Source organism: Streptomyces sp. NPDC001137, from assembly GCF_040298885.1.
Taxonomy (GTDB): Bacteria; Actinomycetota; Actinomycetes; order Streptomycetales; family Streptomycetaceae; genus Streptomyces.
Window position 1 is genome coordinate 1 of sequence record NZ_JBEPBA010000002.1, and the last position, 57,671, is coordinate 57,671.

46 protein-coding genes (1 of these 46 running past the window's edge) are annotated in these 57,671 nt (G+C 71.4%); 21 read left to right on the forward strand and 25 right to left on the reverse strand.

All coding sequences use genetic code 11. The features are described from left to right. Positions 1 to 84: 84 nt before the first annotated feature. A complete protein-coding gene (locus ABT254_RS03055; protein ID WP_351462880.1) occupies positions 85 to 537 on the reverse strand; it encodes a MarR family winged helix-turn-helix transcriptional regulator in 453 nt (150 codons plus the stop codon). 93 nt (positions 538 to 630) lie between these two features. Here ABT254_RS03055 and ABT254_RS03060 point away from each other — a divergent pair, with 93 nt between their 5' ends. Then, complete coding sequence (locus ABT254_RS03060; protein WP_351462882.1) at positions 631 to 2,433, forward strand: ABC transporter ATP-binding protein; 1,803 nt, start codon at positions 631 to 633, stop codon at positions 2,431 to 2,433. Between the two features lie 43 nt (positions 2,434 to 2,476). After that, positions 2,477 to 3,466: an endolytic transglycosylase MltG gene (gene mltG, locus ABT254_RS03065; RefSeq protein ID WP_351462884.1), complete on the forward strand. Its 990-nt coding sequence runs from the start codon at positions 2,477 to 2,479 to the stop codon at positions 3,464 to 3,466. Positions 3,467 to 3,481: 15 nt separating this feature from the next. Here mltG and ABT254_RS03070 read toward each other — a convergent pair whose 3' ends face one another. From ABT254_RS03070 to ABT254_RS03090, 5 genes are all read right to left on the reverse strand, one after another. Beyond that, the gene (locus tag ABT254_RS03070; RefSeq protein ID WP_351462886.1) at positions 3,482 to 4,567 is read right to left on the reverse strand and encodes an NAD(P)-binding domain-containing protein; all 1,086 of its coding nucleotides are present in this window, start codon (positions 4,565 to 4,567) and stop codon (positions 3,482 to 3,484) included. Positions 4,568 to 4,640: 73 nt separating this feature from the next. Then, complete coding sequence (locus tag ABT254_RS03075) at positions 4,641 to 5,663, reverse strand: ABC transporter substrate-binding protein (RefSeq protein WP_351462888.1); 1,023 nt, start codon at positions 5,661 to 5,663, stop codon at positions 4,641 to 4,643. Positions 5,664 to 5,706: 43 nt separating this feature from the next. Continuing rightward, on the reverse strand, positions 5,707 to 6,447 hold the full coding sequence (locus ABT254_RS03080; RefSeq protein ID WP_351462890.1) for an ABC transporter ATP-binding protein: 741 nt from the start codon (positions 6,445 to 6,447) through the stop codon (positions 5,707 to 5,709). Continuing rightward, positions 6,420 to 7,322 (reverse strand): ABC transporter permease, encoded by a 903-nt coding sequence (locus tag ABT254_RS03085; protein ID WP_351462892.1) that lies wholly within the window; start codon positions 7,320 to 7,322, stop codon positions 6,420 to 6,422. The genes ABT254_RS03080 and ABT254_RS03085 overlap by 28 nt, the downstream gene beginning before the upstream one ends. A 119-nt stretch (positions 7,323 to 7,441) precedes the next feature. Continuing rightward, positions 7,442 to 7,588 (reverse strand): putative leader peptide, encoded by a 147-nt coding sequence (locus ABT254_RS03090; RefSeq protein WP_351462894.1) that lies wholly within the window; start codon positions 7,586 to 7,588, stop codon positions 7,442 to 7,444. A gap of 58 nt (positions 7,589 to 7,646) precedes the next feature. Between ABT254_RS03090 and ABT254_RS03095 the strand changes: the two genes are divergently transcribed. Then, a complete protein-coding gene (locus tag ABT254_RS03095) occupies positions 7,647 to 8,069 on the forward strand; it encodes a secondary thiamine-phosphate synthase enzyme YjbQ (RefSeq protein WP_351462896.1) in 423 nt (140 codons plus the stop codon). Positions 8,070 to 8,114: 45 nt separating this feature from the next. Here ABT254_RS03095 and ABT254_RS03100 read toward each other — a convergent pair whose 3' ends face one another. Then, positions 8,115 to 8,336, reverse strand: a complete 222-nt coding sequence (locus ABT254_RS03100; RefSeq protein ID WP_351462898.1) for a response regulator transcription factor — start codon at positions 8,334 to 8,336, stop codon at positions 8,115 to 8,117. Positions 8,337 to 8,865: 529 nt separating this feature from the next. Between ABT254_RS03100 and ABT254_RS03105 the strand changes: the two genes are divergently transcribed. After that, complete coding sequence (locus tag ABT254_RS03105) at positions 8,866 to 11,214, forward strand: SpoIIE family protein phosphatase (RefSeq protein ID WP_351462900.1); 2,349 nt, start codon at positions 8,866 to 8,868, stop codon at positions 11,212 to 11,214. A gap of 720 nt (positions 11,215 to 11,934) precedes the next feature. Here ABT254_RS03105 and ABT254_RS03110 read toward each other — a convergent pair. The 3 genes from ABT254_RS03110 to ABT254_RS03120 form a co-directional block, all read right to left on the reverse strand. Then, entirely contained in the window at positions 11,935 to 12,651 is a 717-nt protein-coding gene (locus tag ABT254_RS03110) for a hypothetical protein (RefSeq protein WP_351462902.1), read from the reverse strand. 662 nt (positions 12,652 to 13,313) lie between these two features. Continuing rightward, on the reverse strand, positions 13,314 to 14,345 hold the full coding sequence (locus tag ABT254_RS03115) for a serine/threonine-protein kinase (protein ID WP_351462904.1): 1,032 nt from the start codon (positions 14,343 to 14,345) through the stop codon (positions 13,314 to 13,316). Positions 14,346 to 14,577: 232 nt separating this feature from the next. Then, positions 14,578 to 15,069: a MarR family winged helix-turn-helix transcriptional regulator gene (locus tag ABT254_RS03120; RefSeq protein ID WP_351462906.1), complete on the reverse strand. Its 492-nt coding sequence runs from the start codon at positions 15,067 to 15,069 to the stop codon at positions 14,578 to 14,580. 117 nt (positions 15,070 to 15,186) lie between these two features. On the opposite strand from ABT254_RS03120, the gene ABT254_RS03125 reads away from it, so the two are divergent. Further along, positions 15,187 to 16,551, forward strand: coding sequence for a pyridoxal phosphate-dependent decarboxylase family protein (locus tag ABT254_RS03125; protein WP_351462907.1), 1,365 nt, complete (start codon positions 15,187 to 15,189; stop codon positions 16,549 to 16,551). Positions 16,552 to 16,620: 69 nt separating this feature from the next. On the opposite strand, the gene ABT254_RS03130 is transcribed toward ABT254_RS03125, so the two are convergent. Beyond that, positions 16,621 to 17,151 carry a hypothetical protein gene (locus tag ABT254_RS03130; RefSeq protein WP_351462908.1) on the reverse strand — a complete coding sequence of 177 codons (531 nt, stop codon included), beginning with the start codon at positions 17,149 to 17,151 and terminating at the stop codon, positions 16,621 to 16,623. Between the two features lie 347 nt (positions 17,152 to 17,498). Between ABT254_RS03130 and ABT254_RS03135 the strand changes: the two genes are divergently transcribed. Further along, positions 17,499 to 18,515, forward strand: coding sequence for a helix-turn-helix domain-containing protein (locus ABT254_RS03135; RefSeq protein ID WP_351462910.1), 1,017 nt, complete (start codon positions 17,499 to 17,501; stop codon positions 18,513 to 18,515). Between the two features lie 61 nt (positions 18,516 to 18,576). Here ABT254_RS03135 and ABT254_RS03140 read toward each other — a convergent pair whose 3' ends face one another. Beyond that, a complete protein-coding gene (locus ABT254_RS03140) occupies positions 18,577 to 19,326 on the reverse strand; it encodes a D-Ala-D-Ala carboxypeptidase family metallohydrolase (protein ID WP_351462912.1) in 750 nt (249 codons plus the stop codon). A gap of 44 nt (positions 19,327 to 19,370) precedes the next feature. Beyond that, positions 19,371 to 20,720: a GH25 family lysozyme gene (locus ABT254_RS03145; RefSeq protein WP_351462914.1), complete on the reverse strand. Its 1,350-nt coding sequence runs from the start codon at positions 20,718 to 20,720 to the stop codon at positions 19,371 to 19,373. Between the two features lie 444 nt (positions 20,721 to 21,164). On the opposite strand from ABT254_RS03145, the gene ABT254_RS03150 reads away from it, so the two are divergent. The 12 genes from ABT254_RS03150 (at position 21,165) to ABT254_RS03205 (ending at position 33,055) form a co-directional block, all read left to right on the forward strand. Continuing rightward, positions 21,165 to 22,967 (forward strand): endo alpha-1,4 polygalactosaminidase, encoded by a 1,803-nt coding sequence (locus ABT254_RS03150; RefSeq protein WP_351462916.1) that lies wholly within the window; start codon positions 21,165 to 21,167, stop codon positions 22,965 to 22,967. A gap of 128 nt (positions 22,968 to 23,095) precedes the next feature. Beyond that, positions 23,096 to 24,262 carry an MFS transporter gene (locus ABT254_RS03155; RefSeq protein WP_351462918.1) on the forward strand — a complete coding sequence of 389 codons (1,167 nt, stop codon included), beginning with the start codon at positions 23,096 to 23,098 and terminating at the stop codon, positions 24,260 to 24,262. Positions 24,263 to 24,489: 227 nt separating this feature from the next. Further along, the gene (locus ABT254_RS03160) at positions 24,490 to 26,196 is read left to right on the forward strand and encodes an FAD-dependent oxidoreductase (RefSeq protein WP_351462920.1); all 1,707 of its coding nucleotides are present in this window, start codon (positions 24,490 to 24,492) and stop codon (positions 26,194 to 26,196) included. Between the two features lie 162 nt (positions 26,197 to 26,358). Next, positions 26,359 to 26,880 carry a hypothetical protein gene (locus tag ABT254_RS03165; protein WP_351462922.1) on the forward strand — a complete coding sequence of 174 codons (522 nt, stop codon included), beginning with the start codon at positions 26,359 to 26,361 and terminating at the stop codon, positions 26,878 to 26,880. A 118-nt stretch (positions 26,881 to 26,998) separates the two neighbouring features. Further along, positions 26,999 to 27,682 carry a class F sortase gene (locus ABT254_RS03170; protein ID WP_351462924.1) on the forward strand — a complete coding sequence of 228 codons (684 nt, stop codon included), beginning with the start codon at positions 26,999 to 27,001 and terminating at the stop codon, positions 27,680 to 27,682. 121 nt (positions 27,683 to 27,803) lie between these two features. Then, positions 27,804 to 28,946 carry a SchA/CurD-like domain-containing protein gene (locus tag ABT254_RS03175; protein WP_351462926.1) on the forward strand — a complete coding sequence of 381 codons (1,143 nt, stop codon included), beginning with the start codon at positions 27,804 to 27,806 and terminating at the stop codon, positions 28,944 to 28,946. Positions 28,947 to 29,012: 66 nt separating this feature from the next. Next, a complete protein-coding gene (locus tag ABT254_RS03180) occupies positions 29,013 to 29,420 on the forward strand; it encodes a cupin domain-containing protein (protein WP_351462928.1) in 408 nt (135 codons plus the stop codon). Continuing rightward, a complete protein-coding gene (locus tag ABT254_RS03185) occupies positions 29,417 to 30,685 on the forward strand; it encodes a beta-ketoacyl-[acyl-carrier-protein] synthase family protein (protein WP_351462930.1) in 1,269 nt (422 codons plus the stop codon). The genes ABT254_RS03180 and ABT254_RS03185 overlap by 4 nt, the downstream gene beginning before the upstream one ends. Beyond that, the gene (locus ABT254_RS03190) at positions 30,682 to 31,935 is read left to right on the forward strand and encodes a beta-ketoacyl synthase N-terminal-like domain-containing protein (protein ID WP_351462932.1); all 1,254 of its coding nucleotides are present in this window, start codon (positions 30,682 to 30,684) and stop codon (positions 31,933 to 31,935) included. Before ABT254_RS03185 ends, ABT254_RS03190 begins: the two co-directional genes overlap by 4 nt. A 29-nt stretch (positions 31,936 to 31,964) precedes the next feature. After that, positions 31,965 to 32,219 (forward strand): acyl carrier protein, encoded by a 255-nt coding sequence (locus ABT254_RS03195; protein WP_344398922.1) that lies wholly within the window; start codon positions 31,965 to 31,967, stop codon positions 32,217 to 32,219. Position 32,220: 1 nt separating this feature from the next. Further along, positions 32,221 to 32,700, forward strand: coding sequence for an SRPBCC family protein (locus tag ABT254_RS03200; protein WP_351462934.1), 480 nt, complete (start codon positions 32,221 to 32,223; stop codon positions 32,698 to 32,700). 22 nt (positions 32,701 to 32,722) lie between these two features. Next, a complete protein-coding gene (locus ABT254_RS03205) occupies positions 32,723 to 33,055 on the forward strand; it encodes a TcmI family type II polyketide cyclase (protein ID WP_351462936.1) in 333 nt (110 codons plus the stop codon). A gap of 71 nt (positions 33,056 to 33,126) precedes the next feature. Here ABT254_RS03205 and ABT254_RS03210 read toward each other — a convergent pair whose 3' ends face one another. Continuing rightward, positions 33,127 to 34,155: a methyltransferase gene (locus tag ABT254_RS03210; protein ID WP_351462938.1), complete on the reverse strand. Its 1,029-nt coding sequence runs from the start codon at positions 34,153 to 34,155 to the stop codon at positions 33,127 to 33,129. A gap of 47 nt (positions 34,156 to 34,202) precedes the next feature. Next, the gene (locus ABT254_RS03215) at positions 34,203 to 35,261 is read right to left on the reverse strand and encodes a right-handed parallel beta-helix repeat-containing protein (RefSeq protein WP_351462940.1); all 1,059 of its coding nucleotides are present in this window, start codon (positions 35,259 to 35,261) and stop codon (positions 34,203 to 34,205) included. A gap of 203 nt (positions 35,262 to 35,464) precedes the next feature. Here ABT254_RS03215 and ABT254_RS03220 point away from each other — a divergent pair, with 203 nt between their 5' ends. Beyond that, entirely contained in the window at positions 35,465 to 36,079 is a 615-nt protein-coding gene (locus ABT254_RS03220) for a response regulator transcription factor (RefSeq protein WP_351462942.1), read from the forward strand. 9 nt (positions 36,080 to 36,088) lie between these two features. Here ABT254_RS03220 and ABT254_RS03225 read toward each other — a convergent pair whose 3' ends face one another. From ABT254_RS03225 to lanKC, 4 genes are all read right to left on the reverse strand, one after another. Then, positions 36,089 to 38,029 (reverse strand): ATP-binding cassette domain-containing protein, encoded by a 1,941-nt coding sequence (locus ABT254_RS03225; RefSeq protein ID WP_351462944.1) that lies wholly within the window; start codon positions 38,027 to 38,029, stop codon positions 36,089 to 36,091. Next, positions 38,026 to 39,756, reverse strand: a complete 1,731-nt coding sequence (locus ABT254_RS03230) for an ABC transporter ATP-binding protein (protein WP_351462946.1) — start codon at positions 39,754 to 39,756, stop codon at positions 38,026 to 38,028. The genes ABT254_RS03225 and ABT254_RS03230 overlap by 4 nt, the downstream gene beginning before the upstream one ends. Positions 39,757 to 39,840: 84 nt before the next feature. Continuing rightward, positions 39,841 to 39,960 carry a SapB/AmfS family lanthipeptide gene (locus tag ABT254_RS03235; protein ID WP_099926849.1) on the reverse strand — a complete coding sequence of 40 codons (120 nt, stop codon included), beginning with the start codon at positions 39,958 to 39,960 and terminating at the stop codon, positions 39,841 to 39,843. A 7-nt stretch (positions 39,961 to 39,967) separates the two neighbouring features. Next, positions 39,968 to 42,580 (reverse strand): class III lanthionine synthetase LanKC, encoded by a 2,613-nt coding sequence (gene lanKC / locus ABT254_RS03240; protein WP_502971922.1) that lies wholly within the window; start codon positions 42,578 to 42,580, stop codon positions 39,968 to 39,970. Between the two features lie 224 nt (positions 42,581 to 42,804). On the opposite strand from lanKC, the gene ABT254_RS03245 reads away from it, so the two are divergent. Beyond that, the gene (locus ABT254_RS03245) at positions 42,805 to 43,980 is read left to right on the forward strand and encodes a cytochrome P450 (RefSeq protein WP_351462950.1); all 1,176 of its coding nucleotides are present in this window, start codon (positions 42,805 to 42,807) and stop codon (positions 43,978 to 43,980) included. Between the two features lie 71 nt (positions 43,981 to 44,051). Further along, entirely contained in the window at positions 44,052 to 44,903 is an 852-nt protein-coding gene (locus ABT254_RS03250; protein WP_351462952.1) for an isocitrate lyase/PEP mutase family protein, read from the forward strand. A 38-nt stretch (positions 44,904 to 44,941) separates the two neighbouring features. Here the strand turns inward: ABT254_RS03250 and ABT254_RS03255 are convergent, their stop codons facing one another. The 6 genes from ABT254_RS03255 to ABT254_RS03280 form a co-directional block, all read right to left on the reverse strand. Continuing rightward, a complete protein-coding gene (locus ABT254_RS03255) occupies positions 44,942 to 46,411 on the reverse strand; it encodes a tryptophan 7-halogenase (protein WP_351462954.1) in 1,470 nt (489 codons plus the stop codon). Between the two features lie 47 nt (positions 46,412 to 46,458). Continuing rightward, a complete protein-coding gene (locus tag ABT254_RS03260; protein ID WP_351462956.1) occupies positions 46,459 to 54,516 on the reverse strand; it encodes a type I polyketide synthase in 8,058 nt (2,685 codons plus the stop codon). 155 nt (positions 54,517 to 54,671) lie between these two features. Then, entirely contained in the window at positions 54,672 to 54,818 is a 147-nt protein-coding gene (locus ABT254_RS03265; protein ID WP_351462958.1) for a hypothetical protein, read from the reverse strand. A 213-nt stretch (positions 54,819 to 55,031) separates the two neighbouring features. Then, positions 55,032 to 55,721, reverse strand: a complete 690-nt coding sequence (locus ABT254_RS03270; RefSeq protein ID WP_351462960.1) for a DUF4232 domain-containing protein — start codon at positions 55,719 to 55,721, stop codon at positions 55,032 to 55,034. 191 nt (positions 55,722 to 55,912) lie between these two features. Further along, positions 55,913 to 57,514: an MFS transporter gene (locus tag ABT254_RS03275; protein ID WP_351462962.1), complete on the reverse strand. Its 1,602-nt coding sequence runs from the start codon at positions 57,512 to 57,514 to the stop codon at positions 55,913 to 55,915. A 156-nt stretch (positions 57,515 to 57,670) separates the two neighbouring features. Beyond that, a protein-coding gene (locus tag ABT254_RS03280) for a PaaX family transcriptional regulator (protein ID WP_351462964.1) crosses the window boundary here: on the reverse strand, position 57,671 shows a 1-nt sliver of it. 839 nt of this gene lie beyond the right edge of the window; only 1 of the gene's 840 nt is visible here; its start codon lies off the right edge, out of view; only part of the stop codon is in view: it crosses the right edge, with 1 base visible at position 57,671.

Consider the following 57,671-nt stretch of genomic DNA (forward strand, 5'->3'; position numbering starts at 1 on the left):
GTTCCCCGCGCCCCCTCAGGGGCGCGGGGAACTGCGCGACAAGCCCCCACTCACCCGCGGCCGCCCGCGAACCGTTGAGGCCCCCTACCCGCAGCGCCGCTCCGGCCCCCCGTCCACCAATGTGTCCAGCAGACCGCCCAGCACCTCGCGCTGATCGTCGCTCAGCGGAGCGAGGATCTCCTCGGCGGCCGAGCGGCGAGCGCCGCGCAATTCGCTCAGTGCCTTGCGGCCGTCGTCCGTGAGTTCGATCCGGATCACCCGGCGGTTGCTCGGGTCGGGGACCCGGCGCACCTTGCCGCTCGCCTCCAGTCCGTCGACCAGCGTGGTCACCGCCCGAGGTACCACCTCGAGGCGCTCGGCCAGATCGGCCATGCGCGGGGGTGAGCTCCAGTGCGCCAGTGTGCGCAGCAGCCGGGACTGGGCCGGGGTGACGCCCAGGCCGCACTGCTCGATGTGCCGCTTCTGGATGCGGTGCACACGGCGGGTGAACCGCAGCAGCTGCTCGGCGAGCAGGCTGTCGGAATCGGGGGTGGCCATACGGGAACAATATCAGGACGTAATTCATTGTGAGCATAGGTAACAATGAGCTAGGCTCCGCCAGTCTTCGTCACCTCACTCCCTAGGAGTCCATTGCACCCCGATCGAGAACCCCGCTGGACACCGCCGGCCGATGCCAAGGAGCAGCCCCGGCAGGTGCGCCGCATCCTGCGACTCTTCCGCCCCTACCGCGCCCGCCTGGCCGTGGTCGGCCTACTGGTCGGCGCCGCCTCGCTGGTCTCCGTCGCCACGCCCTTCCTGCTGAAGGCCACGCTCGACGTCGCGATCCCCCAGGGCCGCACCGGCCTGCTCAGCCTGCTCGCGCTCGGCATGATCCTCAGTGCCGTCCTCACCAGCGTCTTCGGCGTGCTGCAGACGCTGATCTCGACAACGGTCGGCCAGCGCGTCATGCACGACCTGCGCACCGCCGTCTACGGCCGGCTCCAGCGCATGTCGCTCGCGTTCTTCACGCGCACACGTACCGGCGAGGTGCAGTCCCGCATAGCCAACGACATCGGCGGCATGCAGGCCACCGTCACCTCCACCGCCACCTCCCTGGTCTCCAACCTGACCAGTGTGGTCGCCACGATCGTCGCGATGATCGCCCTCGACTGGCGCCTGACCGTCGTCTCGCTGCTGCTGCTCCCGGTCTTCGTGTGGATCAGCCGCCGCGTCGGCAGGGAACGCAAGAAGATCACCACCGAGCGCCAGAAGCAGATGGCCGCCATGGCCGCCACGGTCACCGAGTCGCTCTCCGTCAGCGGCATCCTGCTGGGCCGCACGATGGGCCGCTCCGACTCGCTGACCAGGTCCTTCGAGGAGGAGTCCGAGGGGCTCGTCGACCTCGAGGTGAGGTCCAACATGGCCGGCCGCTGGCGGATGGCCGTCATCACGATCGTCATGGCCGCCATGCCGGCCGTCATCTACTGGACCGCGGGCATCGCCCTCCAGACGGGCGGCCCCGGCATCTCCGTCGGCACCATCGTCGCCTTCGTCTCGCTCCAGCAGGGCCTGTTCCGCCCGGCGGTCAGCCTGCTGTCGACCGGTGTGCAGATCCAGAGCTCGCTCGCGCTCTTCCAGCGCATCTTCGAATACCTCGACCTGCCGATCGACATCACCGAGCGGGAGAACCCGGTCCACCTCGACCGGATCAAGGGCGAGGTCCGCTTCGAGGACGTTCGGTTCCGCTACGACGACAGGAGCGGCCCCACCCTCGACGGCATCGACGTGACCGTCCCCGCCGGCAGCAGCCTCGCGGTCGTCGGCCCCACCGGCGCCGGAAAGTCGACGCTCGGCTATCTCGTCCCGCGGCTCTACGACGTCAGCGGCGGCCGCGTCACCCTCGACGGCGTCGACGTCCGCGACCTGGACTTCGACACCCTCGCGCGCGCGGTCGGCGTCGTCTCCCAGGAGACGTACCTCTTCCACGCCTCGGTCGCCGAGAACCTGCGCTTCGCCAAGCCGGACGCCAGCGACGAGGAACTGCACGCGGCGGCCAGGGCTGCCCAGATCCACGAGCACATCGCGTCGCTGCCCGACGGGTACGACACCGTCGTCGGCGAGCGCGGCCACCGCTTCTCCGGCGGCGAGAAGCAGCGCCTGGCGATAGCCCGCACCATCCTGCGCGACCCGCCGGTGCTGATCCTCGACGAGGCGACCAGCGCCCTGGACAACCGCACCGAGGCGGCGGTCCAGGAGGCCATCGACGCGCTGTCGGCCAACCGCACCACGCTCACCATCGCGCACCGCCTGTCCACCGTCCGAGGCGCCGACCAGATCGTGGTCCTCGATTCCGGCCGTGTCGCCGAACGGGGCACCCACGAAGAACTGCTGGAACGGGACGGGCGGTATGCGGCCCTCGTACGCCGGGATGCCCAACTGGAACCGACAGGCTGAAGATCTGTCGGGTTTATGGTGATATGCGGGTTACCGTGCCCGCATGCATCAGAACACTCCGCCACGGGGCACGATTCGACTGACGCGCCGGGGCCGACTCGTCCTCATCCTCCTCGCGACCGGGGCCGTCGTGGCCGTCGCCGCCGTGGTGGTGCCGCTGCTGACCGTGCGGCACGGCGTGCAGGAGGCCAAGCCCGCCTCCCTGGTGATCCCGGAGGGCTGGCGGGCGAGTCAGGTCTACGGGGCCGTCGACAAGGCCCTCGCCCTGCCCGCAGGCAGTACCGAGAAGGCACTCGCGAAGGCCCGCCTGAAGCTGCCGAGGGACGCCGCGGGCAACCCGGAGGGCTACCTCTTCCCGGCGACCTATCCCATCACGAAGAAGACGACGCCCGAGTCGCTGCTGTCGTTCATGGTCAACACCGCCAACAAGAAGTTCAACGGCGCCCCCGTCGCGGCAGGCGCACAGCGCAACGCGATGAACGTCTACCAGGCGGTCACCGTCGCGAGCATCGTGCAGGCCGAGGCCGCCTCGAAGGCCGACATGGGCAAGGTGGCGCGGGTCATCTTCAACCGGCTCGAGCGCGGGATGCCGCTGCAGATGGACTCCACCCTCAACTACGCCCTCAAGCGCGCCACCCTGAAGACCAGCGCCGACGACACGAAGCTGGCCAGCCCCTACAACTCCTATCAGCGCATGGGCCTGCCGCCCACCCCGATCGACAACCCGGGCGAGGAGGCGGTGCGCGCCGCGATCAACCCGCCCGCCGGCGACTGGCTGTACTTCGTCACGGTCAAGCCGGGCGACACCCGCTTCACGGCCGACTTCGCCGAGCACCAGCGCAATGTGGCGGAGTTCAACGCCCGGCAGAACGGTTCCGCTCCGCAGGCCCCGCAGAGCAGCTCCGCCCCGCAGACCGCGCAGAGCAGCTCCGCCCCGCAGACCTCGCACAGCACCTCCGCCCCGCAGACCGCGCAGCACAGCCCGGCCCCGCAGACCCCGCAGAACAGCCCCGCTCCGCAGGCCACGAAGTAGCCCGCGGGGCGGGCGTCAGGCGGCGACGGGCTCGGTCGGCTGCCCGGCCGGCAGCCGCCGGATGTCCCGTACGGCGGCCCGGCCCGCCCGGTTGGCGCCGATGGTGCTGGCCGAGGGTCCGTAGCCGACGAGATGGACCCGCGGATCGGCGACCGCGCGCGTGCCCTCGACGCGGATCCCGCCGCCCGGCTCACGCAGCCGCAGCGGCCGCAGATGGTCGATGGCCGCCCGGAACCCGGTGGCCCACAGGATGACGTCCGCCTCCACCCGCTGCCCGTCGTTCCACTCCACCCCGTCCGGCGTGATCCGGTCGAACATGGGCCGGCGGTCGAGAACCCCGTCCGCGATGCCCTGCCGGACCGCGTCGCTCAGCGCCAGTCCGGTGACCGAGACGACACTCCTCGGCGGCAGCCCCTGGCGCACCCGCTCCTCGACGAGCGCGACGGCCGCCCGCCCCACGTCCTCGGTGAAGGGTCCCTCCCGGAAGACCGGCGGCCGCCTGGTCACCCATGTGGTCGCAGCCGCGTACGGGGCGATCTCCAGCAGATGCTGTGTACCCGAGGCGCCTCCGCCCACCACGACCACCCGCTGCCTGGCGAACGCCTCGGGCCCGGGGTACTGCGCCGTGTGCAACTGCCGCCCCCGGAAGCTCTCCTGGCCGGGGTAACGCGGCCAGAACGGCCGGTCCCAGGTGCCGGTCGCGTTGATCAGCGCCCGTGTCGACCAGTCGCCGTCCGAGGTCTCGACGAGCAACCGCCCGCCCACGCCCTCCCGCACGGCATGCACATCGACGGGTCGTCGGACCCGCAGATCGAAGGTGTGCTCGTACGAGGCGAAGTACTCGGCGATCACCTCGGACGAGGCCCGTGCCGGATCGGCGCCGGTCAGCTCCATGCCCGGCAGCGCGTGCATGCCGTGCACCTTGCCGTAGGTCAGCGACGGCCACCGGAACTGCCAGGCGCCGCCCGGCCCGGGGGAGTGGTCGAGCACCACGAAGTCGCGCCCCGGCTCGAAACCGGTGCGCCGCAGGTGATAGGCGCTGGACAGACCCGCCTGCCCAGCGCCCACGACGACTACCTCGACCTCGCGCGTGTTGTTCACAATTCTACTAACCGTGCGGATCTCGTGGATCTTCCCGCGGTGAGGCCGTGATGTGCCGAACAGCGTGACGTGCTCAGCCCTGGGACGCCCGGGCGGGCGTGGTCGAGGCCGGCAGCTTGCCGTTGTAGCGGGTGTCCACGAAGGCGCCGAAGTCGACCTTCTTCGGGATGAGCTTCAAGTCGGTGAAGGCGTCCGCGATCTGCTGCTCGGAGGCGATGAGCGGCTTGTCGACGGCGACCGAGATCCGGGTGGCGTTGGTGCGCCGCACCGAGGCCAGCGCCACCTCGTACGGCAGACCGGTGTCCTGCGCCCAGACCCTCGCCCACTCCTCCTGGTGGCCGTAGACCCACGCGGTGGCCCGCCGCAGCCGCTCCAGATAGTCCTTGATGGCGGCGGCCTTCTTCTTGTCCTGCAGTGCGCTCGGCGCCGCCACCTGGAAGGTCAGGCCGTTGGTGATGCCGTCGCCGGTGGTGAGGACGCGCCCCTGCTTGCCCTTGAGGATCTGCGAGGTGTACGGATCCCACACCGCCCACGCGTCCACCTTGCCGGAGGTGAACGCGGCCAGCGCGTCAGCAGGCTGCAGATACTTCACCTTGATGTCGCCCAGGCTCAGCCCGGCCGCCTTCAGGGAGGCGACCAGCTGATAGTTGGCGGAGGAACCCTGCGCCACAGCGACGGACTTGCCCTTGAGGTCCTGGGGCTTCGACAGCTTCGAGTCGTTCGGTACGAGGATGGCGTCGCCCTTGGAGGTGCCGTGGAAGGCGGCCACGACCGTGATCTTCGAGCCCGCTCCGGCGGCGAAGACCGGCGGGGTGTTGCCGACGCCGCCGATGTCGACGGCCTTGGCGTTGACGGCCTCCAGCAGCGGCGGGCCCGAGGTGAAGGTGGACCACTTGATCTTGTAGTCGAGGTTCTTGAGCTCCCCGGCGGCCCGCAGGATGGCCTCGGAACCGCCCTTCTGGTCACCGACGTTGAGGGTCAGCGAACCCTTGCCGTCGGTGCCCGTCCCCGTGCTCGCGGACGAGTTCCCGCCGCAGGCGGTGAGCAGGAGAGCGAAGGGCAGGAGCAGCGCGGCAGGGGCGAGACGTCGTCGCATGGGTGGATCCGTTCCGTTCAACTTGGTTCGGGGGAGGGGGAGTTCAGGCGGCTTCGGCGGCGGTGTCGACGCCGAGCCGTTCCAGCAGCCCGGCGCGCAGCTCGGCGAACCGGGGGTCGGTGATGTCGCGCGGACGGTCGAGATCGATCTCCTGCTCGTGCGCGATGACGCCGTCGTCCATCACCAGGACGCGGTCGGCGAGCAGGACCGCCTCCTCGACGTCGTGCGTGACCAGCAGCACCGCGCAGCCCCGGCGCTGCCACAACTCGCCCACCAGGCGCTGCGCCTTGATGCGGGTGAGCGCGTCGAGCGCGCCGAACGGCTCGTCGAGCAGCAGCAGATCGGGTTCACGGACCAACGCGCGGGCGAGGGAGGCCCGCTGGGCCTCGCCGCCGGAGAGGGTCTTGGGCCAGGCGTCGGAGCGGTGGCCGAGGCCGACCTCGTCCAGGGCCTGCTCGGCGACGGCGCGTGCGGGCTTTCCCGGCAGGCCGAGCAGCACGTTGCGCCACACCTTCTTCCACGGCATCAGCCGTGGCGCCTGGAAGGCGACGGCCTTGCGGCGCGGCACCAGGACCGTGCCCTCGATGTCGCGGTCGAGGCCCGCCAGGATGCGCAGCAGGGTGGACTTGCCGCAGCCGCTGCGGCCGAGCAGGGCGACGAACTCGCCGGGCCGCACGTCGAGTTGAAGGTCATCGATGACGGCACGGCCGTCGAAGGAGCGGGTCAGCCCCTCGACCCGTACCGCGGTCCGCGGGGTCACCGGCCGGTGAACGTCGGTCGCCATTGCAGCAGCAGCCTTTCGAGGAGGCGGACGATGAAGTCGGCCAGCAGGCCGAGGAAGGCGTAGACGATCAGGCAGACCACGATCACGTCGGTGCGCAGGAAGTCCCGCGCCTGCACCATCAGGAAGCCGATGCCCGAGTCGGCGTTGACCTGCTCGGCGAAGACCAGCGCCAGCCAGGCGATACCCAGGGAGTAGCGCAGCCCGGTCAGCGCGCCGGGCAGGGCCCCCGGCAGCACGACATGCCGTACGAGACCCCAACGGGACAGGCCCAGCGACTCCCCGGCCTCGATCAACTGGGCGTCCACACCGCGGATTCCGGCGTACACGTTGAGGTAGAGCGGGAAGGTCACGCCGAGCGTGATGATGGCGACCTTCGGGGCCTCGCCGATGCCGAACCAGATGATGAACAGCGGTATCAGACCCACGAACGGCACGGTCCGCAGCATCTGCACCGGAGCGTCCACCAGATCCTCGCCGATCCTGAACAGGCCCGAGACCAGGGCGAGTCCGGTGCCGATCGCGGTGCCCAGCAGCAGCCCGAACGCCACGCGCTGGAGCGAGGTGCCGAGGGCGGAGGCCAGCGAACCGTCACCGATCAGGTCTCCGGCCACCTGGGCGATCCGGCCGGGCGAGGCGAGCACGTCCGACCCCAACACACCGGTGGAGCTCAGGAGTTGCCACACGGCGAGCAGCAGAAGGGGGCCCGCGGTACGGCGCAGCCAGCGCGGGACGCGGGTGCGGCGGGAGGAGTCGGGAACGATGGGGAGGAGCTCGATCGACGCCGAGTCGCGGGGGTTCGCCTCGGCCTCCTTCGGTACGGATATAGCGGAAATATCGGGTTCGGAGGAGCCGGGCGGGGCATGGCTGATGCTCATGGGTGCTCCATGGGAGGAGAGCGTCCGGTGAGGGAGGGGGGTACGCGCCTCAGCGCCGCCACGTCATGCGGAGCATGCGGGTACGGCGGAATACAGGCAATGGCGGAGAGGGAAAGGCGTCAGCAGCCGCGGCGACACGCGGCGGAGGCCACCCGCAGCAGGTCGATGTGACCGCGCGTGGTGAGCATGGCTGAACGCAACATGCGGCGAAAGTAGCCAGATAGTCCGTGCACGGTCAATGGCGTCTCGCGGACTGGACCCCCCATATCAACCAGCGAACCGCCGCTGACCTGCGAAACCCGGCGTATGGGTCAGGATGGGGGCATGTCAGATGCCTTCACCACCCGAGTCCTTGACGTCGCCACCGGTTCGACGGAGCAGGTCGTCGACCTGACCCGCGACTGCGAGGCCTTCCTGCGGGAGGCGGCCGCCGGCCGAGACGGCCTCCTCAACGTCTTCGTCCCCCACGCGACTGCCGGAATCGCGATTCTCGAAACGGGCTCCGGCAGCGACGACGACCTCCTCGCCACCCTTCACACCCTGCTCCCCGCCGACGACCGCTGGCAGCACCGCCACGGCAGCCCCGGCCACGGCCGCGACCACGTCCTCCCGGCACTCGTACCGCCGCATGCGACGCTGCCTGTGGTGGGCGGGCGGCTGGAGTTGGGGACCTGGCAGTCGGTGTGTCTGGTGGATACGAACAAGGACAATCCTCGTCGCCAGGTGCGGTTGTCGTTCCTTGCGTGACGAGGGTGCCGACCGTAGGTCTGAAGTCCGGCCGATGAGGGGCGGTCAAAGTCCCAGGGTGATGGCCAGGCGGGTGAGCTCGGCGGTGGTGTTGATGTTGAGTTTGGCCCGGATGCGGCGCAGATAGGTGTCGATGGTGTGGGGGGAGAGTCCCATCTGGCGGGCTGCTTGCAGGTAGGTGCGGCCCTGGGCGATGTGGTGCAGGGTCTCCAGCTCGCGCGGGGTCAGTGCGGGTGCGGAGGTAGGAGTGGTGGGGGTGGGGCTCATGGGGATTCTCCGGCGGGATTGGCTCGGTCTCCCCGCTCACACCGTCGGAAGCAGGAATGAATTGTCCGAATACAGCCTTTTATGTCCTTTTGATAAGGCTGTCGGCGCGACGTCATGGCCGTGTCCGCCGCCTGTCACAGGCGTGTGACAGGCGGCCTGCCGGCAACGCGGCCGTCCGGCAGACGGGGCCACCCGGGTGCGCTCTCGGGTGCGCCCGAGCGAGGCACCGGATCGCACCGCCGGATGATCTGCTGTTGCCGCGCCGTCCTGCAACTGACCGGCCGCCCGGAGCGCTTGCTCGCGGACGTACTTGAGCGCGACGGTGCCCGGGCGGTCGCGTTGTCGCGGCCTCGGGTTGGTGCTCGGCAGCTGTCAGGATCATGCTTGTCAGAGGGGGCTGTGCGTGCTGCGGAGGGCGAGATGAGCGGCTATGGAGCGACTTCCCACCCCTGGCGGTGAGCGGGGGCAGGCGGATACCGCCCCCCGGTCGGCCTGGACGGCCTCGGCCACCGTGGATGAGCGGGGCGTTGTGACGGGGTGGAGTGAGGGGGCGCGGCAGCTGCTGGGGTATGCGTCCTCGCAGGTCGTGGGGCAGCCGGTGGCACGGCTGCTCGCCGATGAGGTCGCCGGGAGGGCGTGGCGGGAGGCGGCCGGGCGGGAGAGCTTCGGACGCACGGTGGTGCTGCGGCACCGGGACGGTCATCGGGTCGAGCTGCGGCTGCTGGCGCACCGTCTCCCGCCGCACGGGACTCTCGCCGAGTGGCTGGTGGTGTCCGCGGTGGCGGGCGGGTCGCGAGCGTCCGAGGGTGAGGCGGCGACGCCTGGTGGTGAGGCGCTGGCCGAGTGGGTGTTTCGCCAGTCGCCTTGCGTGCTGGCCGTCTTCGATGCGGACCTGCGGCTGGTGCGGGCGAATGCGGGCATGGAGGCTGTGTGGGGGCTGGGGGAGGAGGAGGTGCGCGGGCTGCGGCTGGCGGAGATCGCGCCGGGTGTGGTGAGCGAGGAGGCGCAGGCCAGGATGCGTCTGGTGTTGGAGGGCGGCGGGACACAGCAGGTTCAGGCCGGTGTCCGGCCCGCGGGCGTGGGTGCCGAGCGCGGTTGGCCGGCCTTGCTGGCTCCGCTGGAAGACGCGGCCGGCCGGGTGCGTGCCGTGTGCATGGTGGCGCCTCCGGTGCTGCCCGGGCACATCGGGGCGCAGCGAATGCTCCTGCTCAACGACGCCGATGCGCGCATCGGCACCACCGCAGACGTCGCGCGCACCACGCAAGAACTGGCTGAGGTCGCGGTCCCTGGCCTCGCGGACTTCGCCGCCGTCGACCTGCTGGATCGCGCCCCCGGCGAGGTGACGCCGGGTGGGCCGGCCGGGCCTTTCACTCTGGGCCGCACCGCTGTGCGCTTGATCCAGGACGATGGCGCCGTCTCCCTGCCCCCCGCGGGAGAGGTCTTCGGCTGCCCGGACGTCTCACCGGTGGCCGAGTGCCTGGCGCAGGGGCAGGGCGCCGTGTACGGGGTGGGCGACGCCGTCATCGCCCGGTGGGCGGCCAAGGACCCGCAGGCCGCCTGGATCCGCCGGACAGGAACGCACTCGGTGATGGTCGTGCCGATGCGGGCGGGGGGTACTGCGCTCGGCGTGGCTCTCTTCGGCCGTCACCGGCGCCCCGACCCGTTTGGGACGGACGATTTGTGGCTGGCCGAACAGCTTGTGGCCCGCGCGGCGGTGAGCATTTACGGCGCCGACCGCCCCGGCCGGCAGCACACCACCACCATGACCCTGCAGCGCAGCCTGCTTCCGCAGACGTTGCCCGAACAGCAGGCGTTGGACGTCGCCACCCGCTACCTGTCGGCCGGCAGCCGGGCCGGCGTGGGGGGCGACTGGTTCGATGTGATCCCGCTGTCCGGCATGCGGGTGGCTCTGGTCGTGGGCGATGTGGTCGGCCACGGCATCCGTGCCTCGGCCACCATGGGCAGGGTGCGCACCGCGGTACGAACCCTGGCCGATGTCGACCTGCCGCCCGACGAATTGCTCACCCACCTCGACGACCTGGTCATCCACCTCTCCGCCGAGGAGGGCGGCCCGGATGGCGCCGCCAGCGCCGGAGGCGTGGGCACCACCTGCCTGTACGCCGTCTACGACCCGATCTCCTGTCACCTGACCCTGGCCAGGGCCGGCCACCCCCCGCCCGCCGTGGTCGCCCCCAACGGCGCCGTCCACTTCCTCGACGTCCCCCCAGGCCCGCCCCTGGGCCTGGGGGGTCTGCCGTTCGAGAACTTCGAGACCGAGTTGCCGGCCGGCAGCCTGATCACCCTCTACACCGACGGCCTGCTCGAAGCCCGTGACCATGACATCGACGAGGCCCTGGACAAGATGTTCCAGGCTCTCGCCCGCCCCGCCACGGCGCTGGACGCGGTCTGCGACAGGATCCTCACGTCCATGCTCACCCACCGCCCCGACGACGACATCGCCCTGCTGGTCGCCCGCACCAGGGCCCTGCACGGCGACCGGTTCGCCACCTGGGATCTGCCCTTCGACCTCGCCGTCGTCAGCCGCGCCCGCCGGCACGCCAGCGACCAGCTGACCGCCTGGCACCTGGACGATGCCGCCTTCATCACCGAACTCGTCGTCAGCGAACTGGTCACCAACGCACTCCGCTACGGCCGCCCGCCCGTCCAGCTGCGGCTGATCCACGCCGGCCACACGCTCATCACCGAGGTCTTCGACTCCAGCAGCACCGCCCCGCACATGCGCCGCGCCCGGACCTTCGACGAAGGTGGACGGGGCCTGCTGTTGGTCGGCCAGCTCGCCCAGCGCTGGGGCACCCGGCACGCGGCCACCGGTAAGACCGTCTGGGCCGAACAGTTCGTCACCGTTCCCGGAAGCTGAGCGGGAGCGAGTTCCGTCGCCAGACTCCCAGCACGGGCGCCCCTCCTCCCGGTCAGTCACTCGGCCGTCCGCCTCCGTGACGACGAACGGCATCGGAGCCAGGTTCTCGTAGCCCATCGGAGATGATCGGAAAGACGCGGCGGTGGACAGCCGACAGGACCTCCTCCGGCCAGTCGGCCGGGTCGTGCATCAACTTCCTGGCCCCGCCCGGCCCGGTCCGCTCCGGGACCCGGCCCTCTCCCGAGAGTCCGTCGTCAGGCGCCGGGCGGCTCGACTTCCCGGCGCCAGGCAGCCCGGCGGCTGCCCGGTATCAGGCCCCGGGCACACGAGCGGCGGCGCGCGGCTCACTTCCGCACCTCGGCGCATCCCGCGCCCTTGAAAAGCCGGGCGGCGGCTCCGACACGTCAGGGAGACGAAGGCCGGCGGCGTGTGGTGCGTGCCGGGCGCTGCGTGTCCGGCGTACGGGGGCGCGCATGCGCCGGCGATCGCGGTCGCCCACGTGTTTGCCGCCGCAGCGCAACACTGGTGGAGCTTTGTGGACACGAGTGCTCACTCCTTTCGGGTGAGGGGGCCACGAAGGCGGGCGGGGTGAAGGCTGTGGTGGGTCTTCACCCCGTCGCGTCGAGCTGTCTCAGGCTCGGGTGCCGACAATCCGTCTGCTCGTGTGGCGAGGGCCGGCCGGAGGGCGTCACCGCCGTGACCACTCTCGCCGCTCGTGCCTCAGGAGGCCGGGACCAGAGCCGTGTCGGTCGGGGCCGGTGCCTGCTGGTCGGTCGACGTGCTGCCGTCCGTCGACGTGCTGTCGTCCGATGTGCTGGTGTCGTCCGACTTGCTGCTGTCGTTCGACGTGCTGTCGTCCGTCGACGTGCTGTCGTTCGACGTGCTGGTGTCGTCCGACTTGCTGCTGTCGTCCGACGGGCTGCTGTCGTGCGACTTGCTGCTGTCGTCCGACGTGCTGTCGTCGTGCTTCTGGGAGTCCGGCATGGTCTTGACGTCGTGCTCGTCCTTCCAGTGATCACTGTCGTTGCCGTCCCAGTACCAGTGATCGTCGTGGTGGTCTTCCCAGAAGTAGTAGTCGTTGTAGGTGTCCCAGAAGTACCACCGGTGGTGGTGCTTCAGGACGTAGTAGCAGTCGTAGTCGTCGTCCCAGTACCACTTGTAGTGGTAGCCCCAGCAGTAGTCGTCGTTGTGGTGCTTGTGGTGCTTGTGATGCTTGTAGTGGTGCTTGTAGTAGTGCTTGCTCCAGCAGTACGACTTGTGGTGATGATGGGCCGGGGCCATGGTGGGCGCCGACGTGTGGGACATCGGGGCCGCCGTTGCGGTGGCGGCCGGCAGGATGACGGCTCCGCCGACCACCGCGGCCGAAGCCACCGCCGTCGCCAGGCTCAGCCGGCGCCTGGGGCGGGCGCCCTCCTGCTTGCGGATAATGCGATTCACGTTTCCTCCCGAAGTGAAAGGCACTTTGGCGTGCCCGTTGCCTCGTTTTCCTTCCGGTGTTTCCGGTGAGGCTTGCACTTCCAGTAGGCCTGCAGCGTCCCGGTGGGTCATGTTCCGAGGGCTCGGGACTTGACGTATGCAAATACGCCGGGTAAAGCCACGGAGGTGCTACGCCACAGGCCGCCTCGGCGGCCATCGAAAGCGGTCTGGCGTCATGGACACCCGAGGTCGGGCGAACGCCGCTGGGAGCTCGGCGGCCGTGAATCTCAGTCGCAGGCAATGCCGTGCGCGGAATTGCACATGTGACGCGTGCTCAACATGGCCCGGAACACGGTGGGGAGGGCGAGGAGGCATCGCGGCGTGACCCTGCCAGGGTCAACGTGCCGTCGCTCCCCGCTCGCGCGAGCCACACGTGGCGGGCGGCACTCGGGGCGCACGAGTGGCAGCGGCAGCAAGCGAGTTCACGCCTCGTGCTGCGCCGGCGCCGGGTTCAGCCTGGCGGATTGAGGCCACGCAGGGCCTCGGGATGCGCGCCCAGTTGCCCGCCTCCCCCGCGGCGGAACACGGGCCCCCATCCGCGGTGCGCTGCATTCGTGTCCTCGGGGACCTCACTGCCACAGCGCAGAGAACGGCGGACATCCGGCCCTCACGGCGCCCCGCGGTCAGAGTCGGTGGTCGGCGGGCGGCACAAAGACCGGCCTGGCCCACCTGGGCGGGGCCGGGAACGGGTCGGCGGGCTGCGGGAGTGCGGCGGCTTGATGGTCCACCTGTGTCGGCGGATGCGCACGGCCCGTGTCCTGCGCGGTGGCACGCAGGGCCGCCACGAATTCCAGGCAGGAGCCGTAACGGTCCTCGGGGACCTTCGCCAAAGCCCTGGCCAACACGCCGTCCATGGCTGCGGGAGTGCCCGGCCGTTTCTCGCTCAGGGCGGGCGGCTGATCGTACTGATGGGCCCACAACAAGGCCATCTCGTCATCCCGCTGGAACGGCGGGCGACCCGTGAGGGTTTCGTAGACGACGCAGGCGAGGCTGTACAGATCGCACCTGCCGTCCACCGGGCGGCCCGAGATCTGCTCCGGTGCCACATAGTCGAGCGTGCCGACGAACTCGCCGACCGTGGTGAGTCCCGTCAGCGACAGTGATTTCTTCGTCAGCCCGAAATCCGTGAGATAGACGTGCTCGGGGTGATCACTGTCGGTGCCGCGGGCCACCAGGATGTTGCCGGGTTTGACGTCCCGGTGCACCAGATGATGTTCATGGGCCGCATCGAGGGCGGACGCCACCTGGGCGGCTATACGCAGCGCTGTCTTCACCGGCAGCGGGCCGTCCCGGGTGAGCAGGGCCCGCAGATCCAGCCCCGCGACGTACCGCATGGCGATATACAGGACACCGTCCGTCTCACCGGCCTCGAAGACGGGCACGATATGAGGGTGGTCGAGCGCGGCGGCCACCCGTGACTCGTGCGTGAAGCGGCGGCGGAACGTGTCATTGCGGACCCATTGCGGGGCCAGCACCTTCAGTGCCACCGGACGATCGAGGCGTAGATCCCGCGCGCCGTACACCACGGCCATCCCCCCACGGCCGATCTCACGCTCCACTCGATAGCCCGCGATCTCGGTCCCGATCCCGGGAATCCCCGAATCAGGGTCCACCGGCACGCCCCGGCCCTGCGGGACACCGGTCCCCGCACTCATCACATACCCCGCGCCCGCACAGCGTCGGCCGTCACCGCCACCGCAGTCGGCTCCGCCGACCCGGCCGGTACCATCAGAGCGACCAACCACCTATTCATCAACAAATGCTATCAATCACGCCATGTCGTCGCCCAACCGGACGTCTCCTCAGCGTGACCCGGTGCTGTACGCCGATCAAGGTCCGGACCCTCTGCCATGCGAAACTCGCAGGCTGAACTGGCGTTGCCCTGTCTCAACGCGTGTCGTCGCGAAGTGCCTTGTCGATCTCGCCCAGTGCTCCGGTCAGCCGGGTGTAGTCGTCAGCCGTCAGTGGCTTGACGAAGTACTTCTCCACCACCTGCGCGTGGACGGCCGCCGCCCGTACGAACGCCGTACGCCCTTCGGGGGTCGGTTCCACCAGGGCCACCCGCCGGTCCTCGGCGGACGGTACGCGGCGGACCAGGCCGGCGTCCTCCATGCGGTCGATCAGGCGGGTGGTGCCGCTGCTGGTGAGGGTGAGGTCGTCGGCCAGCTGCCGCTGGGAGACCTCCTCGCCGGGGCGGCGGCAGAGGCGTATCAGCACCTCCAGCATGGTGTGACTGATCCCGCACTCCTGCCGCAGGGCGCTGTCGATGCGCTGTTCCAGGCGCGTGGCAGATTTGATCAGCAGGCCGAAGTCCCGCACCAGCCGGCTGTTGGCGGCGCGGGCTGCGGCTTCGTCGCTGGGTTGCGGCGTCGGGTTCATCGCGGTGGATTTTACTGTCTCCTCACCTACTGCTGTCTCAATCGCTGACTAGTCAATTGCTGACTGCTCAGCTAAATTCGGGTGTCGGCTCACACCGAGAGCGAGAGGGAGATCCACATGGACCTGCGGTACTGGCTCGGCCGAGCCAGCGACGCGATACAGGACTGGGCCGACACCTTCGGTCCCCACCAACCCCACCCGTCCCTCCAGGTGGACGACGACCGCTTCGCGTCGGCCTTCGCGGGGTTCACCGAGAGGCTGAGGGACAACTACCCCTTCTTCCACCCGCACTACGCGGGTCAGATGCTCAAGCCCCCGCACCCCGCGGCGGTGGTCGGCTACCTCACCGCCATGCTGATCAACCCCAACAACCACGCCCTGGACGGCGGTCCCGCCACCGCGGCGATGGAGCGGGAGGTCGTCGCGCAGCTCGCCGCGATGTTCGGTTACGACACCCATCTCGGCCACCTCACCACCAGTGGCACGATCGCCAACCTCGAAGCCCTCTTCGTCGCCCGCGAACTGCACCCCGGCCGGGGTATCGCCCACAGCGCCGACGCCCACTACACCCATGGCCGCATGTGTCACGTCCTGGGTATGACGAGCCACCCCGTCCGCACCGACAGCCAGGGGCGGATGGATCTCGAAGCGCTGCAGGACGTCCTGCGCACCGGGCAGGTGGGCACCGTCGTCGTCACCACCGGCAGTACCGGACTGGGTGCCGTCGACCCCGTCCACGAGATCCTGCCCCTCGCCGAGCGGTACGGCGTCCGCATCCACGTCGATGCCGCGTACGGCGGCTTCTTCACGCTCCTGGCCGGCGCCGACGGCATCGAGGGGCTGCCGGCCGAGCCCTGGCGGGCCGTCGCACGGGCCGACTCGGTCGTCGTCGACCCCCACAAGCACGGCCTCCAGCCGTACGGCTGCGGAGCCGTCCTCTTCCGCGACCCCGAGGTGGGCCGCTTCTACCTCCACGACTCGCCGTACACCTACTTCACCTCCGCCGAGCTGCATCTCGGCGAGATCAGCCTGGAATGCTCCCGCGCCGGCGCCTCCGCGGCCGCCCTGTGGCTCACCTTCCAGCTCCTGCCGCCCACCCCCGAGGGCCTCGGCCGGGTCCTGGCGGCCGGCCGTCGAGCAGCCCTGAAGTGGGCGGAGCTGATCGAGACCTCAGACCTTCTGGAGCTCTACCAGCAGCCCCAGTTGGACATCGTGACGTACTTCCCCGCCGTCGATCCCGCGACCCTCAGCGGCATCGACGCGGCATCCGCGCGCATCCTGGCGGACGGCATGACGGCCCCCGATCCCGTGTACGTCAGCACCCTCAAAGCCGGCCAGGAGGCGTTCACCGCCCGCCACCCCAAGATCACGGCAGACACCGACGGTGCCCGGATCCTGCGCAGCGTCCTGATGAAGCCGGAGTCCGAACACCACGTGGAGCACCTGCACAACCGACTCGAGCAGCTGACGCGGTCCCGCTGACCCGCCACACCCCCCAAGAATGCTGCCCGGCAGCGTGAGCATCTCGGCCTGGTCGGAGGCGCCGTAGCGTTACATCTCCCGACAGGCCTTGGCTTTGAAGTCCGCCACGGAGACGGTGACCGTGGATTCGTCGCCGTTGTCCGAGATGCTGTCGTAGCGCACCTTGCCCGGGGTGAGCCGGTCGCGGTCGGCCGGGGTGAAGGAGATGCTGTTCGCCGACCACGAGTTGTCCTTGGTCCAGCCGTAAAGCGCGTATGTGGTCTTGGCGGTGAGCGGGGCCAGGGGTGTGGTGGTGGTCCAGCCGGCGGCAGGAGATTCGAGGGTCCAGGTGGTGAGGCCCCGGCTGAGCGGGCGGTCGGCGGTCCATGAACCCACCGTCACCTGCTTGTTGGCGTCCTCGCTGTCCACGTAGAGGGTCGCGCCGTCGATGTGATGCCCGCAGATCATCATGACGCCGAGCAGATGGCCGTCGGCGGTCACGGAGATGCCGGCGACGGCGGCGGGGGGAACGGTGCATCCCGACGTCGCGCCCAGGGCCACGCCCAGCGCGGCGGCGCCGACGAAGCGCCGGAACACCGGACGTGAAGTGGTCGACCGCATGCTCAGCCCCTGCCCGGGGTGCGCGTGAGGCCCCCTGCTCGGGATGGTAGGGGGCGGGCGGCGCCTGAACGCATTGTCGCCATCCACCCGTTGCGGGCTCGTTGTTGCCCTGTAGCCGCTCGGAGCTGGTTCCCCACCCGCCCGCCTTGAGATGCCGCACTCACCGCCGTACCCCTCACCGCGCCGGAGGTGTTGCGCGCCACCCGGTCCGAGGCACCTGAGGCGTTGTCAAATGTCGTTACTGAAAAGGCTGTTGATGGGCCCAATCGGAAGTGAAAGGGCATACACAATACCTTCACGCCGTGTAGCTTCTACCCGTCAGTAGAGGCTTGAGCAAGGGTGGATGTGTGGTTGCCTCCCCGCATACCGAGAAGTTCGCCGCCTGCCTTCGGATGCTGAAGGACCGCAGTGGCCGGGGCTACGACCGCCTCGGCAAGGAGGCGGGAGTCAGCGGTTCCAGTCTGCATCGCTACTGCTCCGGCCTCAGCGTCCCGACGGACTACCGGGTCGTCCACGCCTTCGGAAAGGTGTGCGGCGCCAGCGCGGAGGAGCTCCGCGAACTGCACCGGCTGTGGGCACTGGCGGACACCGACCGGGACGCACCGGCCGCGACCGCCGCGGAGAACACCCCGCCCGAGGAGAACACCCCGCCGGAGATCACCCGTGACGGGAGCGACAAGCCGCGGCGCTCCCGCCTGCCCGAGAAGCTGTCCTCCCGTGTGGCGGTACTGGCCGCCGTCGCCGCGGTGGTGCTGGTGGCCGGCTTCGTGTGGCTGCCCGGCGGCGGCCTCGCCGGTGAGTCGGCGTCCGGGGACAAGGTGCTGGACTCCCCGGCATGCGCGACCGTGAGCATGGGGGAGCACGACGAGTGCGTGCGCGAGGTCCAGAACCTGTTGGTGCGGGCCAAGGGCAGGCTCGCCGTCGACGGGGACTTCGGGCCGGAGACCCTGCGCAGGGTGACCGCCTTCCAGGTGCTGGCGGGCGTGACGGCCCGCGGCGTGGTCGACGAGGACACCAAGAAGGCGCTGTACGCCCAGAAGGTGAGCATGACGACCTGGTCGCCGGCCAGGGTCGCGAAGCGGATCCGTGAGGTGTTCGTCGAGGATCCCGGCACTGCTGTGGCCGTCGCCCGCTGTGCGTCCTTCCTCGACCCGCTGTACGTGCTCCCGAACACCAACGGCAGCCGCAACTGGGGCGTGTTCCAGATCTCCGACGCCCGTCTGCGGGAGCTCGACGGCACACCGCGGCGGGCGTTCGACCCGGACTGGAACATCAGGGCGGCCCACCGACTGTGGAGCGTCCGGCACGACTTCCACGACTGGCCCTCCTGCGAGGCGGCATTGAAGGACACGCCGAAGAGCTGACACCCGGAGCTCCGGGTGCCGCCGTGGCACCACCCGGAGCTCCGCTCCCCCGAAAGCGGCGTCAGATCGTGCCGCTCTCCCACCACCAGTCACGCCCGAGGTCGGCCCTGCTGTCGACGTGCTGGTGGTCGACGGTGTACCGCTCCAGCCCGGAGAACCCGCAGGTCTCCGCCTTCTGGTAGACGGTCTTGTTGGCCACGCCGGGCACGTCGAGGTCGGCGGCGGTGCCGTACAGGTGCATGCTGTCACTGGCCCCGCCGACATCGGCGTTGTGCGCGATGCTGCGGAAGCCGGAGTTGACCGTGATCGGCTTGTCGCCCAGCTTCTTGCGCAGCGCCTCCAGCTTGTACATACAGCGGCGGACGTTCTCCTTCACCTGCGACGCGCTCAGTTTGCCGCCGTCGAAGGTGCCGCTCGACTGGTCCACGAACTCGCTCCAGTTGAAGTGGAGGGTGGAACCGTCCGACTGCTCCAGGGCGTTGAGCTTCGCCTGGGTGTTGGGCCCGACGCTGGCGTCGGCGCTGAGGCCGTACGCCGTCTGGAACCGGCGCACGGCCGCCGCCGTACCGGGGCCGAAGTCCCCGTCGATGCCCACCCGGCTGTGGGCGGCGCTGTCCGCCGCCCAGCCCGCGATTCTGATCTGCAGCTCGGTCACGTCGGCGCCGGTGTCACCCTGTGTCAGGGTGCGCGACCACGCATAGGCCTGGGCGGTGCCCGAGAACAGCAGCTGACCGAACGCGACGCCGGCGCCTGCGGCCAGCGTGCCCCGCAGCATGGCGCGGCGGTCGATGGGTCGGAAGGAGGAAGCCATGGTCGCCCTTTCGGGGAGGGGGGTGCGGGAAGAGGTCGGCGGGGTCAGCGGTTGGCGAGACGGTCGAGATCGGCCTGGGTGCCGTTGAAGACGTCCGCGGTCGCCGGTGCCTTGATGCCAGGGAACAGTGCGGCGTCGGTGTACTGCCACATCGCCCAGGTCGTCGAGCCGCTCGGCAGCGGCGGCTGGGTGATCGACTGGCGGTAGTCCGCGAGTTGCAGCGGATAGCGGGCGAAGGCGGTGGTCGAAGCCATGCAGTCGTCCAGGAAGGACTTCTGGGTGTAGATGATCGGGGTGCGGCCGAAGGCCGCTTCCACCTTGTCGAGCCAGGCCTTGGTGTCGTCCACGGTGCCGTAGGTGGGGCAGCGGCCACTGCCGTCGTCCATGCGTTCCAGGTCGAAGACCGGCGGCAGGTCGCCCGCACGCCGGCCGGTGTAGCCGGTCGCCCGCACCGCGGCGATGAACCGGTCGGCCTGCGCGCCACCCGTGTCGGGCGAACTGCCCGTGTAGAAGTGGTACGGCGCGACGGCGAGCCCCGCGGCCCTGGCCGCTTCGAGGTCGGTGGCGAGGTACTCGTCGGTGACGTTCGTGCCCCGGGTCGCCTTGACCGTCGCGAATTCGACGCCCGAAGCCCGTACGGCCTGCCAGTCGATCGGGGCGCCGCCGGGGTGCTGGTACTTGGCCGTGTCCAGGCCGTCGATCGCGTACCCGGCCGGACGCGGTGGCGTGCAGTACGTGTTGCGGCTGGACCAGTCCGTCAGCCTGGCCCAGGTGTTGGGGCCCACGACACCGTCCGCGCCGAGACCGGCGCAGTGCTGGAGCTCGATGACCCTGCTCTCGGTCCCGCCCCCGAAGTCACCGTCGATCGCCAGCGGCGGATAGTGGAACGGCTCCATGGCCAGGTTCAGACGGCACTGAACCTCCTTGACCTCGCTGCCCGTCGCTCCTCGACGCAGCGTCGGACGCGCGCCGGTGTGGCCGCACACGGTCGCCTGCGCCGTGCCCGACGTGCCCTGGGTGGCGCAGGTGTGCGGCCCCGCGGCCCAGGTGTTGAGCGCTGCCCAGGTCTGCGGGCCGAGCACACCGTCCACGCCCAGCCCGGCACACCGCTGGAACTCCTTGACCCGCGTCTCCGTGGCCGGCCCGAACGAACCGTCCGCCGCGATCGGTGTGTACCGGCTCGGCTTCGTCGCCAGGTTGAGTTCGCACTGCGCCTCGACCGCGGAGGGCCCCGTCGATCCCCGTTGCAGCGTGGGCTGTGCACCGGTGTGCCCGCAGACCGCGACCGCGGTGACCGCGGGCTCCGCCGCGTGCACCGCCGTTGGCCCGCACAGGGGCAGGACCGCTGCTGCGGCGAGGGTCAGTCCCCGCAGAAGCGTCGTCCTCTGTCCCATCTGGTGTTCCCCCTCCTGCTGGTGAGTGGCCGGCGAGCCCCCGGCGCGGATCATGCTGGCAGGGGTTGTCCCACAGGCCGGATCCCCGTGCCCCGGATTGGGACGCAGGGACAGTCACACGCTCGTGACCTGCGGTGACGCCGTACCGCTGGGATGGACTTGGGATACGGACGGGGGAGGGGGAGAGCGATGGGGAGGCGTGGCGGGGGACGGGTGGGCCGCCGTGGACGACGCCGGCGTCCACTGTGGTGGAGGAGGCGGTCGGCCACCGTGCTCAGCATGGCGATGGCCCCCGCCGGTGGTCAGGTGGTGGTGCTCCGGCCGTCCTGGCGCCGGTTCCACGTCGAGGTTGCACACCGGACTCACCAGTCCCGGTACTACTCTGATCTTCGAATGCACTTGAACAGCTTTTCGAAGCACGGCACAGGGGAAAGGTGACCCGCGATGTCGCTGAGCCTCGGCGATCCGGAGTCCATAGGCGGCTATGCGCTGGTCGACCGGCTCGGTAGTGGCGGCATGGGGATCGTCTATCTGGGGCGCTCGGACTCGGGTCGGCAGGTCGCGGTCAAGGTCGTACATGCGCCGTATGCGCAGGACGAGGAGTTCCGGACGCGCTTCCGCCAGGAGGTCACGGCGGCCCGCCGGGTGAGCGGAGCGTTCACCGCGCCGGTGGTGGACGCCGATCCGGACGCGGAACAGCCGTGGATGGCCACGCTCTACATCCCGGGCCGCACGCTGTCGGACACCGTGGCCAAGGACGGCCCGCTGCGCGGACGCGCGCTGCGGGTGCTCGCGCTGGGTCTGGTCGAGGCGTTGCGGGACATCCACCGGGTGGGCATGGTGCACCGCGATCTGAAGCCGAGCAACGTCCTGATGGCCGAGGACGGGCCCCGCGTCATCGACTTCGGCATCTCGTACGCCGTCGACAACGAGGCCCTCACCATGACCGGCCGGCTGATCGGCACCCCGCCCTTCATGTCTCCGGAGCAGTTCGCCGCGCCGCGCGAGGTCACCGGAGCCTCGGACGTCTTCTCGCTGGGCTCGGTGCTCGCGTACGCGGCCTCCGGAAACCGTCCGTTCGACGGCAGGAGCCCGTACTTGACGGGCTATCAGGTGATGTACGAGGCGCCGCACCTGAACGGCGTCGCCGAACCGCTGAGGAGCATCGCCGAGCGGTGCCTGGACAAGGACCCGGCCGCCCGGCCCGGGCTCGACGAACTGCGCCGTATGCTCCGGGAGTTGCCGGATTCCGATGTGTCGGCGGTAGTTCCGGTCGTGCCGGTCGCACCAGGGGTCTCCGACTCCCCGGAAGCCGATCGCCGGAGCTCGCGCACCCACCCCTTCGCGCCGGGTCCGGCCACCGACGAGGGGAGGACGGAAGCGGTCGCAGCCCCGACCGGTCGCGGACGCGGACGCCGCGCCCTCATCGGACTCGTCGCCGCCCTGGCGGTCACCGGGGTGAGCATCGCGGCGGTGAGATTCGGGTCGCACCACGACGACGCCTCCCCGTCCCCGGGTCCAAAGGAGTCAGCCGCCACGGTGACTTTGCCGCCGAAGCATGTGCAGTGGGACTACCAGATCGGCGGCGCGTACCCGCTTGCGGCCGGTGCCCGGGTCGTGAGCCGCGATCACGACAGCGAGCCCGCGCCGGGCGTCTACAACATCTGCAACATCAACGCCTTCCAGGCGCAGAAGGGCGAGGAGCGCGACTGGGACTCCGACCTGCTGCTGCGCGACGCCAGGGCCGAGGTCCTCTACGACAAGGACTGGGGCGAGGCGATCCTGGACATCCGGACGGCCGCCAAACGGCAGCGCATCGCCGCCAAGCTGAACAGCTGGATCGACGAGTGCGCGGCCAAGGGCTACAAGGCCGTGGAGCCGGACAACTACGACTCCTTCACGCGCTTCCCGAAGTACCTCAAGGCCGGCCAGGCCGAGGCGCTGATGAAGCTCCTGTCCGCCCACGCCCACGACAAGGGCCTTGCCATCGCCCAGAAGAACGCCACCGAGCTCCTGTCCGACCGTGCGTCCGTGGGCCTGGACTTCGCCGTGGCCGAGGAGTGCGCCGAGTGGAACGAGTGCGGAGAGTTCGCAGAGGCATACGGCAACCATGTGCTCGTGGTCGAGTACACGGCGAAGGGTATGGCGAAAGCGTGCGCCGACTGGGGCGGCACCCTGAGCATCGTCCGCCGTGACGAGTCGGTCGAGCCGAAGGGTGCGAGCGGCTACGTCCGGCAGACCTGCTGACGCCCGGTCGGCCCAGGTGAACTGCCTGGCGACTTTGGGGAATTGTGGTTTGCGCTTTGCCTGTGCTTGCGTTGCCCGCCGCGTCGCCCCGACCGAGCCTCACCTGCGAAGCCGTGGGAAGGGCAGGCATGCTGAAGACCGTCCGCGAGCAGGCATCGGGTCTCACGAAGGATCAGCGCAATGCTTTCGTCGCCGCCTACCTGGGGTGGGCGATGGACGCCTTCGACTACTTCCTGGTCGTCCTCGTCTACAGCGAGATCGCCGACGACTTCCACGTCTCCCTCACCGACATGGCCTTCCTCACCACCGCAACCCTGGTGATGCGCCCGGTGGGTGCCCTGCTCTTCGGCATGTGGGCGGACCGCAAGGGCCGGCGGCTCCCGCTGATGGTCGACGTCTGCTTCTACTCGGTCGTCGGGTTCGCCTGCGCCTTCGCGCCCAACTACGCCGTACTGCTGGTGCTGCGCCTGCTGCAGAGCGGTTACTCGCTGGGGTATCTGCTCGCCGCCGTCGCGTTCTTCGGCATCGAACCCGCCTTCGGCTGGCGGGGTTTGTTCGCCTTCAGCCTGGTGCCCGCCCTGGTCGCCCTGTGGGTGCGTACCCGGGTGGAGGAGAGCGAGGTGTGGGAGAAGAGCGTGGCGCTCAACCGCACCCCCGCTTACCAGGTGTTCAGGAACCCGGCGGTGCTCAAGCGCTTCGTCTACCTGGTCGCGCTGATGACCGCCTTCAACTGGATGTCGCAGGGAACCCAGGACGTCTACCCGACCTTCGTCAAGAAGGGCCTCGGCCTGTCCCCGGACACCGCGATCGCCATCGCCGTGGTCTACAACATCGGCGCCATCATCGGGGGCACGGTGCTCGGTGCCTACTCCGAGCGGCTGGGCCGCCGTCGCACGATCATGGTCGCGGCCGCCGCGGGCCTGGCCGTGGTGCCCTTCTTCGTGCTGTCCACCGCCGTGGGCCTGCTGATGCTCTCGTCCTTCCTGATGCAGGTGTGCGTACAGGGCGCCTGGGGTGTCGTCCCCGCGCATCTGACCGAGATGAGCCCGGATGCGATCCGTGGCTTCTACCCGGGTGTCACCTACCAGCTGGGGAATCTGATCGCCGCCCTCAACCTGCCGATCCAGGAGGCCATCGCCGAGCGGCACGGCTATCCGGCGGCCATGTCGTGGACCGTGGTGCCCGCCCTGGCGGTGGTGATCGTCCTGAGCGCCGTCGGGAAGGAGGCCAAGGGCATTCGGTTCGGCAGCACCGGCACGCACGCCCCGAGCACCGCGACCGCCGACACCGCCTAGGGGAAGACCGCGCCCAGGCGAACAACGGTGGATCCTCTGCGGGCTCACCTGTAGCGCTCATGACGCAATTCGCCCGTTCGGGCCATCGGTCATCGGCCCGATCCGGCGTGTCGTCCTTGCTCGATCGCCGCTCCTCCTACTCACCCGCCGTCTTCCCCGCCCTTTGGCCTGCCCACCGGGTGACAGGCGGGCGAAGGCTGAGGTGCCGTCCGCTTCCCGGGGCATGCATGAGGATCCCCGGCCGGACGGCGGGGCTCCATGCGCGGGAGGCGAGAGTGACGAACGAACGAGCGGATCAGGCCGGCCGGGACACCCACCGGGTCCCTGTGCTCATCGTGGGGGGCTCGCTGGTCGGCCTGTCGACCTCGTTGTTCCTCGGACGGCTGGGCGTGCGCCACCTGCTGGTGGAGCGTCACTCCGGCACCTCCATCCATCCGCGCGGCCGCGGCAACAACATCCGCACGATGGAACTGTTCCGGGTCGCGGGCATCGAGCCGGCGATCCATGAGGCCGCCGCCACCCTGGCCGACAACCACGGCATCCTGCAGACCCCCACCCTGGTCGGCGACGCGGGCGAGTGGCTGTTCCGGGAGATCGACCCCGGCGGGGGACTGGCCCGCTTCAGCCCCGGCGCCTGGTGTCTGTGCAGCCAGAACGACCTGGAGCCGGTCCTGCTCGAACAGGCCGCGGCGCTCGGCGGCGACCTGCGCTTCGCCACCGAACTCATGTCGTTCGAGAGCGATCCCACCGGTGTCACCGCGGTCGTCAAGAGCCGGGAGACGGGCGAGCACACCACTGTCCGCGCCGACTACCTCGTCGCCGCCGATGGCCCGCGCAGCCCCGTCCGCGAGCAGCTCGGCATCGGCCACAGCGGGCGCGGCGACCTGTTCCACAACGTCAGCGTCACCTTCCGCTCCCGCCGCCTCGCGGACGTCGTCGGCGACCGCCGATTCATCGTCTGCTACCTCACCGCCCCGGACGCCGACGGCGCCCTGCTCCCGGTGGACAACCGCGAGAACTGGGTCTTCCACGCCCCCTGGCACCCCGAACACGGTGAAACCCTGGAGGAGTTCACCGACGAGCGGTGCATCGAGCACATCCGCCGCGCGGTCGGCGTCCCGGACCTCGATGTGGAGATCACCGGCCGGGCCCCCTGGCACGCCGCCCAGCGCGTCGCCCGCAGCTACCGCTCCGAACGGGTCTTCCTGGCCGGGGACTCGGCCCACGAGATGTCGCCCACCGGGGCCTTCGGGTCCAACACCGGAATCCAGGACGCGCACAACCTCGCGTGGAAGCTGGCCGCGGTGCTCGGCGGCTGGGCCGGGGAGGGCCTGCTGGACTCCTACGACGCCGAGCGCCGCCCGGTGGCGGAGGCGACCAGCGCCCGGGCCGCCGACCGGTCGGCCGAGCACAGCCACCCCGGGTTCACTCCGCCGCCCGAGGCCGGCGGCGGCCCCCGGCGCGGCATCCTCAACGTCGCCCTCGGCTACCGCTACCGGCAGGGCGCCGTCGTCGGCACCGACCCGGCGGCCGCGGTCGTGCCGGAGAACCTCGAACTGAGCGGCGAACCAGGCAGCAGGGCGCCCCACCTGTGGGTGCGGCACGGCGCCGAACGGATCTCCACCCTCGACCTCTACGAACGGTCCCTGGTCCTGCTCTGCGACGCCGGCGACCCGAGCGGATGGCACCGGGCCGCCGGCCGCCTCGCCGAGGAGCTGTCGGTGCCCATCCGGGCGTACCGCGTGGGCAGCGGGCCCGGGGCTGAACTGGTACCGGAAGGCGATGCCCAGTGGACGGAGCGGCACGGCGTCACGGCCGCGGGGGCCGTGCTCGTGCGGCCCGACGGGTTCGTCGCATGGCGCTCGCCCGGCCCGGACCCGGACGCCGAATCGGTGCTGCGGCAGGTCCTGAAAACCGTGCTGGCACTGGCTTGATCTCCGGCGGCTGAATCCCCGTCTCACCCCTTGAGCCCGTCACCCAGGTGATCGTCCCGACTGGTGGTGAGGTGACGACTGACTGACGGTGGTTCACGTCGGGGTCCGGTCAAGTCAGCTGATGACGTACCAGCTGCCGGGCCTTGGCGGAAGGACGTTCCTATGCGTTCTGCTCGCATTTTTCTGGCCACAGCGGCGGCTTCCGCCGTCCTCGCCATCGGTGCGCCCGGCGCGTTCGCAAATGGTGGCGACGGGAATCACGACGGCTCTTCGCACGGCAAGGAGCACGGGAAGGAACACGGCAAGGAGCACGGGAAAGAACACGGCAAGCAGCCCAAGCACGAGGAACCGCGCGGTGGAGTGCACACCGGTGGTGGTGCGCTGACCGCGGTGAACGACGACGGCGGCTGGGGTGGCTCGCGGGACCCGAAGACGGACCCGGACTCCTACCGGGACGACTCGTGGGGCAGCGACCACGACCAGGGTGGCCGTGAGGAGGACGGCGGCGGCCGCGGCAGTGACTCCTGGGGCGGCGACCACGAGAAGCCCCATGGCGGCATGCACACCGGCGGCGGGGCGCTCGCGGCGCCGACCGCGACCGCGGGCGGGCTGGCCGTGCTGGGCGTCGTCGCCACCGGGCTGTATGCGGTGCGCCGCAAGAAGCCGGCCGTGGGCACGGTCTGACCCGTGCCCGACGCAATAGCGCAGCCGCGGCCGTCACCCGAGCCCCGTGCGGCGGCCGCGGCTCGCGCCCCGCCCGCCCCGTCCCCTCTGCCGCCGTGCCTGAATGAGGTGCTCTCCGATGGCAGTTCCTCCGCCCTCTCCCTCCTCCGACGACCAACCGGCGCCCAGCGAACCGTCAGTATCCCGCTCGGGCGTGATGATGATCTGCGCCGCCGCCTGCCTGGTGCTCGCAGCGAGCATGATCAGCGGTCAGGACACGTCCGCCGACACCTCCCGCGGGCGGTCCGCCGCGTCCGTACGGCATTCCGCCGCGTCGACGATGTCCCCGGGGCAGCCGGTGGGCAAGCACCTGCCCCGGTCGAGGCCCGTGCGCCTGCGCATCCCGAAGATCTGGGTCGACGCCCCCTTCACGGGCCTCTCCCTCGGCCCCAACGGGCAGCTGCAGCCTCCCCCCGGCGACGACACGAACCTCGTCGGCTGGCACACCAAGGGGGCGTCCCCCGGAGAGCCGGGGACCGCGGTCATCGCCGGGCATGTCGACACCAAGACGTCCGCGGCCGTCTTCGCCAACCTCGGCCAGCTGGAAAAGGGCGATGTCTTCTACGTCGAACGCGCCGACGGGCGCACGGCGACCTTCCGGGTCGACAGCGTGGAGACCTTCGAGAAGGACGACTTCCCCAGCGACCGCGTGTACGACGACACCCCCCAGGCCCAGGTGCGGCTGATCACCTGCGCGGGCAACTACGACCGGTCGGTCATGGACTACACGGACAACCTGGTGGTCTTCGCCCACCTCGTCTGAGCATCACCCGCGTAGGCCATACGAGTCGCGCGCCGCGGGCGACGGGCACACGATCGAGGAATGTCGACGCCGCCGAACGCGGCCGGCGTCGCTTCCGCCCCGCGAAGGAGATGTGCGCAGGATGACGACCACGTCCGAACGTGTTTCCGGTCCGCCGGCCCGACAGGTGTCGCCCCGGGTCTCCCAGTCCGTGTTCGACGGCTCCAGACTCCGGGTCGTCCTGCTGGTGGACGTCTACGACGGAGCCCAGCAGCAGTTCCTGGAGGCATACGAGCTCCTGTGCAACCAGGTCGCCTCCGTCCCCGGACATGTCAGCGACCAGCTGTGCCAGTCCATCGAGAACCCCTCCCAATGGCTCATCACCAGCGAGTGGGAGAGCGCCCCGCCGTTCCTCGCCTGGGTCAACAGCGAGGAACACGTGCGGATGGTGGAACCGCTGCACAGCTGTGTCCGTGACACCCGGTCGCTGCGCTTCCACATCGTCCGCGAGACCGGCGGCCCGGCCCCCGGCGCCGAGCCCGGCAAGCGCCGGCTCCAGGCGGCACCCAGGATCGGCGACGGACTGATCCGGCACGCCCTCACCTTCACCGTCACGCCGGGCAGCGAGGACAAGGTCGCGAAGATCCTCGCCGACTACGCCTCGCCCGAGCCGAAGGTCGACGACTCCACCAGGCTGTGCCGCACCTCGCTGTTCATGCACGGCAACCGGGTGGTTCGGGCCATCGAGGTACGCGGTGACCTGCTCGCCGCACTGCGCCATGTCGCCCGGCAGCCCGAGGTACGCGCCGTCGAGGAGGCCATCAACCCGTACCTGGAGCAGGACCGGGACCTCGACGACCCCGAGTCCGCCCGTGTCTTCTTCACCCGGGCCGCGCTGCCCGCCGTCCACCATGTGACGCTGGCGCAGCAGGACCCGCGGGAGGAGCGGCACGCCCTGTCCTATCCGGTCCGGCCCGGCTGCGGCATGCGCCTGGCCGAGGCGCTGGCCCGGCAGGACGAGGCCGCGGCGGACGACCCGCGCAGCCCGATCCTGCGCAGCACGATCTTCCAGCGCGACGACGTCGTCGTACGCCTGATCGACGTACGCGGCGGACTGGCGGCCGCCGACCCCGCCGTTGCCCTCGGGCTTCACGACCCCGGGCAGCTGGCCGAGCTGACGACCTTCCGCATCGACGCGTCCGCGCCCCGACACGGCGAACTCGCACGCTGCATCGGGCTCGCCCGCATGGACCTCGTCACCGACCGCCGCTCGCCCGAGGCCTGAGCTGCCCTCAGCCGGCCGTGGCGGCCACCGCCCCACGTCGATGCAGGACCTGATCGGAGGAACGCCGTGATCACATCCCGTCCCAGAATCGTGGATCTCAGCGAGGTCGAGCCCAACCGGCGGCGCGGCGGCGATCTGCGCGCCATGCTCACCCCCGCCACGGTCGGCTCCACCAGCGGTTTCATGGGCGTCGCCATCGTGCAGCCCGGCGAGCGCATCGGGGAGCACTACCACCCCTACTCCGAGGAGTTCGTGTACGTCGTGTGCGGGGACCTGGAGGTGGACCTCGACGGCGTCCCCCAGCCGCTGCGGCCCGAACAGGGCCTCATGATCCCCATGCACATGCGGCACCGCTTCCGCAACGTCGGCAACGTCGAGGCCCGTATCGTCTTCCACCTCGGCCCGCTGGCCCCGAGCCCGCCGCTCGGCCACGTCGACACCGAGGAGAGCGATACCGCGGAGGTCCGGTCATGACACGCCGGGTGGCGGTCACCGGCATAGGCGTCGTCGCCCCCGGCGGCACGGGCATACCGGCGTTCTGGGACCTCCTGTCCGCCGGGCGCACGGCGACGCGGGGCATCACCTTCTTCGACCCGGCCGGCCTGCGCTCCCGCATAGCCGCCGAATGCGACTTCGACCCGGCGGCGCACGGTCTTGACGCGGAGCAGACCGCGCGGTGCGACCGCTACATACAGTTCGCCCTGGCCGCCGCGGCGGAGGCGATACGCGACGCCGGCCTCGAGCCCGAGCGGGAGAACCCCTGGCGGGTGGGGGTCTCGCTGGGCACCGCGGTCGGCGGCACCACCCGGCTGGAGCACGACTATGTGCTGGTCAGCCATCACGGGCAGCGCTGGGACGTGGATCCGCAGGAGGCCGGCCCGTATCTGCACCGGGCGTTCGCGCCCAGCACCCTCGCCTCCACCGTGGCCGAGCGGTTCGGGGCGCGCGGCCCCGTGCAGACCGTCTCCACGGGCTGCACCTCGGGGCTCGACGCCGTCGGATACGCCTTCCACACCGTCGAGGAGGGCCGCGCCGACGTGTGCATCGCCGGGGCCTCGGACTCGCCGATCTCCCCGATCACCATGGCCTGCTTCGACGCGATCAAGGCCACGTCCCCGAACAACGACGACCCCGAGCACGCCTCGCGCCCCTTCGACGCCGACCGCGACGGGTTCGTCATGGGCGAGGGCGGCGCGGTCCTCGTCCTGGAGGAACTGGAGCACGCCCGGGCCCGCGGCGCCCACGTGTACTGCGAACTCGCCGGCTACGCCACCTTCGGCAACGCCTACCACATGACCGGACTGACCCGTGAGGGCGTGGAGATGGCCAAGGCCATCGAGGCCGCCCTCGACCACGCCCGGCTGGACGGCACGGCGATCGACTACGTCAACGCGCACGGCTCGGGCACCCAGCAGAACGACCGCCACGAGACCGCCGCGGTGAAACGGGCCCTGGGCCCGCACGCCTACGACACCCCCATGAGCTCCATCAAGTCCATGGTGGGCCACTCCCTCGGCGCGATCGGCGCCATCGAACTCGTCGCCTGCGTCCTGGCGTTGGCCCACCAGGTCGTCCCGCCGACCGCCAACTACGAGACCCCGGACCCCGAGTGCGACCTGGACTACGTCCCGCGCGTCGCACGCGAGCGGAAACTGGACAGTGTGCTCTCGGTGGGCAGCGGGTTCGGCGGCTTCCAGTCCGCGGTGGTCCTGACCCGGCCGAGGGAGAAGACACGATGAGCGAACCGCATCCACGGCGGGCGGCCATCACCGGAATCGGCGTGGTCGCACCCAACGGATCCAGCACCGAAACCTTCTGGAAGTCCGTCAAGGAGGGCATCAGCGCCCTCGACCGGATCACCCGCGAGGGCTGCACCCATCTGCCGCTGCGGGTGGCGGGCGAGGTCCGCGACTTCGACCCCTCCACCGTGGTCGAGGAGCGCTTCCTCGTCCAGACCGACCGGTTCACGCACTTCGCGATGGCCGCGGCCGACCTCGCGCTGGACGACGCCCGGCTCGGCCGGCCCGCGACCGACGGCTCCCCGTTCTCCGTGGGCGTGGTCACCGCGGCCGGGTCCGGCGGCGGCGAGTTCGGGCAGCGGGAACTGCAGCAACTGTGGGGAAAGGGCAGCCGGTTCGTCGGCCCCTATCAGTCCATCGCCTGGTTCTACGCCGCCAGCACCGGCCAGATCTCCATCCGCCGCGGCTTCAAGGGCCCCTGCTCGGTCGTCGCCAGCGACGAGGCGGGCGGCCTGGACGCCCTCGCGCACGCGGCGCGGGCGGTGCGGCGCGGCACCGACGTGATCGTGACGGGCTCGACCGAGGCGCCGCTCGCCCCGTACTCCGTCGTCTGCCAGCTCGGCTACGCGGAGCTCAGCCTCGAGGCCGACCCGGCCCGCGCCTACCGCCCGTTCACCTCCGCGGCCTGCGGGTTCGTCCCCGCCGAGGGCGGCGCCATGTTCGTCGTGGAGGACGAGGCCAGGGCCCTGGCGCGGGGCGCGCGGGTGCAGGCGGTGCTCGCCGGACACGCGGCCACCTTCACCGGCGCCTCCCGCTGGGAGCAGTCCCGGGAAGGCCTCGCCCATGCCGTCCGGGGCGCCCTGGCCGAAGCCGGCTGCGCCCCCGAGGAGATCGACGTCGTCTTCGCCGACGCGCTCGGCGTGCCGGAGGCGGACCGCGCCGAGGCCCTCGCGATCGCCGACGCGCTCGGCGCGCACGGCACCCGTGTGCCCGTCACCGCACCGAAGACCGGCATCGGCCGCGGGTACGGCGCGGCGGCAGTACTCGACGTGGCGGCGGCGGTCCTCGCCATGGAGCACGGCCTGATCCCGCCCACCCCCAACGTCTACGACATCTGCCACGAACTCGATCTCGTGACCGGCCGGGCCCGTGCCGCCCGGCCGCGCACGGCGCTGGTCCTCAGCCGGGGCCTCATGGGGTCGAACTCGGCGCTGGTGCTGCGGCACGGCGCCACCGGCGCCTCGTCCTGAGGCGCCGAGGAGCAGTAGAGGAGAAGCACATGTCCGACCGAATAACCGTCGAAGAGCTCGCCGAACTCATGAAGAAGTCCGCCGGTGTCACCGTCACCCCCGAGGAACTCGGGCTGCACAACCCCGGTTTCGACACCCTGGGCGTCGACTCGCTCGGCCTGCTGGGCATCGTGGGCGAACTGGAGAACCGCTACGGCACACCGATGCCCGCCGACGCCGAACGCTCCAAGACCCCCCGGCAGTTCCTCGACCTCGTCAACAGTGCCCTCATGACAGGAGCGTGAGATGACCGGACACACACAGAACGAGATCACCATCGCGGCGCCGCTGGACCTCGTCTGGGAGATGACCAACGACCTGGAGAACTGGCCGCGGCTGTTCACCGAGTACGCCTCCGTCGAAGTCCTGGCCCGGGAGGGACGCAAGACCACCTTCCGGCTGACCATGCACCCCGACGAGAACGGCACCGTGTGGAGCTGGGTCTCCGAACGCGAACCGGACCGCGACACGCGCACCGTCAAGGCACGCCGGGTCGAGACGGGCCCCTTCGACCACATGGACATCCACTGGCGGTACGAGGAGGTGCCGGGCGGCACGCGCATGGTGTGGACGCAGGACTTCGCGATGAAACCGGAAGCACCGGTCGACGACGCCTGGATGACCGACAACATCAACCGGAACTCCAAGGTCCAGATGGGGCTCATCCGGGACCGCATCGAGAAGGTCGCCGCCGAGCGCGGTGCCACTCCGGGTCTGACCGACTGAGCCGGACGGAGAACCAGCCCCCATGCACCAGGCACTGATCGTCGCCCGTATGGCCCCGGGCTCGGCCCCGGACATCGCCAAGGTGTTCGCGGAGTCCGACCGGGGAGAGCTGCCGCACCTCGTCGGGGTGGTCCGGCGCTGCCTCTTCCAGTTCGGCGACGTGTACATGCACCTCATCGAGTCCGAGCGCGAACCCGGCCCCGCCATCGCCGAGGTCACACAGCACCCCGAGTTCCGGGAGGTCAGCGAGAGGCTGTCCGCGTACGTCAGCGCGTACGACCCCGAGACCTGGCGTTCCCCGAAGGACGCCATGGCGCGGCGCTTCTACCTGTGGGAGCGCGACCCGGCCGGCTGACCCCGCCGTACCTCACCGGTCGCCGGGCCCGCGACGCTGCGGGCCCGGCGACCGGTGGTTTGGGGGGCCGTTCAGCCCGGGACGTGACAGTCGAACGCGTGCAGATAGGGGTTGACCGGGCGGATGTCGTCGATGACCAGCCCCGCGTCGGTCAGCCGGGCGACCATGCTGTCGGTGGTGTGCTTCGCCCCGCCGACGTTGAGGAGCAGCAGCAGGTCCATCGCGGTGCTGAACCGCATCGAGGGCGAGTCGTCGACGAGGTTCTCGATGACCACGACCCTGGCCCCCGCGCCGCCCGCCGCCCGGACGTTGCGCAACGTCCGGGCGGTGCTGTCGTCGTCCCACTCCAGGATGTTCTTGATGATGTAGACGTCCGCCGCGACCGGCACGGACACCCGTACGTCGCCGGGCACCACGCACGCGCGGTCCGCGAGGTCGCCGCCCGGCCGCAGCCTCGGCAGCGCGTTCTCCACCACCCGCGGAAGGTCGAGCAGACTGCCGTGCAGCGAGGGGTACTTGTCCAGCAGGCTCGCCAGCACATGCCCCTGGCCGCCGCCCAGGTCGGCGACCGATGAACTCCCCGACAGGTCGAGGAACTCGGCGACGTCCCGCGCGGACTGCACGCTGGAGGTGGTCATGGCCCGGTTGAAGACGTCGGCGGACTCCGGGGCGTCCTCGTTCAGATAGGGGAAGAACTCCTTGCCGTACAGGTCCTCGACGACATTGCGCCCGGTGCGCACCGCCTCGTCGAGCCGCGGCCAGGCGTCCCAGGTCCACGGCTCGGTGCACCACAGGGAGATGGCGCGCAGGCTGTTCGGATCGTCCTCGCGCAGCAGCCGGGAGACATCGGTGTGGGTGAACCTCCCGTCCGGCAGCTCGGCGAAGACGCCGTAGCAGGACAGGGTGCGCAGCAGCCTTCGTAGCGGCCGGGCCTCCGCCTTCACCGCCGCCGCCAGGTCCTCCGCGGTCATGGGAGTGTCACCGAGGGCGTCGGGGACTCCCAGCCGGGCGGCCGCCCGGAGGGCGGCGGCACATGCCGCCGCGAACGCGAGCTCCCTCAGCCGCATGGACGGCGGTGGGGCTGTCTGTGCGGTCGTCATGTGCCGCTTCCTTCCTTGTGGGCCCGCGCACGGGCCATGACCTGCGGTCAGCACATCCCCGCGGGCTGGGAGGCCCGGCAGGAGTTGCGTTCGAAGGTGTTGCCCGTGCCGTGGTCGGCGTTGATGAGGTCCGCCGGGGAGTTGCCCTCGACCACGTTGTCGCTGATCCGGTTGCGGTCGTTGGTGACGGCCACAAAGCTCTTGAACAGGACGATGCCGCCCGACAGGGGGGAGTCGCCGACGTTGTTCCTGACCACGTTCCGTGTCACCAGGGTGTCCTCGGCGCCGGTCAGGACGATGCCGGAGCCCTGCAGGGCGTCCAGCCGCGCGGTCTTCGGGCACGACTTGTTGTTGCGTACGAGGAGGTTGTCGCGCACGGTCAGCGCGCCGGCCTTCGGCTTGTTCTCGTCACCGACGACGAACACCGCCACGCAGTTGGCGGTCGCGCGGTTGCGAGCGACGGTGAGGTTGCGCAGGCGCCGGACCGTCAGGCCGATACGGTTGCCCTCCAGCCGGTTGTGGTCGATCACTGTTCCCCCGGTGTCCGTGGCGCCTGCCTCCTCATTGATGGTGTTGGCGAGGAAGACGCCCGCGTCGCCGTTGTACAGGGCGCTGTTGTCCTGGATCAGCGAGCGGACCGAGCGCTCCTGGGCGATGCCCCACACACCGTTGCGCGCCGTGGTCACATTCCGCACGGTCAGCCCGTCGGTCGCCATGGCGAACACCCCGGTCCTGGCAAAGCCCGTGACGGTCAGCGAGGCGATGGTGACGCCCTTGACGTCACGGTCCTTAGTGCCCAGGACACAGATGCCGTTGCCGCCCTCGGCACAGCTGTTGGCGGCCTTCTTGCCGCTCGGCTCGATCACTGTGGCTCGCCCCATGCCGCGCAGGGTCAGCCCGGGCGTGGTCACCTTGATGCTCTCGTGGAACGTGCCGGGGGCCACGAGAACGGTGTCTCCGGGCTGGGAGGCGTCCACGGCCTTCTGGATCGACTGGCCCGGCATGACCACATGGAACGCATGACGGGCGGCCGGCGGAGCGGCACCCAGCCCGGTCCCGACCACCACGGCGGTGCACATCATGTATGCAATGCGGTAGTTCTTCATATTGTGAACGCTATGACCGGATAGGACGTTTACCTGCCGAATAGACCATTCGGCGGCGTGTCCCGCGGGCGCCCTGCATCTGCCGTGGGCCCGGGGCGGGGCGGCACGTCAAATAGGGCTATAACCGGAGATACTTCTTACGGCGTCGTCGGAGTGTCCGGGGCGTGTCGCGGGAGCAGGCCACTGGGGGCCGGGCGGGAGCGATGTTGATCCGTGTGCTTCTCGTCGAGGAGACCGACCTGGTGCGTGGGGCGCTCGCCGCCCTGCTGACACGTGAGGAGGACATCGAGGTGGTCGCGGCGGCACCGGGGTGCGGGCAGGCGGTCACACGGGCGCTGTCGTACCGACCCGATGTCGTGGTCATCGACTGTGACGGCAATGCCGTCGAGGACGGGGCGCTCGACACCTCGCAGGAGCTGAGCGAGCGGCTTCCGGAGTGCCGGATCCTGCTGGTGGCCGGCACGGCGACGCCTGAATACCTGCGTCAGGCGCTGGCCCAGCCCGTCGCGGGCCTCATCGGCAGGAACAGCCCCAGCAACTTTCTGACGGAGGGCGTGCGCAAGGTGGCGGCCGGCGGGCGGTTCATCGACCCGGAACTGGCGCTGCTGGCGCTCTCCTCGGCAAGGAGCCCGCTGACCGCCAGGGAGCTCGAGGTGCTGCGGCTGGCGGCGGACGGCACTCCGACCCGGGAGATCGCCGAGCGGCTTTCGCTGTCGGTGGGAACGGTCCGCAACCATCTGAACGCGGTCTCCAGGAAGACCGGTGCACGCAACCGCATCGACGCGATCCGGATCGCCCGGCAGTCGGGATGGCTGTAGCCGCGGCGCTCACGTCCCTTTCCGGTGGGCGAGTTCGCCGCCGGTGGCCTCTCGCGCCGCGTCCGCCGGCCCGTCCCAGTGGCCGATCAGGTCGCGGTAGAGGGCGCAGTCCGCCATCAGCAGGTCGTGTGTGCCGAGACGGCAGCGCGAGCCGTCCATGACGAGGACGAGGTCGGCGCGCAGCGCGGAACTGATCCGGTGGGCGCACACGATGAGGGTGGCCGGGAGGCGGGCGAAGGCCCGTTCGGCGACCGCCTCCGCCGCCGGGTCGAGGTGGCAGGTGGCCTCGTCCAGCAGGACCAGCCGGGCCGGTGGCAGCAGGGCCCGGGCCAGGGCGATCAGCTGCCGCTCACCCGCCGAGAGCACGGCAGGATCCACGGTCGCGTCATAGCCGCCGAGCCGCCGGACGAGCGCCTGCGCACCGATGGCGCGGACCGCCGCGTCCATCTCGGACTCGCCGGCCGCGGGCTGAAGGTAGGCGAGGTTCTCACGCAGGGTGCCCGCGAACACGTAGGCCTCCTGCGGGATCAGCACACGGCACCGGGACAGCCGGCCACGGTCCAGCTCCCGCACCGGCACACCCCCCAGCCGGATCCGTCCGGCCCGCGGTTCGAGCACCCCGGCGACGAGCGCGGCGAGCGTCGACTTGCCCGCCCCACTGGGGCCCACGACGGCCAGATGGGTGCCCGGCGCGAGAACGAGGTCGAGATCCCGCACGACCGGCTCGGCGGAACGGGCATATCCGAAGGTGACTCCGGACAACTCGACCCGCCCGTCGCGAGGCTGCGCCGCGACGAGGGAGGACCTGACGGCGGCAAGCCCGGGCGCACCGGCCGCGGCCTCGCCCGGCGGCCCGACGGGCCCGAGGGTTCCCGGCAGGCTCGCAGACTCTGGCGTCACCGTCCTGTGCGACAGCCTGGCGGCCCTGCGCCTCTTCGAAGCGCCGGCCGAAGGCGGGGTGTTGTCCGGGACGGTGTCGGCCGGGGGTCCTGCCGGCGTGGGGGCGGATGCCTCCAGGATTCGGGTGAGGGTGACCAGGAGCCACAGGCCGCTGCCGCCCAGGCCCTGGACGAAGCCCCGCAGGGCCGGTTGCAGGGACTGGGAGACGTAGGTCAGGGCGCCCAGGACGGTGCCGGTCGTCATGCCGCCGTGGACCAGCCAGGGCGTTCCGGCGAGGATCAGCACGATCGGGAGCCAGCCGCCGACACCCAGGGCGACGGTCCGCACGGCGGTGAGCCGGGCCAGGGCGCGCGCCGCGTCCGCTGCCGCGTCGATGCGGGCGCCGACCCGGGTTCGTACGACGTCCTCGGCGCCGCAGGCCGTGACGTCCCGCAGCCCCGCGGCCACCGCGCCCACCTGCTCGGCGATGGCCTCGTCGGCCAGCACGACAGCCCGCTGCCGGGCGGCCATCGCGCGCAGGGCCACCAGGAAGAGTGCGAGCCCGGCCACGAGGGGCGGCAGCACGAACAGCAGCAGCACGGGATCGAGTACGACCAGCCCGAGCAGCACGCTCACCGCGGTGACCGAGAAGGTCTGCACGAACATCACGATCGCCCCGTACGACTCACGAGCGATCTCGACCTGTTCGGTCAGCCGTGCCACGCCCGCCGTGTCGGCCGGCCCGCTGAGGCGGGCGGAGCGCTGCAATGTGCCCGTGGTGACGAGGGTGACCAGGTCGTCGCGGAACGGCTCGACGACGTCGGCGAGTCGGAGCGTGGCCTGCCGGGTGCCCCAGGCGCCGAGCAGGACGGTGCAGGCCAGCAGTGCCAGCCAGCCGAGGCCCGCGGTACTGCGGCCGGCGAGGAAGCCGTCGTCGACGGCCCGGGCCACCAACCAGCCGGACAGCAGCGCGGGCACCGCCTGGACCAGCGACCAGCCGGTGAGCCGTACGAACTTCCGGCGCCGGGCGCGGAGGGTGGAGCGAAGCAGTCCGTGGGCCGCCCGGTTCATCGCGGCCCTCCGTCGGGCGTCGGCTCCGGACGGAAGACGGCCCGGTACTCCGGGTCCGCCCACAGCGCGCGGTGGGTGCCCTGACCGCGGACGCGGCCCGCCTCCAGCCAGACGACGTGGTCCGCGCGGGCCGCGGTGGACGCCCGGTGGGTCACCACGAGCCGGGTGCGGCGGGCGAGCCGTCCGGACCCGGTGAGCACCTTGCCGATGTGGTGCTCGGTGACGGTGTCGAGGCCGGCCGTCACGTCGTCGAGCACCAGGAGCCGGCCGGCCGGGCCCGCCTGGACGAACGCGCGTGCCAGGCCGACCCGTTGGGTCTCCCCGCCGGACAGCGGGGCGGTGGCCGGCCGGGTGTCGTACCCCTCGGGCAGCGTCTGGAGGAAGGCGTCGGCGCGTGCGGCGGCCGCCCCGGCCAGCACCTCGAAGCGCGCAGCGTCGCGGGCCCCGAGGGCGATCGCGTCGGCGTACGTCCCGCCCAGCAGCACCGGCCGGTCGAAGCCGTACGCCACGGCCCGCCGCAGCGCCGCGCGGTCCACGTCCCGCAGGGGCACCCCGTCGAGCAGTACCTCGCCCTGGTCCGGGTCGGCCAGCCGCCCGGCCAGCGCGGCGAGCAGCGACTTCCCGGAGCCCGAACGGCCCACGACGGCCGTCAGCATGCCCGGTGGCGGAGCCAGGTCGACGCCGTCCAGCACCGTGCCGCCCTCCGGCGTGCGGACGGTCACCCCTTGGAACTCCAGCCGGCCGCCGCCCCCGCCCGGCAGTCGCGCGGTGCCGTACACCACGGCGGGCTCCGCCAGCACCTCCGCGACCCGCCCCGCCGTGGCGCGCGCGAAGGCGAGCCGGTGGGCCGAGGCCACCAGCGAACTCACCCCCGTGGCCAGCAGGACGTACTCGCTCGCGGCGAGCGTCTGACCCGGTGTGATGCGGCCCCGGGCGAGCTCCAGGCCGGCCACCGCCAGCACGGCGACCTCCAGCAGGGGAACGACCGCCGCGTCCCGCGCGGAGACCCGGGCGTACGCCCGCCACATCCCCATGCCGTGGCGGTGCAGCTCCGGCAGCGGCTGCAGGATCCGCCCGGCCTCCCGGGCCGTGGTTCCGGCGGCGGTGATGGAGCGGATGCCGGTGAGGGCGTCGACGAGCCGGGCGGCGATGCGGCCCTGGGTGGCGAAGTAGCGGTCGTTGACGTCGGAGACGTCACGGACGAAGGCGCGCACCACGAGGACGACCAGCGGCAGACCGGCGAGGAACGTCAGGCACAGCCAGGGGTCGATGAGGGCCAGGGCGACCACCGCCCCGACCGGGGGGAGTACTTCGGTCACCGCCCACACCAGGCCCGAGGGGGCGCTGCCGGTCCGGGCGGTGTTGCTCACCAGGCGCGTGACCAGATCGCCGGGGGTGTGGCGGCGGGTGGCACGGCCGCCCATGTCGAGGACGTGCCCCAGCAGGGTGTGCCGCAGCCATGCCGTGCAGCGGGAGTTGGCGACGGCGCCCGCGTAGTCGTCGGCGGCGTCGCACACCACGAGGAGCGTGACGGCGAGGGCGGACAGGGTCAGCCACAGGGCGGCGTCACCGCGCCCGAGTACGGCGTCGACCGTGCGGCCCATCAGCGCGGGCAGGACCACGTAGACCCCGGCGAGCACAAGAGAAGTGGCGGCCAGGACGCCGCCCCAGGTGCCGCCCCGCCGGACCGCCGTCAGCAGCAGTCGGTCCGCCGCACGTCGTTCCACGGGCCGCTCCCGTCTGCCGTCGCCGGACGGTTTCCGGCGGAGTGAGGCGGGGACACCGGAGGTGCCCCCGCCGTTGGATGAGAACTAGCAGAGCAGCAGGCTCAGGCGGCTGCCTCCACAGCCCTTGCTCGCGCGGCTGCCCGGCGGCGGAGCGTGCCCGGTTTCGGTCTCGATGGTGAGACCCTGCAGTTCGAGGAGCGACATCACGTCCTCACCTCCTCTCTGGTACTCGCGTGGGGACGGGGAAGTCATGAGCGGGCAGACCGGGTGTCAGGAACGGCAGTCCGGCCGGCCGGGAGTGGAAGGCGGCGCCCAGCGCGAGCAGAACGCCCGCGCCGCCGGTGGCCAGGTCCATGGACAGCCGCAGCAACTGCTCGCCGGGGAAGGCCAGTCGACCGTCCAGGAGACAGGCATGGCGGGCCAGTCGGCGTACATGGCCGGCGATCAGGGGGTCCCGCTCGGCGGCCGTGCCGGGCGGATGCGGACGGCTGAGGTGGAGGATCATCCCGGCGAGACCGTCGAAGAGCCCGGGCTCGATGTAGAAGGACGCCCTGGCCGCCTTGCGGATCGCCGCGGCGGCGTCCAGGAACTCCTCGTCCGCGCGATGGGCCAGGTAGTCCTCAAGGACCATTCCGATGCCCACACTGCCGTCGGCGAGATACGGCATGGTGCGCCAGCCCTCGTTCACCTCCATCGACCCCTCCTCGCGCACCACGCAGCGGCGCAGGTCCTGGCGCAGCGCCGTGGCGGCCAGGTCGAGCAGGGCCGGGTCCTTGCTGCGCTCGTACAGGCGCAGGAACAGCAGCGCCGGTCCGGACGACCCGAACATCAGCCCCGCCCTGGGGTGGGCGCCGCCGCTGGTCTCCGCCACGGCGTCGGCGGGGCCCAGGCGGTCGGCGACGACCTCCGCCACCCGGCAGGCGGTGTCACGGCAGGTGGCGTCGCCGGTGGTGGTCGCGAAGTGCAGCAGGTTGAGCCCGATGCTGGACAGGCCGCCCTTGAGGTCGAGGGGCAGCGGCTCCCACCGTTCGCCCAGGCACATGTCGAGCACCTTGGCGGCCTCCTCGTGGTGTCCCAGGTGCTCGAGGACATGGGCGACGCCGTGCAGACCGTCGTAGAAGCCGAGGCGGGTGCCCGGTGCCGGGTCGAGCGCGTGCCGGATCAGCCACTCCTCGTGGTCCGGGTGGCGTCCCGCGCCCGTCACGTCCAGCGCGTACAGCACGCCTGCCGCGCCGTGGGCGAGGCCCAGGCCGCTTCCCGGGAGCAGGAACTGCTCGATGTCGCCGGGGAAGAGCCGGTCGTGCCGCTCGGGTGCGGCGGAGGCCAGGACGGCCGAGGCGATCGAGTGCCGGGCGTGCAGCCAGCCCGCCCGGTCGGGCTCCAGCCGGGGCGCGTCGTCCGCCCCCGCGTCGATGCCGCCGTCGCCGGTGATGGTGCGTACGGCCTCGTCGAGGAAGGAGCGGGGGACCGGGAACAGCCGGGCGGCCTCCCTGGCGAGCTGCCCCGCCTTGCCGGTGTCCAGTTCGATCAGCCCGGTCAGCGGCAGGAAGAGGAACAGCCGCAGACTGGCCAGGGCGTACCGGTCGATGTCGAAGCCGGTGGCGCCGCGCGGGGCGATGAAGCCCGGGGCGGCGAGGACCTGGCGGCGCGCCTGCGTCACGTCCATGGCGCCCTCGAAGTCGACCAGCACCACTCTGCCGTCGGGGCGGACCAGGATGTTGTCCGTGTGGAGGTCCCCGATCACGATGCCCCGCTCGTGGACCGCTGCGACCGCCTCCTCCACCTGCCGGTGGATGTCGAGAGCCCAGTCGGTGTAGTCGGCGAACGCGGCGCGGTCCGGGGACAGCGCGGCGAGCGGATAGCGCTTGACGAACTCGTTGTACAGAGCGTTGGCCTCGACGAGTTCCTCCACGAGGAAGTGGTGGCCGCCAAGCTCGAAGTGGTCGCGGACCGCGGGCACGAACGGCAGCCCGGCCAGCCGTTCCAGGGCCTCCCGCTCACGCCGCAGCCGGGTGACGGCGTCCGCGCCGTCCGGGGTGAGCCCCGCGTACGGCCGCCCCTCCTTGAGCACGACCCGCTCCTGCGTCCGGGTGTCCACCGCGGCGTACAGTCCGCCGGCGTTGGAGAAGTGCAGTGCCTTCTCGATCCGGTACGGCAGTTCGGCGACGGTGGTGCGCCTGCTCTCGGCGAGATGGGGTTCGAGGAAGCCGGGCAGCTCCACCCACTCGGGAACCTGGAAGGTGGGGCCGCGCACGTCGGGCACCAGACGGCCGGAGGGGTCCTCCACCGCCTGCTCCAGCTCGCCGTCGTCCGACACGCAGTACCGGTCGGCGAAGGCCCCGTATCTGACGTAGAGCGGACCGTCCCCCCAGCGCAGGTCGCTGAGGATGTACGGGCCCTGCCGCCCGTCGAGCAGACCGCCCAGTTCGGTGAGGATGCGCTCGCACTCGGCCTCGTCCACGGGGTAGACGGTCACGAACTTGCCGCTGGAGCCGCGGTGCGCGTACTTCGCGTTCGCGAGGAACAGGGCGTCCATGCCGGGCAGGAACTTGAACGCGATACGGCGCGGGACGCAGTAGTCCCACACCTCGTCCAGGATCGACTGCGCGTTGTCCGGACAGGCCGAGACATGGATCTTCCAGCCCTGCCGGGGGAACACGGTGCCGGTGGGACGGCACACCACCCAGTCGCCGAGCTCCTCGCGTGCCCACGAATCGGGCAGCGGCCGGCCGGCCTGCCGGAAGCGGCCACGCGTCCGGCCGTGATGCGGTGCGTCGTAGAAGTGGGGGTCTGTGAGGCAGTAGACCTCGTACCGCTTGTCCACGGGAGTCTCCAAGGGTTCAGTCCGCCTCCCTGGTGCCTCTCACCTCCCACGATGGCAGAAGGCGCAGGCGTGGACATCGTGCGTCTGTCACCTCACGTGCGTGGGATTCACCCGGCTCTCCTGTGCGAAACGCACAGCCCGGGAGGTGGATAATCACGACCGCAGGAGTATTCGAACCTCCCGAAAGGGTGTGTGTTTCCCGGCATGCGCAACGGTTCCGCACGATGAGCGTCAGCGACTCCTTCCCGCTCGGTGCCGCCACGACGCTCGACGAACTCGCCCGGGACCCGCATCCCCGGCTGGCACGGCTGCGGGCGCACGAGCCGGTGTCCTGGCTGCCGGAGCTGGGCGGCTGGCTGGTGACCCGCCGTGACCTGGCGCTGCACGTGATGCGGGACGCCGCGACCTTCACCGTCGACGACCCCCGGTTCTCCACCGCGCAGGTCGTCGGACCGAGCATGCTGTCGCTGGACGGGGAGCAGCACACCCGCCACCGCGAGCCGTTCAACGCCCCCTTCCGCCCACGGCAGGTACGCGACGGCTTCGCCTCGTTCATCGAGCAGGAGACCGGCCGGCTCATCACCGCACTCGAACCGGCCGGCGCCGCCGAACTGAGACGCTCCTTCGCCGGACCGCTCGCGGTCGCCGTCGTGACCGAGGCACTCGGGCTGGCCGGTGCCGGCACGGACACGGTGCTCTCCTGGTACGACGCCATCGTGCGCGCCGTCTCGGACATCACGGCCGGACACGAGGCGGGACCCGCCGGAGCCGCCGCGTACGCGCAACTGCGGACCGCCGTGGAGAAGACCGTTGCCGACGGGGGCAGTTCCTCGCTGCTGGTCTCCGCCGCCGGGCGGCTCGCGCTGCCCCAGCTCGCGTCCAACGCCGCGGTCCTGATGTTCGGGGGCATCGAGACCACGGAGGCGATGATTGCCAACGCGCTGCTGCATCTGCTGAGCCACCCAGACCAACTCGCCCTCGTACTCGGCGACTTCGAGCTGCTGGACGGTGCGATCGAGGAGTCGCTGCGCCTGGAACCCGGCGCGGCCGTCGTGGACCGCTACGCGACATGTGACACCGCACTGGGTCCGGCCGCCATCCGCCGGGGCGACCTGGTCACCGTCTCCCTGGCCGGTGCCAACCGCGACCCCGCCGTCTTCCCCGACCCCGACCGTTTCGACGTCCGCCGCGAGAACGCGCGTCTCCAACTGGCCTTCGCCCACGGACCGCACCACTGCATCGCCGCCCATCTGGCCCGCCTGGAGACCCGCATCGCCCTCCAGCGCCTGCTCGAACGCCTCCCCGCCCTGCGTCTCGACCCGGACCGCCCCACAGCCCCGTACGGCCTGGTCTTCCGCAAGCCGCCTGCCCTGCATGTGCGGTGGGACAGCCCTCGCTGAGGGGCAGTGGCGGGAGTGACACGCCCGGGACGAGGGTTCCGGCTCGGGCCCGCGGCTCGTAGGTTCGTCATGTGAACAGCGACAGCCGAGAACGAGCGGAACGATTCGTCCAGTTGCACCGGCAGGGCTGCTTCCTGCTCCCCAACGCGTGGGACGTGGGCAGTGCCCGGATCCTGGAGGCGGCCGGCTTCCCCGCCGTGGCCACCACCAGCGCGGGAGTCGCGTTCTCCCTGGGCCGTCCGGACCACGACTTCTTCGGCGAGCAGCCGGAGGGCCGCATCGGCCGCGGGACGATGCTGGCCCGCATCCGCGAGATCGCCGACGAGCTGACGGTGCCGCTGAGCGCGGACCTCGAGGACGGATACGGCGAGGCGCCCGAGACCGTGGCGAGCACGATCACCATGGCGCTCGCGGCCGGTGCGGCGGGCGGCAACATCGAGGACTTCACCGGCGACCGCAAGGCGCCGCTCCACGACCCGGCTCTCGCCGCCGACCGCATCCGCGCCGCGCGCGCCGCCGTGGACGCGGCCGGCGAACCGTTCGTCCTGGTCGGCCGGACCGACGTGCTGCTCGTCGGAGGCACGCTCGACGAGTGCATCCGGCGGGCCAACGCGTATCTGGCGGCCGGGGCGGACTGCGCGTTCGTGCCGGGCGCGGCCGACGCCGAGACCATCGGCATCCTGGTGCGCGAACTCGACGGCCCGCTCAACGTGGTGATGGGCCTGACGGGCGGCACGCTGTCCATGGACGACCTGCGCGAACTCGGCGTACGGCGGGTCACGGTGGGCGGCAGCATCGCCCGCGCGATGTACCGCCGTCTGCTGAGCGCCGCGCGCGAACTGGCCGACCGGGGCACCTTCTCCTACGCCGACGACCAGATCCCGCAGTCGGACCTCAACGACCTCTTCCAGCCGCGTCCTTGACGCTCGGGCGGCACGGGCGAGGGGAACAGTGGTGGGTCTCAGGGGCGTGGCCGAGCTGGATCCACCCACATGAGCCCGTCCTCCGAAGCCACCAGGCCGCCCGGCCGCACGGGCGTCTCCTCCTCCAACGGGCCGCCGAACACGCCTCGTTCCTGCAGAACCGCACCCTCCTGGAACACCTCACGGATGGTGGGGGACTCGAAGAGCGGGTTGCGCAGGCCGTCGGAGTCCGGCAGCCGGCCCACCGCGGTGCCGAGTTCCGAGGAGGCCGTCGTCAGCCGGGCGCCCGCCTCCCCGAGCCCCGCGAAGCCGGCGTCGCCGGAGGCCAGACCGCCCACCAGCTCGACGAACGCCTCCAGTTCCGTCGCGCCCACGTTGGTGATCTTGCGGGCCTTCCAGAAGTACGAACGCTCGTCCTCGTGCATGTCGTAGAAGGAGACCAGGAACTCGTAGAACAGGCTGTACTCCTGCCGGTAGCGGGCCTCGAACTCGTCGAACAGACGAGTCTCGTCCGGCGTCCCGGCCAGGCCGCTGTTGAGGGAGCGGGCCGCGAGCAGGGCCCCGTATGTGGCGAGGTGCACGCCGGAGGAGAGCACCGGGTCGACGAAGCACGCCGCGTCGCCGACCAGCACCATGCCGGGCCGCCACAGCCGGGACTTCCAGTACGACCAGTCCTTGCGGACGCGGACCTGGTCGTAGGGCGCCTCGGTGGCCTGTGGAACCCCCTGCAGGAGGTCGCGGATCTCGGGGCAGGAGTCGATCAGCCGGCGCCAGGCCGCCGCCGGGTCCCGCTGTATCCCGGCGGCGTTCTCCCGGCTCACCACCGCCCCCACGCTCGTGAGGTCGTCGCGGAGCGGGATGTACCAGATCCAGCCCTCGTCGAAGGCGGCGCAGAAGATGTTGCCGTCGTTGGGCTTCGGGAGCCGTTTGCCGCCGGCGAAGTAGCCGAACACCGCGATGTTGCGGAAGAAGTCGGAGTACGTCCGGCTGCCGCCGACCTCGGTGTGGATGCGGCTGCCGTTGCCGGAGGCGTCCACGACATAGCGGGCCCGGGCCTCGCGGAGCTCGCCGCCGGGGCCGCTCCAGCTGACGCCCCGCACCCGCTCCTCGTCGGCGAGCACGCCCTTGACGCGGGAGTCCTCCCGTACGTCGACGCCGACCCGGCGGGCGCCCGCCAGCAGGATCGCGTCGAAGCGGGACCGCTCGACCTGGTAGGCGAACGAGGTCGGGTCGGCCAGCCGGGGGGACAGGGCGAAGGAGAACTGCCACGGATCCCGGTTGCGGCCCCACCGGAACGTCCCGCCGCGCTTCAGCTTGAAGCCCGCCCGTGCGACCTCGTCCTCGACGCCCAGGATGCGGCAGACACCGTGCACGGTGGACGGCAGCAGCGACTCGCCGATCTGGTAGCGGGGGAAGGTCTGTTGTTCCAGGAGCAGGACGCGGTGGCCGCGCAGGGCGACGGCCGTGGCGGCGGTGGCTCCGGCCGGACCACCGCCCACCACGATCACGTCGAATTCCTCAACCGGCCCAGGCTTACTCGGGTGTTGTGCAACAGTCACGGTGTTTCTCCCAGGGAGTCGAGCCATGCGCGGACGGCCGCCACGGTGGTCGGAGCGTGCTCCTGCATGAACGAGAAGTGGTCGCCGGGCACGTCGACCCGGGTGTGCGGCAGCGGCCAGGTCGTCCGCCACTCCTCGGGGCCCGCGCTCGCCGCCATCTCGGGCGTGGGCCGGGTTGCCCGCACCAGCAGGGTCGGGGTGTCGACCGGTTCCGGGTCCCAGCCCAGGAACATGCGGGTGTACGCCCCCAGGGCCGCGACGCCGGCGTCCTCGTCCCCGGGAAACTCGGTGCCGCCCAGTCGTGGCGCGATCACCGCGGGCAGGGACAGCAGCCAGTCCTTGTCGCTGTTGCCGTCGTTGACGAGATAGGTGTCCAGCAGCACTTGCCCCACAGGAGCCGCCCCCAGCGCTTCGAGCCGCCGGGTCACGGCATGTGCCACGGCACCCCCGGTGCTGACGCCGACGACCACGAAGGGCCTGCCGCCCACCTGCCGCAGCACCGACTCGGCGTGGGTGCGGGCCAGGGTCTCGCGGTCGGCCGGCACCGCGCTGCCCGCACCGATGCCCGGGTGCGGGAACTCCAGGACGTCAAGCTCCCCCTGAAAGCACCCGTGGAAGCGAGCGAACTCCCCGCCCGGCGCGGCGGACGTCGGGTGGGTGCCGGTGAAGAACACGAGCACCGGACCGCCGGTCCCGCCACCGGTGGCGCGTCGCACCGGCGGGATCGAGTGCTGCCGGCTCTCGGCCGCGTCGAACGTCGGAACCGCCCAGGACGCCGTGACCAGCATCTGCATCGCGGCGACCACCTGTCCGGCCTCGCAGACCCGCCGGTAGAGCGAGGACAGCGTCTGAGCGGGACGTGGACCGGCGGTGTCGGGTGCCGTCGCAGGCAGGTCGTCCTCCAGCAGGCCGAGGATGTGCCGGGCCAGCCCCTGAGCCGTCGGATGCTCGAACAGCACGGCGGCCGAAAGACGCAACCGCAGCGCCATGCTCAGCCGGTTGCGGACCTGCACCGCCATCAGCGAGTCGAAGCCCAGCTCCGCGAAGGACCTGCCGGTCGGCAGCGCGTCGGCGTCCGGGTGTCCGAGCACCGCCGCGACGTCGGCGCTCATCAGCTCCGTGAGCCTGTCCTCGCGTTGTCCGGCGGGAAGCCGGGCCAGCACCCGACGCCACGCTCCCGGCTCCCACGGCTGCTCGGAACCCGGGCGGGCCTTCTCGACGGCCGGCGTACGAGGGCGCACCAGCCCGTGCAGGAGCGGCGGCAGCGGCCCTTGGACCGCACGGAGGCCCGCCCGGTCCAGCAGAACGGGCGCCAGCACGGGCCCGCCGTCGCGGAGCGCCGCGTCGAACAGGGCCAGACCCCGCGCCGTGGACAACGGCCGGAGCGCGCCCATCTCCCGCTGCTGTGTCCCGGCCATACCCCCCGCTGCCTCCCACGGCCCCCACGCCAAGGACACCGCCGGCAGTCCGAGTCGGGAGCGGTGATCTGCCAGGGCGTCCAGGAAGGAGTTCGCCGCCGCGTAGTTGCCCTGGCCCGCGCGACCCAGCAGACCGGACACCGAGGAGAACAGGACGAACGCCGACAGGTCCAGGTCGCGCGTCAACTCGTGCAGATGCCAGGCCGCATCCGCCTTCGGCCGCAGCACCGCGGCCATCCGCTCGGGGGTCAGCGCGGTCAGCACCCCGTCGTCCAGCACCCCGGCGGCATGCACCACGGCGGTCGGCGCGGGCACACAGCTGTCGATCACCTCGGCCAGCGCGGCACGATCGGCGGCGTCGCAGGCCACGATCCGCACCTCGGCGCCCAACTCCTCCAGCGCCGCGCGCAGTTCCCCGGCGCCCGGCGCCTGCGGGCCCCGGCGCCCGGTGAGCAGCAGGTGTCGTACGCCGTACGAGGTGATGAGATGGCGGGCGAGCTCCGCACCCAGAGCGCCGGTGCCGCCGGTGATCAGGACCGTGCCCGCCCCGAGAGAGACGTCGGCGGTTGCGGTGTCCTCGGCGCGAACCAGTCGCGGCACGTTCAACTGGCCGGAACGGATGGACAGTTGTGGCTGTCCGGTGGCCACGGCTGCCGGCAGGAGCCGTAGCGACTCGGGTCGTCCGTCCACGTCGACGAGGACGACACGCCCGGGTACCTCGGACTGGGCCGTGCGCACCAGCCCCCACACGGCGGCACCGGCCAGGTCGGGGTCCGGTGCGGTTGCGTTCCGCGTCAGCACCACCAGACGCGAGCCCGCCGTGCGCGGGTCGTCCTGCCAGTCCTGCAGTGTGCGCAGCACCTTGGCCGTCAGCGCGTGCACGGCGGGCAGCGGGTCCGGCTCCGGGCCGAGCGCCGTGAGGACCAGGGTGTCCGGTTCGTCCACGGCGGTGTCCACGAGGTCCGGGAGCAACGCGCACAGGTCCAGCTCGTCCGGGCCGAGCACCGCCCACCGTGCCGTGACGTCCCGTTCGCCGCCGGACGGTTCCGCGGGAGTCCAGTCGGGGCGCCACAAGGCATCCCGCACCACGTCGCGTTCGGCCGTCGGGACGGGGAGCTTCCGGGTCACGAGGGAATCCACGCGGACCACAGGGCGGCCCGCCGGGTCGGCGAGCGTCACCGAGAGCGCATCCGCTCCGGTCGGGGCGATGCGTACGCGTATCTCCGACGCCCCCACCGCATACAGCCGCACGCCGGTCCACGCGAAGGGGACCCGCAGAGCCCCGGCCGTGGATCCTGTCAGCAGCGGTGCGTGCAGTGCCGCGTCCAGCAGAGCCGGATGGATGCCGAAGCGGTCGGCGCCCGTCAACTCACCTTCTGGCAGCCGTACTTCCGCGAACAGGACGTCCCCCCGCCGCCACACCGACCGTACGCCCCGGAAGGCCGGCCCGTAGGTGAGGCCGTCCTCGGCGAGACCGTCGTAGGCGTCCGTGAGGTCGACCTCGACGGCGCCTTCCGGGGGCCACGCCCCGAGTTCCGGGTCCGGCGGCGGAGACTCCCCGGGGGCCGGGCCGAGCAGACCGGTGGCGTGTCGGGTCCAGGCGGGCTCCGCGTCCACGTCGGGGCGGGCGTAGACCTCGAACGGCCGTCGGGCGGAGCCGTCCGGCTCGTCCACGACGAGTTGGACGTGCACCCCGACGTCCGGGGCGAGGGTGAGCGGGGCCACGACGAGGAGTTCGTCAAGGGCCCCGCAGCCGACTTCGTGGCCCGCCTGTACGGCCAGTTCCACGAATGCCGTCGCGGGGACGAGGACCGCTCCGGCGATCGCATGGTCGGTGAGCCAGGGGTGCGTGGTGGGGCAGAGCCGGCCGGAGAACACCGTGCGCCCGGTGTCCGGGACCGTGAACGCCGGGCCCAGCAGCGCGTGTTCGCGGGTGCCCGCCGCGGGGGCCGGGGTGCGCGGCGCGTCCAGCCAGTAGCGACGGCGCTGGAAGGCGTATGTCGGCAGGTCCACCCGCCGGGCCCCGCACTCCGCGAGCGCCGCGGTCCAGTCGACCCGCGCCCCGCGCACATGGAGGCGGGCCACGGCGGTCAGGAGGGTCCGGGGCTCGTCTTCGCCGCCGCGGGTGGCGGTGACGCACAACGGCACGTCGCCGTCCTGACCGGTGAGGCACTCCTCGGCCGCCGCCGTGAGCGCGGGGCCGGGGCCGATCTCCAGGAACGCCGAGACACCGTGGTGCCCGAGCCAGTGCAGGGCGTCGGCGAACCGCACCGGCCGGCGGGCGTGCCGTACCCAGTACTCCGGGGAACACAGCTCCGCGTCCCCGGCCGGGCGGCCGGTCACCGCCGAGACCACCGGTATCCGTGGCGGCCGGAAGGCCAGTGCCTCGGCGACTCGGCGGAAGTCGTCGAGCATCGGCTCCACCAGCGGTGAGTGGAAGGCGTGGGCGACCCGCAGACGTACGGTCCTGCGGCCGCGCGCCTCGAACCCGGCCGCGACGGCGAGCACCGTCTCCCGTACGCCGGAGATCACCACCGAGCGCGGCCCGTTGAGGGAGGCGATGGCCACCTGGTCGCCGACGCTCTGGAGCGCGGAGAGGACTTCCTCCTCCGTCGCGTGCAGGGACACCATCGCCCCGCCGGCGGGCAGGGCCTGCATCAACCGGCCGCGGGCAGCCACCAGTTCTGCCGCGTCGGGCAGATCCAGTACCCCTGCGACGTGGGCGGCCGCCAGTTCTCCGACGGAGTGCCCGGTCAGGAAGTCGGCCCGTACACCCCAGGACTCCAACAGCCGGAACAACGCCACCTCGAAGGCGAACAGACCGGCCTGGGTGAAGTCCGTACGGTCGAGCAGGGCCGCCGCCTCGGGCGAGGCCCGCTCCGCGGACAGCACCTGCCCCAGCGGCACTTCGAGACGGTCGTCGAGCTCCCGGCAGACCTCGTCGAAGGCGGTGGCGAAGACGGGGAACGCGGCGCGCAACTCGGCGCCCATCCGCACGCGTTGGGCTCCCTGCCCGGTGAACAGGAAGGCCGTGCGCAGGCCCGGGTCCGCGACGGCCCGCATCGAGCCGAAGCCGTCGCCGTCCTCGGCGAGTGCTTCGAGGGCCGCGAGCGTCCGCGCTCGGTCGTCGGCCGCCACCATCGTCCGGTGCGCGAGCGCCGGCCTGGATACCGCCAGGGAGAAGCCGACGTCGGCCGCGGAGAGGTCGGGGCGGCCGGTCAGGTGGTCCGAGAGGCGGCGGGCCTGGGCCCGCAGGGCTGCCTCATCGGCGCCGGAGAGCAACCAGGGCACCCGCGGTTCGGCGGCGCCCTGAAGGGGCGTGGGGCTGCTTTCGTGTGCGGCTCCGCCGTGGGGCGCGACCGGCGACGACGTATCGGCAGACGACCGACGACCAATCCTGGAACCTGGCGCGGAGCGCTCGGGCTCCTCCAGGATCACATGCGCATTGGTGCCTCCGATGCCGAAGGCGGACACACCGGCCCGGCGCGGTCCGGCGTCCGTCGCCGGCCACGGGCGGGCCTCGGTCAGCAGCCGCACCCGTCCGGCGGACCAGTCGACGTGCGGTGTCGGGGCCTGCGCGTGCAGGGTCCGGGGGAGTTCCTCGTGGTGCAGGGCCTGCACCATCTTGATGACTCCGGCGACTCCTGCGGCCGCCTGGGTGTGACCGAGGTTCGACTTGACCGAGCCGAGCCACAGCGGCGGCCGGTCGTCCGGCCGCCCCTGGCCGTAGGTGGCCAGCAGCGCCCTCGCCTCCAAGGGGTCGCCGAGCGTGGTGCCCGTCCCGTGCGCCTCCACCGCGTCCACGTCCTGCGCGCGGAGCCCGGCGTCGGCCAACGCCCGTGTGATCAGCCGCTGTTGGGCCTGGCCGTTGGGGGCCGTCAGCCCGTTGGACGCGCCGTCGGAGTTGACCGCGGAGCCGCGCAGCACGGCCAGGACCGGGTGGCCGTTGCGGCGGGCGTCGGACAGCCGCTCCAGCAGCACCAGGCCCGCGCCCTCGGCCCAGGCGGTGCCGTCCGCGGCGGCCGAGAACGACTTGCAGCGGCCGTCGGGCGCCAGTCCGCGCTGGCGGCTGAACGCCGTGAACGGCTTGGGCGTCGCCATCACCGTGACCCCGCCCGCCAGCGCAAGGGAACACTCCCCCGAGCGCAGCGCTTTCGCCGCCCAGTGCAGCGCGACCAGCGAGGAGGAGCACGCGGTGTCGACGGTGATCGAGGGCCCGCGCAGGCCGTAGACGTACGAGATGCGGCCCGAGGCCACGCTGCCGGCCGAGCCCAGGCCCAGATGGGCCTCCAGCTCGTGGGTGGTGAAGCGGGCGGAGTAGTCGCCGTGCATCACGCCCACGAACACGCCGGTGTCGCTCTCACGGATCGTGGCCGGGTCGATGCCCGCCCGCTCCCAGACCTCCCACGAGGTCTCCAGCAGCAGTCGCTGCTGCGGATCCATGGCCAGCGCCTCGCGCGGCGAGATCCCGAACAGACCCGCGTCGAACTCCGCGGCCCGGTGCAGGAATCCGCCCCTGCGGGTGTACGAGGTGCCGATCCGTTCCGGGTCGGGATCGTAGAGGGTGGCCAGGTCCCAGCCCCGGTCGGCCGGGAAATCCGAGGTCGCGTCCCTGCCCTCCGACACCAGGCGCCACAGGTCCTCGGGCGATTCGACGTCGCCGGGCAGGCGGCAGCCCATGGCGACGATCACCACTGGATCGTCTGCGCTCGCGTGCACGGCGGAGGGCGGCCGATCGGCGGTCACCGGGGGGAAGAGGGTGGTGTGCAGGTGCCGGGCCAGCGCGGCCGGTGTGGGGTGGTCGAAGACCAGCGTCGAGGGCAGCCGCAGCCCGGTCGCCTCGCCGAGCCGGTCGACCAGTGTCACGGCGCCCACGGAGGTCAGGCCGAGGCCGGTGAACGGGCCGTTAGCGTCGAGCCGTTCGTACGGCCCGCTGCCGCCGACCGCGGCAATCTCCGCGAGCACCGCCTCGCGCAGCGCCCGTTCGCGCCCCTCCGGCGGCAGGGACAGCAGCCGCTGACGCAGGGCTCCCGCGGCGGCCGTCGGGGAGGACGGGGTGGGCCGGGCCGCTCCCGTGACGACCGCGTGGCGGGCGATCTTGCCGGACGCCGTGCGGGGAACCGCCGCGATCTCGCGGATCTCCACGGGCAGCTTGTAGGCGGCCAGCCGGGAACGGCACGCCTCCAGGACCTGCCGCGGGTCGAAGCCCTCCGGGCCCGGGACGACGTGGGCCACCGGGACCTCGCCGAGGACGTCGTGCGGAACACCGACCACGACCGCGTCCCGCACGCCGGGGCAGCGCAGCAGGGCCTGTTCGATCTCCGTGGGATGGATGTTCTCGCCGCCGCGGATGATCAGCTCGCTGACCCGGCCGGTGAGGGTGAGATGACCGTGTGCGACGCGCCGGCCGAGGTCCCCGGTGCGGTACCAGCCGTCCCGCAGCGCGGCCTCGGTCTCCTCGGGCCGGTTGTGGTAGCCGGTCATCAGGCTCGGGCCGCGGACCCAGAGCTCGCCCTCGTCGCCGTCCGCGACATCGTTGCCTGAGCCGGGATCGACGACGCGCACCTCCATGCCCGGCACCGGTGGACCGCAGGAACCGTCGACCCGCGGCCCGTCCGGCCGGTTCACCGCGATCATGCCGCAGGTCTCGGTGCTGCCGTAGGCGTCGAGCAGCGGAGCCCCCAGCAGCTCCTCCACCGCCCGGCGCAGGGCGGGTGCGCTCGGGGCGCCCGCCACGATGCAGGTCCGCAGCCCCGGAGGGGCCGGGGAGGGGTCCTTGCGGGCGGAGGCCAGCAACTGGTGGTAGGTGGCAGGCACTCCGGCCAGGACGGTGCAGGGGCCCCCGAGTTCTTCGCGCGGTGTGCGCAGCTCCCGCAACAGGCCGCCCGGCGGGAGGAGTTCGGCGGTGATCCTGGCGCTCGCGCCGACGGCCGTGACACCCAGGACGGCAAGAGAGTGGCCGAAGCTGTGGAACAGCGGCAGCGGCCACAGCAGCCGGTCCGCGGAGGAGAGCCCGAAGAGCGGGGCGTAACAGGCTGCCGCCGACCACAGGGCGGCCCGCTGCGTGGACAGCACGCCCTTGGGGCGGTGCGTGGTGCCGGAGGTGTAGAGCATCCAGGCGGGCTCGTCGAGGCCGAGGTCGTCCCGGGGCGGCCCGGCGGGGGAGGGGGCCGAGGCGACGGCGTCGAAGAGGACCGTGCCGTCAGGGGCGTCCTCGGGGAGGGGTCCCGGGCCGGTCAGCAGGATGCGCGGACGACGTTGTCCGGGACCCGGGCGGTGCAGTCGTGCCAGGTGCGCGGGGTCGGTGACGAGGACCGAGGCGCCGCTGTCCTCGAGGAAGTGGGCGAGTTCCGCGTCGGAGGACCGGGGATTGAGCGGTACGCCGACCGCCCCCGCCCTGACGACGGCCAGCACACTCTCCACCGTCTCGACACAGTTGCCCAGACAGATCGCGACCCGCTCGCCCCGCCGAAGGCCGGTCCGGGCGAGGTGGGCGGCAAGCCGGCCGGTGCGCCGCTCCAACTCCGCGTAGGTGACGGCGCGCAGGTCGTCGGCGAACGCCACACGTGACGGTGCCTCCCGCGCGTGTGCCTTCAGCAGCTCCGGCAACGGCCGGATCAGCCCGTCGTGCGTCATGTTCCTGCCCCTCCGGCGCGTGCTCGGCACGGCTGCCGTCAATCCCCTTGCAGGTCAATGGTGTTGAGCCTACGGGGAAGAGGGCCGGGTGATCGAACATTCCGGCGGGGCGGCGTACGAGAGGAAGCCTCTCCTTCAGTGGAAAGGCCCCTCCCTCACTGAGGACCGGACTGCGGGCCGAAGTCCGACGGGTCCCAGTCGTTGCTGCCGGGCGCCTGCGGTGCCTGGTGCTGCATCTGCTCCGCGGCCACGCGGGCTTCCGCCACGACGTCGCCGCGCTCACGCAGCAGGCTTTCGTACACCGGTAGGTGATCGTTTCCGGTCGGGTGGGGTGTCACAGTCTGGTCCTTCTCCGTGGTGATCTCGGTCCTGCGGGCTGGCCGGTCACGGATCCCATGACCGACCAGCCAATAAATCAGGACGGGCGGACAGAATTGAGGAGAAGGAGAACCCCTTCGGTGTCCATGGTGAAAATGTCCTGTGGGGCCCGGATACCGTCCTGTGGGGGCCCAGGACTAGGCGGCTGCCACGGCAGTGGCGGTCACCGTGTTGTCGCACTCGGCGAGGACACCGTCGTCCAGGGCGACCTGGTGTGCCCCGGAGCCCGGCAGGCCGACCACCATCGTCGGGTAGGTGACCGGCTTGGCGCCGGACTTGCAGTAGCCGTCCGCCTCGCCCTGGACCTGGACGAAGGTCAGCTTCAGCCAGGCCTTGGCGCCCGGTGCCAGCTTGACCGGCGTGGCGGTCCCGGAGGGCGTCACCTTCAGCGGGGCGTTGTGCTCGGGGGAACCGTTGCCCGCGCCGGCCACGGTGGGGTGGCCCTGCAGGATGCACGGCCGGGCGGAGGCATTGGTGAACTCGACCACCGCCGCTCCGGTTCCGGTGCCCACCGGGCGGTCGGCGGCCTGGTGCGCGGTCACCTTCAGGGCGGTGGCCGCGCACGCCTTCACGGCCGTACCGGTGGAACCGGACCCGGATATGGGGGATGCGGTCGCCGTCGGGGCCTTCGAGGTGGGCGTGGGGGAGGGCTCCTGGGTCGTCGCGGCCGGGGTGGTGGTGGAAGCGGACGGCGCGCTGCTCGGCGCCTGAGACGACGTTTCGGCCCCCGCCTTGGAGCCGTCGGCCTGACACGCGGTCACCGACAGGGCGGCCAGAAGGGCGGCGATCGCCGGCGCGGCCTTGCGGATGCCGTTCACGTACTGCATGGAGTCCCCCGAGTTCGGATGGTGCGGGCCCGGTCCTTCGCCGGCGCCCGACCATGGAGACACGACTGCCTCACCGGGGGTTTCCGCTGTGGATCAGCTGTGACACGTGTGGATCTTCTGTGACAGTGCGGTGACGAGAGGACGCCGGCCCGATGGACCGGCGCCCTCTCGTCGGGGGACCTGAAGGCCGGTCAGGCGGCCGCGGGCTCCTCCTCCGTGATGCCGACCGTCGCGTCCTTGTCGCCCTTCCCGCGCAGCGCGATCACGCTGAGGAGGCAGCAGGCCAGGGCCGAGATGCCGCAGATGACATAGCCGATGGCGTACCCGTTGCCGAGGGCTTCCAGGGCGAGGGGGACCGCGCCTCCCGGCGGGGAGGACGGCGGTACGGAGTTGGAGGCGAGCGGGCCGCCCTCCGCCGCCACCTGCCCTGCCGCCGCCTTGACCTCGGCGGACAGCGGGGAGGCGGCCAGCTTCGAGGTGAACTCGGTTGCCGCGTGGCTCAGCGCGATCGCGCCGATGACCGCCGGGCCGAGAGTGAAGCCGAAGTCGCGCAGCAGGCTGGTCGATGCGCTGGCCATGCCCGCGTAGTGGACCTCCACCGTATTGACGGCCGTCGCCGTGATCGAGGAGACCGTCAGTGCGAAGCCGATGCCGACCAGGCCGATGGGGAGGATGAGAGAGGTCAGGGCGCGGTCGTGGACCGAGAGGGTGGCGGCGATGAAGTCTCCCGTCGCCATCAGCCCGAGACCGGCACCGAGCACCCAGCGAGGGCTGACCTTCTCGAGGAGCCGGGAGATCAGCGGCATCAGCAGCAGCGTCCAGGCGTTGAGCAGGATGAAGGCGAACGAGCCGCGCAGCGGGCTCTGGTGCTGGATCGGCCCGAGCCGGATGCTGGTCGCGTAGGCGGTGCCGAGGTAGCTGAACATGCCGACCACGGCGACGAACGACGCCACCGCGAACGCCCGGTTCTTGAACAGATCGAGCCGGAGCAGCGGGGAGGCGGCCCGGCTTTCGGCCACGATGAACAGGCCGATGAACACCGCGGCGACCACGTATGCGATCACCACCGGCGTCGCACTCCAGCCGTCCGCCGGGCCCTGGATCACCGCGTAGAGCAGGGCGAACATGCCGATGCCGATGGTGATCTGGCCGGCCAGGTCGAGTGAACGGCCTTCCGGTGCACTGGAGTTGTGTGCCAGCAGCTGGCTGAGCACGGTGCTGATCAGGGCCAGACCCGTCACGACGATGAACGCCCACCGCCAGGAGCCGTAGTTGCCGGTGATGCCGCCCAGGACGGGGGCGACGAAACCGCCGCTGGACAGGGCCGCCGCCCAGATCGTGATGGTGCGGGCGCGGTCCTTGGCCGAGTGGGTTCCGGCGGCGATCATCGCGAGCGAGGTCGGGAACAGCGCCGCCGCGCCCAGACCGGCGATGGCCTGGCCCACCCAGAGCATGTGGATGCCGGTACTGGCGGCGGCCAGTGCCTCGCCGACCACCAGCAGCGCACCGCCGCCGACCAGCAGCCGCTTGCGGCCGAAGAGGTCACCGAGGACGCCGAAGGTCAGCTCCAGTACGGAGACGGGCAGCAGGAACGCATCCGAGATCCAGGTCAGTTGCGAACCGACGGGGTGCAGGTCCTCCTGGAAGAGCCCGTTCAGCGTGGCCGGCATGGCCAGGGCGATCTGTGCCAGACAGACCGCGAAACAGCCGGCGATCAGAGTGCCGACGGGCAGGCCGCCGGATGGTTGCGAGGCGGCGGTGGCGCCGGTTTGGGTGCGCGTTTCGGTGGACACGAATGCTCCCCTTTGAGCGGCTGGGCGGCTTCGAGCGATGTGGGGACCCCGAGAACGCGATGAATGTAGGGCAGTTTTTCGACGGCGGTCAATAGATTGCCCAGTAACCGTGGACATGGCTGTGCCCGGCAGGTGCCACCGGATGCTCGGGCCGTCC

Coding starts and splice junctions, on each gene's coding strand:
- ABT254_RS03055 (WP_351462880.1), bottom strand. CDS start 537: ATGGCCACCCCCGATTCCGACAGCCTGCTCGCCGAGCAGCTGCTGCGG.
- mltG (WP_351462884.1), top strand. CDS start 2,477: ATGCATCAGAACACTCCGCCACGGGGCACGATTCGACTGACGCGCCGG.
- ABT254_RS03075 (WP_351462888.1), bottom strand. CDS start 5,663: ATGCGACGACGTCTCGCCCCTGCCGCGCTGCTCCTGCCCTTCGCTCTC.
- ABT254_RS03080 (WP_351462890.1), bottom strand. CDS start 6,447: ATGGCGACCGACGTTCACCGGCCGGTGACCCCGCGGACCGCGGTACGG.
- ABT254_RS03085 (WP_351462892.1), bottom strand. CDS start 7,322: ATGAGCATCAGCCATGCCCCGCCCGGCTCCTCCGAACCCGATATTTCC.
- ABT254_RS03090 (WP_351462894.1), bottom strand. CDS start 7,588: ATGGGGGGTCCAGTCCGCGAGACGCCATTGACCGTGCACGGACTATCT.
- ABT254_RS03095 (WP_351462896.1), top strand. CDS start 7,647: ATGTCAGATGCCTTCACCACCCGAGTCCTTGACGTCGCCACCGGTTCG.
- ABT254_RS03100 (WP_351462898.1), bottom strand. CDS start 8,336: ATGAGCCCCACCCCCACCACTCCTACCTCCGCACCCGCACTGACCCCG.
- ABT254_RS03115 (WP_351462904.1), bottom strand. CDS start 14,345: ATGAGTGCGGGGACCGGTGTCCCGCAGGGCCGGGGCGTGCCGGTGGAC.
- ABT254_RS03120 (WP_351462906.1), bottom strand. CDS start 15,069: ATGAACCCGACGCCGCAACCCAGCGACGAAGCCGCAGCCCGCGCCGCC.
- ABT254_RS03125 (WP_351462907.1), top strand. CDS start 15,187: ATGGACCTGCGGTACTGGCTCGGCCGAGCCAGCGACGCGATACAGGAC.
- ABT254_RS03130 (WP_351462908.1), bottom strand. CDS start 17,151: ATGCGGTCGACCACTTCACGTCCGGTGTTCCGGCGCTTCGTCGGCGCC.
- ABT254_RS03140 (WP_351462912.1), bottom strand. CDS start 19,326: ATGGCTTCCTCCTTCCGACCCATCGACCGCCGCGCCATGCTGCGGGGC.
- ABT254_RS03145 (WP_351462914.1), bottom strand. CDS start 20,720: ATGGGACAGAGGACGACGCTTCTGCGGGGACTGACCCTCGCCGCAGCA.
- ABT254_RS03150 (WP_351462916.1), top strand. CDS start 21,165: ATGTCGCTGAGCCTCGGCGATCCGGAGTCCATAGGCGGCTATGCGCTG.
- ABT254_RS03155 (WP_351462918.1), top strand. CDS start 23,096: ATGCTGAAGACCGTCCGCGAGCAGGCATCGGGTCTCACGAAGGATCAG.
- ABT254_RS03160 (WP_351462920.1), top strand. CDS start 24,490: ATGAGGATCCCCGGCCGGACGGCGGGGCTCCATGCGCGGGAGGCGAGA.
- ABT254_RS03165 (WP_351462922.1), top strand. CDS start 26,359: ATGCGTTCTGCTCGCATTTTTCTGGCCACAGCGGCGGCTTCCGCCGTC.
- ABT254_RS03170 (WP_351462924.1), top strand. CDS start 26,999: ATGGCAGTTCCTCCGCCCTCTCCCTCCTCCGACGACCAACCGGCGCCC.
- ABT254_RS03175 (WP_351462926.1), top strand. CDS start 27,804: ATGACGACCACGTCCGAACGTGTTTCCGGTCCGCCGGCCCGACAGGTG.
- ABT254_RS03185 (WP_351462930.1), top strand. CDS start 29,417: ATGACACGCCGGGTGGCGGTCACCGGCATAGGCGTCGTCGCCCCCGGC.
- ABT254_RS03190 (WP_351462932.1), top strand. CDS start 30,682: ATGAGCGAACCGCATCCACGGCGGGCGGCCATCACCGGAATCGGCGTG.
- ABT254_RS03195 (WP_344398922.1), top strand. CDS start 31,965: ATGTCCGACCGAATAACCGTCGAAGAGCTCGCCGAACTCATGAAGAAG.
- ABT254_RS03200 (WP_351462934.1), top strand. CDS start 32,221: ATGACCGGACACACACAGAACGAGATCACCATCGCGGCGCCGCTGGAC.
- ABT254_RS03205 (WP_351462936.1), top strand. CDS start 32,723: ATGCACCAGGCACTGATCGTCGCCCGTATGGCCCCGGGCTCGGCCCCG.
- ABT254_RS03210 (WP_351462938.1), bottom strand. CDS start 34,155: ATGACGACCGCACAGACAGCCCCACCGCCGTCCATGCGGCTGAGGGAG.
- ABT254_RS03215 (WP_351462940.1), bottom strand. CDS start 35,261: ATGAAGAACTACCGCATTGCATACATGATGTGCACCGCCGTGGTGGTC.
- ABT254_RS03220 (WP_351462942.1), top strand. CDS start 35,465: ATGTTGATCCGTGTGCTTCTCGTCGAGGAGACCGACCTGGTGCGTGGG.
- ABT254_RS03225 (WP_351462944.1), bottom strand. CDS start 38,029: ATGAACCGGGCGGCCCACGGACTGCTTCGCTCCACCCTCCGCGCCCGG.
- ABT254_RS03235 (WP_099926849.1), bottom strand. CDS start 39,960: ATGTCGCTCCTCGAACTGCAGGGTCTCACCATCGAGACCGAAACCGGG.
- ABT254_RS03245 (WP_351462950.1), top strand. CDS start 42,805: ATGAGCGTCAGCGACTCCTTCCCGCTCGGTGCCGCCACGACGCTCGAC.
- ABT254_RS03260 (WP_351462956.1), bottom strand. CDS start 54,516: ATGACGCACGACGGGCTGATCCGGCCGTTGCCGGAGCTGCTGAAGGCA.
- ABT254_RS03270 (WP_351462960.1), bottom strand. CDS start 55,721: ATGCAGTACGTGAACGGCATCCGCAAGGCCGCGCCGGCGATCGCCGCC.